This window comes from candidate division WOR-3 bacterium, assembly GCA_016926475.1.
Taxonomy (GTDB): Bacteria; SDB-A; SDB-A; order SDB-A; family SDB-A; genus JAFGIG01.
The window spans coordinates 1-57,671 of sequence record JAFGON010000022.1 but is presented as its reverse complement, the minus strand read 5'-3'; the positions used below and the strand labels follow the sequence as shown (position 1 = coordinate 57,671).

Below are 57,671 nucleotides of genomic sequence, written 5' to 3'. Positions count from 1 at the left end.
GTGCGAGAAGATGGGCTTTTGAAATTTCATTAGGGTAAAGTTTTTTTAGGTAGTTGAAAATTTCTCTGTGAAGCATGATCTTTTCTTCGTTCGAGAGATTTGAATAAACCGAATCCCTTATCAGAATGTGGGTAAAAGAGTATTCTCCTGGTTTTGTTTTTGTGACAAAATTCCTTTCCAAAGCTTCTTCGAAAGCTTTGAATTCGTTTAAAAAGCTGATTTTGAAGACCATATCCTTTGAAAAACAACATCCTGCCGCTGAAGCCAATTCGAGGAGTCTTTTTGTTTTTTCTTCCAAAAGGTCAAAACGACTTAAAATAATTTCTCCAATGGATTGTGGAATTTCGAAGTTTTTTGGAACTTTTCCTCTCCAGGAGTTTTTTTCTCTCCAGACGACACCTTTTTCTACCAGCATTTTTGAGATCTCTTCCAGGAAAAAAGGATTTCCCTGGCTGTAGTCAATTATTTTTGTTTTCAACACATCTGGTATGTTTGCGATTTTAAGGATAAACGAAATCATCTTGTCGGATTGTTCTTTTTCAAGAGGCATGAGTTCTATTTGTCTGACTATGGAAATTTTTTTGAATTTTTCCAAAAATTCATTTAATAGATTTAGATGTTTTGAATATCTGGCTATCATCAGAAAGGATACTCTTTGATACGGCAACTCCGATAAAAGAGCAAATATCATTTCAAAAAGAGGTTTACTGGCCCAGTGCAGGTCTTCAAAGACCAAAAACAACCCTTCCGCTGATGACGAATTAATCTTGTATTGAGTTAAATCTGTGATTATCTTCAAAAGAAACCTTGTCTTCTGGGTCTCATTACTTTTTTTGTGAGTTTCAAAGAGGAATTCAGATAATACTTGAGCCGCCAATTTAAAGTAAAAAACGCCTCTTGTCTTTAAATAATTCTCAAGGTCGGAAATTTTTTCTTTTTGCAGAATTTCTGGGAACAAGTTTTGAATGAATTGTCTGACACTGTAAAAACTGTCGGATCCGTATGAAAGGGTTTTGGTCTTTATTTGTAACGATTCTGAAAAATTATTTTTTAAAAATTCGTCGACAAACCTCGTCTTTCCCACCCCCGGCTCTCCGGAGATGAATAACACGGAAGGCAGTATTTTTCTTTCTTTGAAGAAATTCAAAGCTTCTTTCATTTCCCTATTTCTGCCGACAAGAGGGATCTCCGCCCATCGAATCCCCCTTCTGCTCAGGCGTCTTTTCTTTGCGGAAACAAACCTGTAAACGGCGACACTTTTTTTCTTGCCTTTGAAATTCACTTCTGCTTTGAATCTGAAGTTGAACTGGTGAGAAGTGTTTTTCACCACAACGTCGCTCACATAAATTTGATTTTTAGGACATATCTGCTGAAGCCTGCTCGCGACGTTGACAGGGTCTCCAACGATGGAAAGAAAACTTGTCCCTTCGATTTCTATAGCGCCGGTGAGCACAAGTCCGGAATGCAGCCCGATGTGAAATTCTATCGTGACGCCTGTTTGGGAGGAAATTTCCTTTGACAGTTTTGAAATTTCGATTGCCCCGAGAAGCGCTCTTTCGTCTTGGTTTTCTATAGAAGAGGGAAAGCCAAAAGAAAATATTATTGCGTCGCCTGCCAGCTGGTATAAATGACCTCCGTAGCTTTTGATAATGCTGTTTGATTTAAGAAAAACTTTTTGAAGGATTTTTTTGACGTTTTCTGGGTCGGAATTTTCAGCTATTGATGAGAAACCTGCTATGTCGACAAAAAGAAGAGAGCAATATCTGCGCGATGTTTTCATCCTGGGTCAGAATCTAAATTCAGCCCAAACATTCAAACCTACGTTCCGAATCTTTCTGCCGGTTTGTCTGTCCTCGTTGATAGAATAGGTGCCATTTAGACCACCTGTCGCGTTTTGTGAAAAATTGTAAGAAGCGGTCGGTGAAATCGTGTAGTTGGACCTATAGGATATTATTTCTCCTGAAGTCCTGTAGGATTCTTTCGCTGTGTTGAAAGTGTAGTTGATAGAGAATGTCATCAGAGAGTTGAACCTGAGGGTTCTGCCGAAAAGAGGCAGGCCCCCCGGAGCTGAAAAGGTATAACCTAAGGTGGCTGAAATAGCGTTGTTTTCCTGTCTCGTTAGAGTTCTTATGACGCCGAGGTTGTCTATGTCGTTCTGGGTTCTGGAAGTAGAAAAAACTGTCGAGAGTCCATTTCTCCACCGAAGTTGAACAGATACAAGAGGGGAAAAGTCTATCCCTTTCGTCTTTCTCGTCGGATCTTGATCTTCTGGTCCTGATCTGGTTCTCGTAGAGGTGAAGCCCGTAGAAACCGTTGAATTCTCAAGAGCTCTGATTTGCAGAAGTTTCTGAAAGTTTAAAAAATTCAGTACGAATCTCGGCCATGTCACCGATTCTGTGTATGTCATGTTGCCGATGTTGCCGCCTGTGTTTTTAGACCAGGCAAAATTAACAGATGATGTTATGTACGTGAAATTGAATCCCGAACTTCCCGTGAAGCTGTAAGTCCAGCCGAAATAGTCGTTTGGAGAGACGTATTTGCCTGTTGATACTGGATCTATGTTCTCGACCAAACCGAGCTGGTATTTCCAGTCGGGCGTCATCGTGAGCCTGTAAAGACGCGTCGTCCTCGTTCTCGATGCAGTCAAACTCACAGGAGTTATGCTCCTGCCGAGTTTTCCGAGGTTGAGAAGCATCCACTGGGGAGACCCGACTGACGCCGCGGAATCCTTGCTCTCGTCTCTTATTCTTCCTGCGAATTCGAGGGGTTGAACGAAACTTATCGTAGTGTTGAAAGAAAGCGTGTTGGTGTTTGAGACGTTGAAAATATCCGTCGTGTCGTAGGTCATGCGAAGCTCTGGGCGGGAGTCTTCAGAATAGTTTGTCTCCCAAGAAATTGTCGGTCTTATAAAGGGAAGGGGCAATGAGCTGTACCTCGCTGAAACCCTCTGTGTTTTTATAGTCTGCCTTCCGAATATGTAATCATCTAATTCAAGGTCCCTGCTCTGGGAAACCGAATAAGTAATGTTCATGGGTTTTAAAAGGTTGTAACTAAGGCTCATCGTAGAGTTGAGATTTCTCTGAAGCAGGCTTTGAAGGAGTTGACCGGAGGTGTCTGGAATAAGATGCGAAGAGACTTTTGTATAGGAATAAGTCGAGGTGAAACTTATGTTGTTGAAAAATGTCCCTATTTCCTGGCCGGCGATGTTCAGCGGTTTGATATGCGGGCTGATTGTCCATGAATAGACGGCTGTTTTGACCCAAGATGAATCGGCTCTGTTGTAGGAGAGGTTGTTGACGTTTGTCCATGAGTAGCTGAACCTCGAATGGTCAATTATAAGCGAAGCTAAAGCGTTCAATGTTTTTCCGGACTTTGAAAAAGCGAAAGAAAAATGCCTGGTCTGGGAATTGGAAGACTTGTCCCTCGACTCCTGACCGTCGAGCCTTATGTCCGAACCCGGGTAGAATTTTGGTAGGTTTTCTGACATGGTCAGAGAAGCAGTGAACGGGAAAGATATAAGCCATTTTGAAGGGAATATTTTGCCCCCTTGAAAAATCGCTGTTCCGGAATAATTTGTCGTCGTGGAGCCGCTTCCGGTTTGATCTGTTATCTTTTGGTAATCCGCTTCGTACTGTGAACCTGTCAGGTTAACTGACAAGACATCGCCGAAAGACATTCCTACGCTGAGGTTCGCGGCTCTGCCGGTCTCACGGTAAGGGGAGACGAGCCTGATATCGTCTATCCACAACTCACCCTCTATCCCTGTGATCTGTTCTTCGCTGACAACGCTCATTGTCGTCCTGTTGATTTTCGTCAGCGAGGGTTTGTTCGCTCCGTAAGTCGTTACGTAATAGTTTTCAGAGTTCCATGTTCCGGTGGTGTCGCCCTCTATGGATTTTTTGAGGTCTATGAATTTTTCAAAATCTACAGTAAGTTCCTGCCAGCCAGTCGGTATGGGTGCTCTGTATTCGTAGAAAGAGAGGGTGTCTCCGCCGAATTTTATCGAAAAATAACCGTCCTGTCCTTCTCCGTGAATGTATAGGAGCATCCTTCTGTAGTTATTGTAGTTGTCTTCAACGACGGTCGCGTAGTAGCAGCCTCCGACTCTGTTGTAGCCCAAGTTTCTGAAGACGAAAGCCATGGATTGTTCTTTTTTGGTGTTGCCGTAGTTGTCTTTGCCCGGGTCAAAGGGTGGAACGTAAGAGGGGTCGTCGTAGTTGTTGCGGGTTGTCACCTCAAAAAACTCCTGGGGGATCTCTATTGCTGTCGAATCCAAGGAATAGACATCGTTTCTTTTCCACCTGTTTCCGGATACAGAGATTCCTCCGAAGAGAATCGAATCGGTCTGGGAAGAGAAGCTGTCAACCCATATTCTCGCGTATCGGATTCTCTCCCAGTCCGGAGATCCGACGTATGTTCCGACGCCGCTGTCGTGGAGTGGAATTTTGTAAAGCCTCCAGCCATTTCCTCTGTCTATGTCGAGAAAAGTCGTGTCCCCTGGGACGAAAGTGTATTCTACGTAATCCCTTGAAAGGTTTAAAATTCCGTCGCCGTTCAAGTCTTCGGTGTCGAGAATTGTGTTTTCCTCTGTGCCTTTGAGCTGGCGATACGTGGAATTGTTTACCTGATCCGGGTAGTCGTCGTTCCATTCGTCTCCCGGGACGTGATCAGAGTCCCTGCCTTCGACTTCGTCAAGTCCCACGTCTTCACCGATGTCGAGGACGCCGTTTCTGTTTCTGTCTTCTGTGTTTAGGACGCCGTTCCAACCGCCTATCGAGTCTGAAACCCCTGTTCTTCTCGCTACGTCTTCTGTTATGTTGTAGCCCAGATCTATGTTGACTCTTCCCCTGTCTCCGTAGACCCAGACCTCCAGATACCTGAATTGGGAAAGGTCCGAGCCGGTCTTGGAGATGCACTGCTGAAGAGAGGCATAAGAAGAAGTTGATCCGTTTCTCGGCTGAATTACGAGGCTCAAAACCTGTATTTCATCGTCCCTTTCCGTCTCGGGCAGATTTGGGAAAAGGTCTCCTTTGGAAAACCAGTCGTTGGGGCTGTACCAGTAAACCATTCCGAGATCGGATGTGTCTTTGTAGGTTGGAGCGTTGTTGAATATATCGTCTGGTATACTGCCGAAATGCCAGTTAGCCCTGCTGACGCCGAGGTTCAGGGACATTTTGTTTCCGTCCATGTCGTCTAAATACACGAATCCTTTCGTGTTCGGGTTCGGCATGGAAAAGGCGACAGCTCCTCTTATCGTCAGGTTTGAAGGGGAGGAAGAGCTTATCAAAGGCAGGATGTCGACGGCTTTTGTCATGAACGACGGAGAGAAGACCATGCTCGCGTCTACCGTTGCCATGGTGATGTTTCTCGGTTCGTTGCCGAGCTGTGGGTGTTCTTCTTTTGTGCTGACGCTTCTGTAGAGAGTTGTCACTCCTATGTTTACAGCAGGGGAAACCCTGTAGTCAAACCTGACTCCGAGAAGAGATTTGTCGGCGAGGCTGATGAAAGGAGCGTATTGAAAATCGACGTTGACCACCGCGTTCACGTCGTTGACTTTGTCTGTGAGGAAGGTGATTATCCCTATGTCGTAATCTATTGTGTAATCGACATTTTTGACCAACCTCTCGCCGTTGACCGTGACGACCTCCGACCCTTCGAGAATGTTCATGGCGCCTAAAGAGAAGACGTTTCTGATGCCTTTGTATGAGACGACAAGTTTATATTTTCTGCCGACGTTGGTCGAAGTAGTGTCGTAGATTATAGAATCCGGCTCAAGGAGTGCAGAGCTGGCGAATGGGAAGGGAAGTGTGTCTGGAAAAGCGACGAATCCCCTGTCGTAATCGACGTTGCCGTCGTCTATGTATCCGTCGTCATCGTCGTCCAATCCGAGAAGCTTGAGGTAAGTTGTAGAACCCTGAGTCTCTTCGTCTATCCCGGACCCTGTGTTGTGTTTGTATATCTTCAGTTCGAAGCTTCCTGGGACTATCGCCGTCGAGCTCAGAGAATACCTGTTTCTGATCTGAAGGTCCCAAGTCGGAAAATAAGTCCTTTCGACAGGCGGTTTTATTACTTTGATATCGATTGTCTGGGAAGTGTCGTATTGGTCGCGGACTGTCCCGACTGTGTCCGTTCGGTAAAACTGCCCGCCTGGCGTATTTCTCCTGTTTATGACGTAGCAGACTCCGAGGGCGTAGTTCTCGTCGAGAGGCACCCTCAACTCGATTGTTTTAGTCTGGTAGTTGAAAATGTAAAAATTGTCGGATCCCGCCTCTTGAGGGTCGAAATACCCGGGAGGAAGCAAAGTATCGGAGTACTGGGTCTGGGTGTAAAAATGAAAATCGCCCCTTATTGCTCCGGTCAGAGCGTTATTGGTTCCGTTGTTGTCGTCAACCCATACTATTAGTTTGGCTATGGAGTCATACGGGTTGACGTCTCCTATGGAATCTCCGGGCAGACCCAGCCAGAAATACTGCCTTCTTATGTAATCGGTGTCCCAGAGGATTATCGTGTCGACAGATGCCCTGCCGACAAAAGTCCTGCTCTCTGCCTTTCCTTCTTCTTTTGTCGCTATGGCTGTGATGTTGACTCCGGCTATCTGCATTTCTGATTTAATGCCGAAAAGACCCATCTGGATCGGGGGCATCCCGATAAGCTCTGTTCCCGGCAGGGACAATTGGGTGTGCCCCATTTCAATCAGGTGTATCAATTCGTCCTGATCGCCTCTGTATTGAAGCCTGATTTTGTTTTTTAAATCCGCCTGTGCCTCGCTGTTGTGATCGACAAAGACGTTTATCTTCTGACCGATGGTGCCCTGCAGATTGACGTTCAACTGCTGTTTCATTTCGAGTTCCGGCAGAAAATCGTTCTGGGTGTATTCTGTCTGAACGGCGTTTAGGTCTGTGGATTGGCTTCCGCCGAACTGAATTCTCTGGGAGCCGTTAATCCTTAAATTGCCGCCTTGACCTATGAATCCGGCTATGGCAGTCGGCATCCTTATCGGCAGTTCTATATCAGGTATCAGTCCTTGGTTGGAGAAGACCTGCTGCTGCTGAAGATATGCAACCGTGTAGTCGGCGAGTTTGTTTTTAAGCGAAAGTTTGTAGGCGTAATTTTTGAAGTCCTCGACGGCGACAATGTTCTCAGTCCAGAGAGCCATCGAGTCGTAAAATACCTCCTCGATCAGAAGGCCTCTTTCCGGAAGTATCGTCTGGCGGAATTTTAACCTTGTCAGATTTCTGAAAACATAGTCATGAAGCATTTCTCCTATTGGAGAGATAAAGGGGCTTTCTTGAGCCAAACTTTCTTGCGCCGAGAGTGAATGCAAAAGGAGAAAATCTGTAAAGGGCAATAATATTGCCAGCAAAAGGAGTTTTTTCAGGATTTTATTCAATACTTTTGGAGAGAAAAAGTTTGGAAAATTTATCCTTCAAAATTTTCACGTCATCGTTTAAACCGTAATACAGGGCGTTTTTGTGGCAAGACCGGAGGCATTCTCCGCACAGAAAGCAGTTTCCAGATTTTACAGCCCTGTCAATCGGAAGTTCGATCGGGCACACTTTTTCGCAAAGTCCGCATGAAATGCAGGCGTCCGTGTCGAGTTTAACCCTTATCAGGCTGAAACGACCGAAAAAGGAATAAAGAGCTCCTATGGGGCAAAATAGCCTGCAAAAAGGCCTTTGGGTGTGGACTGACATAAAAAGGAAAACCAGCAAAATTGACAATTTAAGGGAAAATAGGGCCTGAGCGATTTCTCTCAAAGCCAAGCTCGCTGCTCCGAAAGATACAAGAGGAACACCGGCTTCTAAAGAGCCGACAGGGCATAATTTACAAAACCATGGTTCGCCGGTATAGAGGGGTAGGAAAATTATAAAAAAAGCGAAAACGGCATATTTCATGTGGGTTAAAGGGTGGGGAATGCGAATTTTGAAGCTTTTGATTTTGTATAAAAGAGTCTGTATGAGCCCAAAAGGACACAGCCATCCGCAGAAAATCTTGCCCATTACGAGCGATATTAAAATCAGAAAACCCAGAGACAACTTGGGTATGACCATCTGACCGGTAAGGTGTCTGTATGTGAAAAAATGCTGAGTGAGTCCTACAGGACAGGCGAATGTAGCGGATGGACAGCTGTGGCAATTTATGAAAGGAGCGCAAAAGCGTTTAGATTGACCCGTGAATATTCCCGTGCCGAAACCTTTTAGATAGCTGTTGAACGCGAAAAAGGAGGACAATCCGATAAATGTCCTTATTTTGATCAGAAAAGAGGCTATTCTATTCCTATGCATGAAAGACAAATCCTCGATGCGTATGATCTGCATTCGGAAAACTCTGAAGTGATAAAGGAGTTTTGGCTGTCGCAGGGAGGGGACACGAAGAGTTTAATTGCGACCGCCAAGAAGTAGGCCAGCATTATAATTCTCAGCCAACACAGCTTTTTTGTTTTCAAAAACGATATCGCCAGGGCGACGGCCACGGGGATGAAAAGTATGTAGGTGAGAGCGGAGTTTTCAAAAAAAGGGACCGAAATTTTTGCAAGAGAAATGAAAATCAAGGTGAAAAACTCAAGGATTACCATTTTGTCACTACAGTTTCCCAAAAATGGCGTTTATTTTTTTTTACGTAAAAATGGGTAAAGAGCAAATATTATCGTTCCAATCGCTAAAAGTATCCAAAAAGCCTCGAAGTTTGTGCCTCTGATGACGAATTTGGATTTGGTGAAAAAACTTATCGCTTTTAGAGCGATTCCGGCGACAAAAATTATCACCCCTGTTATAAGATCGCCTTTTCTCATAAAATAGTTATAAAAGTCTTTAGAACAATACACTCATGACTCTTTCAAGTCAACCTAAAATTATAATTAGAAAATAGGTTTATCCTTGACAGCTTGATGGCTTGTGGTAAAATCATAAACTTCAAAATTGTTTTTCAGACCCAAATAAATCTTTGAGGAGGGAGGACCCCTTACTATGAAAAAGAGTCAGTTATGGAAATTGGTTTTAATTGTGGCCGCGATAGGCATCTCTCTTTTTCAACTTTCGTTCTCTTACAAATATTACAGATTGCCAAGAGAAGAGAGATACCTGCCTGAAAACGCTTCACTTAGGATGAGATCTATTAGACTCGGGCTCGACCTCGAAGGCGGATCTCACTTTCTTCTCGCCGTTGACACTTCCGGCGAGGGCGGCGCAGATATGGTAAACCAAGTTGTGGAAATTTTATCGAGCCGTGTCGACAAATACGGAGTAAGCGAACCGATAATCGAGGTTCAGGGAGAAAACAGCATTGTAATTGAGCTCCCGGGTGAAATGGATCCGATGATTGCGAAAAAACTCATAGGGACCACCGCCACTCTCGATTTCAGAGTCGTAAGAAGACCTGAAGAACTCAGGAACATAATAGATAAAATTGACAGAGAAAACGAAGGAAGGTTTTCTGCCCTTCTCAAGACATTTCCGGGAGGGCAGAGCGTGATTTGCAGCGCTGAGGATTGGGTTTACCTTGACTCTATGGTTCAGGAAGCGAGACAGCAGGGCATAGCCGATTCAGTTTCTGGTAAAATTTTACTGTGGAGCGTCGTCGAAGAAGGTGAAGATTTCGGAATTCCCGACTACAGAGAAATCCTTCTGGTGAGTTCTATTCCGGAGATATACGGCGCGTCGATCGTGTCCTCTAGGGCTGCTCTCGGCACTTCTGAAAGCCAGACAGAACCGAGGGTGGATCTTGAAATTGGAGGCATGGCGAGAGCAGACTGGGCGAGAGTGACTTCCGAAAACATAGGAAACAGGATAGCCATAGTTCTCGACAACGAGGTTTTTTCCGCGCCTGTTGTCAGCAGCGCTTCCACAACCGGAAAATCGACGATTACCCTCGGAAGGGGAACTCTCGACGACGCCAAAGCCCTTGCGTCTGTTCTTCAAGCCGGAAGAATGCCAGCCAGAGCGGATATTGAGGAGAGTTTCGTGATAGGACCGAGTCTCGGCGAAGACTCAATAAGGACAGGAATAAAAAGCTTTTTAATAGCTGCAGCTTTGATAATGTTGATAATGCTCGTATATTACAGGTTCAGCGGCTTGGTAGCAGACTTCGCCCTCGTTTTGAATCTGGTGTTTCTATTGGCCATTCTCTCCGCTTTCAATTTAACCCTGACTCTCCCGGGAATAGCCGGTCTCGTGCTTGTCATAGGAACAGCGGTGGACGCTAACGTGCTGATTTTTGAGAGAATAAGAGAAGAGCTTAAAATGAATAAATCTGTCAAAAAAGCCGTTGAAACAGGCTTTTCCAAGGCATTTGTGACTATTCTCGACGCCAACGTCACGACGCTTTTGTCCGCTTTGATTCTCTGGTGGTTCGGCAAAGGACCAATAAGAGGTTTTGCCGTCACCCTCAGCGTCGGATTGGTGGCGAACGTTTTCACAGCCGTTTTTGTCAGCCGGTTTATTTTCGACACTCTTTTGGTCAGATCTAACACTCAGAAGTTGAGCATATAGGAGGAACCGGCAATGTTGCAGATTTTTAAAAACACACATTTCGATTTTATAAAAGTAAGAAAATTTTCATACATAGTGTCCGCGGTTGTATTTGTCCTTTCGGCTGTCAGTCTTGTGTTTTTGTGGAATACAAGGCAGGGTATCGATTTCACCGGCGGAACGATTATCAGAATGACCGTAGACGAGGGAAGTTTGACGACCTCTCAGATAAGAAGCGTAATCCAAAGCATGGGTATCGGCAGGAGTATAATACAGGAAACTTCGAACGAGAGGTTGAATGGATACATAATAAGATTGCCGATAATACCACAGGATACTGCCGGCAGGGCATCTTCTTCGGTTGCGAGCGTAGACAGCGCCCTTATTAAATTTGTCGAAGAATACGGGCGGCCGGAAGTCGAACTCGGTGTTTTCGCAAAAGCGGATTCATCTCAAGACATCAGAGCTATAGCCGATTCGAACCTTCTTGAGATCAAAGGATATTCCATTTTCGGTGAAGACACGGCTTTTCTCATGGCAGGAGATTTTTCCGGGACCATAACTGGAATAAAGAAACTGACCTATTTTGACAGCTTGGTTCAGTTGACCACCCCTCTGGATCCTGCGGAAAAAACTCTGGACAAAATGAGAGGCAGAGGAATAGACAGCGCGGTAGTTTTTTTGGACGCCGAAAACACAGCCCTTTCTGTAAGAGTCTTCGTCGATCCCGTAAAATGGGATTCCCTTGAAAAATCAGCGTACCCTGAAACTCAGGGCGAAGGTGAAATTTCGAATTCGATCGACATTATGCTGAAGGAAGAACTCGAAAACAGGGATCCAAACCTCAAACTGTCAATCGAAGGCACCGAGCACGTCGGAGCAAGAATGAGCAGCAGTTTGAGAATGAGAACTCTGTGGGTGGTTCTTCTCGGAATCGCCGTAATACTCGGATACATAAGCATAAGATTCACGTATAGATTCGGAATAGCTTCTGTTGTCGCTCTTTTGCACGACGTCGTCATTACAGCCGGTGTATACGCTGTGTCGGGTTTTGAATTCAATATGTCGACAATCGCGGCGTTGCTGACGCTCATAGGGTATTCCATCAACGACTCCATCATTGTTTCCGACAGAATAAGGGAAGTAAACAGGATGAACAAAGGTAAAGATTTTAAAGAAGTCGTCAACGCCAGTATTAACGCGACACTGAGCAGGACAATCATGACTGCTTTTACCACATTTTTGGTCCTGCTCGTCCTGTTTATTTTCGGAGCGGCGACAATTAAAGATTTCGCCTTTGTCCTTTTAATGGGCGTGATCATAGGCACATACTCTTCGATATTCATAGTGGCCACTGTTGTATACGACTGGGAAAAAAGATTTCCCACGCCTATAGGAAAATCCAGAGCCTAAAAACTGGATTGTAAAGATTGAAAGAGCCCTGGTGTCTCTTGGTTTCAGAATAATAATAGAGAGCCAGGACTCTTTCGCCAGAACAGGGGTGTTCACTACGACAAACGGTTCGGTGGACACTCCTAATTTCATGCCTGTTGCCACGTATGCCAACGTTCGAGCTTTAAATTCCCTGCAACTTTCCGAAACAGGCGTTCAGGCGATTATTTCAAACACTTACCATCTTATGCAAAGACCGGGAAGGGAAGTTCTCGAGAAAAGCGGAAAAATTCACGATTTCATGAATTTCAGGGGTGTGGTGTTCACAGATTCCGGTGGTTTTCAGGTCATGAGCCTGTCTTCTCTGAGGAAAGTAACTGAAGAAGGGGTTCTTTTCAAAAGTCATATAGACGGGTCTTCGTTTTTCCTTACACCCCAAAGCGCGATTGAGTATCAGAGGATAATAGGTTCTGACGTGGCGATGATTCTCGATATATGCCCTCAATACCCGGCTGATTATTCTGTTTTGAAGGAGAAAATGCGAAGATCCAACAAATGGGCTAAGCAGGCCAAGGTATTTATAGACAAAAATCCTTACCAAAATCAAAAAGTGTTCGGAATAATACAGGGTGGTGCTCATTCGGATTTAAGGCAGGAATCTATAGATTTGATGACGGATCTTTGTTTTGACGGATATGGCATAGGAGGGGTCGCCGTGGGGGAACCCAAGGAAGAAGTTCAAAAAGTGGTGGATTACACTGCGAAAAAACTTCCAAAGGAGAAAATCCGTTATCTGATGGGAGTGGGCTTTCCGGAAGACATCCTTTACGCTGTTTCTCGAGGAGTGGATATCTTCGACTGCGTAGCCCCCACAAGGCATGCGAGAACGGGAACTTTTTATAGCCTTGAAGAAGGCAGAATAAACATAAGAAACGCCAGGTTCAAAGACGATTTCACTCCTGTTGAAGAGGGTTGCGACTGTTTCACTTGCCGAAATCACTCAAGGGCATATTTAAGACATCTTTTCAAGACAGGCGATTCTCTGGCGGGTCAATTGGGCACGATTCACAACATAAGGTTTTACATGAGATTTATGAAAGAGATAAGAATGAAAATAGCAGAAGGAAAATTTTCTTCTTGGGCACAGGGTAAATCTGAACTTTTCAGAAGATGAGTTTCGAAAACGTATTCATAGAAAAAAACATCAGTTCCGGAGAAGGAATGGGAAGGATAGGCGGAAAAGTTGTCTTCGTTCCCTACGCCATAGAAGGTGAAACCGTCGAAGTAAAAATAACCGAAAGCTTCAGTGACTACGACAGGGCTCAAATCGTTTCGTATAAGAAAAAAATTTCAGATTCACAAAAAGTTAAATGCCCGTATTTTTTCACCTGCGGAGGATGTTCTTTCCAGCACGTTGAAAGGGATCTCGAGATTTCAATAAAGGAAAAGACAGCTCATGAAATAATGAAAAAAATGAAATTGAACTTTCCCATAGAAAACAAACTCTCTTTTTCGCATAGAAGGTATCAATACAGATGCAGACTCAGCTTATCTGTTCCGAAGAAAGACGTTAAACTTGGATTTTATCGAAGAAAAACCGAAGATTTTTTGCCTGTGGATAAATGCCTTTTGGCTGAAGACCGCATAAACGGCAAATTCAATGACGCTTTGAGTTTATCCCTGTGCGCAAAAAATCTAGGGTACTATCCGAGTTCTGTTTCGATAAACAGCTACGATGACGGAATCGCGGCGGTTTTGAGAATTACTGAACAGAGAGGGGCAAACAACTTAAATCAATGCGACGACGCTGGATTCTCGTCCGTTTACCTGACAGGTGAAAAAAGCGATAGAACAGAACATGCACTTGGCAAAAAGAGGATGAAGATATCATTTGACCAAGACCAGTATGTCTCCTGTTCGAGTTTTGTACAGGTCAACAGGGAGACTACAGGTTTGATTCTCGAATACATCAAAGAAAACATAAGAGAAAGCGAATGGCTCGTTGACCTTTACTGCGGTTCGGGTTTTTTTTCGTTTCAGCTTGAAAATTACGCGAAAAAAATAATCGGTGTGGATTCAAACGAAACGGCGATAATGGACGCTGTCTACAACGCTTACGAAAAAGGTTTGGAAAAAGCCAGGTTTTTCAACATACAGGACAGGGAAGTCGGACGCGACCTGCTCAGAAAAGACGCTACCCTTGTGGTTGATCCGCCAAGAACAGGGATAAACCAAAAGCTCCTTAAAACAATAATTGAGAAAAACATTCGGGATATTTTCTACTTGAGCTGCAATCTTCCTTCTATGGCGAGGGATTTGCAGGTGTTTTCCCAAAATGGATACAAAGTCGAGAAACTGGCGCTTTTTGACATGTTCCCTTTAACCCCTCACGTCGAAGCGATCGCGTTGATTAAGACGGATTGAAAATTTTGTTTGATTTGACGGGACAATAAATTAAAATATAAACTCGATGTTGTTTCTTTTATTTAATAATACGGAGGAAAAATGAAAGTCCTTGTGGTAAACAGCGGCAGTTCTTCGATAAAATACCAGTTGATCCAAACAGAAGATGAAAAGTGCCTTGCGTCCGGTCTGATTGAAAGAGTTTCTCTGCCTGTAGGAATCGTCACCCATAAAAAAAACGGCGTTCTTTCGCACAAGGAGGAAACCCCCGTTAAAGATCATCAAACGGGTTTAGACATAATGCTGAAACTGCTTCTTCACGAAGAACATGGCGTGATAAGCGATTACAAGGAAATTGATGCAATTGGACACAGGGTGGTTCACGGGGGAGAAAAATTCACACATTCGGTTATGATAGACGATGCTGTGATGGAAGCCCTTGAAAACTCCACTTACTTAGCCCCTCTTCACAACCCGGCGAACATCCTCGGTATAAAAGCCGCGAGAAAATTGCTTCCCGATATTCCTAACGTCGCGGTTTTCGACACCGCTTTTCACCAGACGATGCCCAAAGAAGCCTACATATACGCTTTGCCCTACGAGTTCTACGAAAAAAGAGGAATAAGGAAATACGGTTTTCACGGGACGAGCCACCAATACGTAGCGCAAAAGGCAGCGGAGATAATGAGAAAACCAGAAGAAGAGACAAACGTGGTTACATGTCACCTCGGGAACGGGTGCAGCATAACGGCTGTAAAACAAGGCAGGAGCATAGACACAAGTCTTGGGTACGGCACGATGTGCGGGGTTGTAATGGGTACCAGGGCTGGCGATATAGATCCTGCCGTGGTGGTTTCAATGGTAGAAGAATTGAAGATGACCACTCCTGAGATAAAAGATCTGCTATATAAAAAAAGCGGTCTTCTCGGACTCTCGGGAATTTCAAGCGACATGAGGGATATTGAGAGAGAAGAAGAAAAAGGGGATCAAAGAGCTAAGCTGGCGCTGGATATTTTCGCCGACAGAGTGAGGAAATACATTGGTTCTTACGCTGTAACTCTCGGAAGAGTTGACGCGATTGTTTTTACTGCGGGGATAGGCGAAAACGGATGGGAAATAAGAGAGAGGATCTGTGCGGGGTTGGAGAGCATGGGAGCTCATCTCGATAATGAGAAAAACAAAGTCAGGGGAAAAATAGCCGAGATTTCCAAAGAAGGAAGCCCGGTGAAAATATTTTCTATTCCGACCAATGAAGAGCTGATGATAGCCAAAGAGACATTGAAAATTGTCTCATGAGGAATTCGGCTTATCCGATTTTTTTTGAGATGTCTTTTTTCTTCTTCTGAATTGTATCCAGAAACCGCAAAGAGCTGTCAAAAAGGCGGATACAGCGTAGATCCTGGGATCGATTGATCCTTTTATCATGATCAGCAAACCGAAAAATACCATGACCGCACCGAACACGGAAAACCATGCGGAGAGAAGATATCTCCTTAAAAACACGGTCAATAATCCGGTAGCGAAGGATACTATGACGGCAGATAAAACATTCGTCTTTAAAAGAAGCAAAAGAGCGAAAAAAGGCAAAATACCTCCGATGAAAAATATCGAAACTGTCCTGTATAAAAAGAAAGCAGCTGAAAATGCTATTGCGCCGAGAAGCGAGACGGAAAATATCAAGACATAACTCTCGGAAAAATAAACTCCTGCAAGGGCTCCGACTAAAAGACCTATGATTATTCCCATCGCCAAAACGAAATATTTGAAGAGGATGTTGCCGTAAAAAGCCGATAAAATTCCGGATGTGACAAGAGCGAGCCCTAAGTGAATGGAATAAGATGTTATAAATTCTCTGACAAGATCAGCCATTTAAAACAATATCCACGGCTTCGTAGAGGTTTTGTGCGGTTGTGAATTTATTTTCCATTTCTGAGAGATGAGACCTGACGTTTTTACCGTATCCTGTCAATACGAGAATAAAAGGGATACCGGTTTTAAAAGAAAGCATTAGGTCGGAATAATCGTCTCCGATTATCCAGGATTTTGCAGGATCGATGCCGTAAAAGGCGCAAGCGGAATCTATCATTCCCTTTTCCGGTTTTCTGAAACCTGAATGATGATCGGGGGATGAAGGGTCGTAATAAATACCGTCAATTTTCGCCGGGTGAAGGAGTTCTTCCATTTTTTGAGAGACGAGAAACAATTCCTTGAAAGAATAATAACCTCTTCCTATGCCGGATTGATTGCTAACTACAATCGTCAAAATCCCTTTCTGGTTGAGCTTGATTATGCCCTCTTTCGCTCCCTCCACGAGTTCAGTCTGAGAGGGATCCTTCAGGTAAGGGATCAATTCAAGTATCGTTCCGTCCCTGTCCAAAAACACTGCCGGTTTACCACGGGAGTTTTCCATGCCTGATTTTAAACCCTTACCGGCAATACATCAACTTTTAGTGTTTTCAATATGGAATCCAAAACTTCATCGACTTCGATTGCCTTCATGCATATTGGTTCTCCTCTGGGGCATTTTTTTTTAAAGCAGGGACTGCACGATAAATGCTTGTAAATAACCATGGCTTGACCTTTTCCCCAGGGTGAAGTCCAGACAGGTGAGCTGGAGCCGAAAAGAGAAACCGTGTCCACGCCCAGCGCGGCTGCTAAATGCATGCTTCCAGTATCGCAGGAGACGTGAAGAGAGGATTTTGACAATATATAGGGCAGGTCTTTTATTTCTGTTTTCGAAGAAAGATTCAGGGTGTTTTTAAAACAACCCTTCCACGCCGACAAGTCTCTTGTCCCCAAGATTAGAACCTTGACGAAGTTTTCGATTTGTTTTATAAGTTCTATCCATTTTACGTCTTCCCACATTTTTGCTTCACCATAGACAGCGCCAGTGTCAACAGTTATGAATTTATTCTGCTTTTCCAGAACATTTTTTGTTTTTTCGTTCGGAATCGGTGTAAAAAATGAAATGTTTTCAGGAGGAGGAGTTAGGAGGTGTTTATGGAAAAGTTTGAAATAATAAAATCTAAGATGACGTTTTTTGGGGTCTACGGGGAGATGCTTTTCGGTCAGTAGAAAACCTCTGCTGTCGGTGCAATATCCTATCCTGGCTTTGACTTGAGCTAAAGCGGCTATCAGGGCCGAGGAAAATGATTTTGGTAAAATAAAACATCTGTCGACGTTTTCTCTTTTCAGGGTGTGTACTGCCTTGAAAAATCCTCTTCGGTTCTTTTCAACCGGTATAAAAGTTTCCGTCCCAGGGAAGTCTCTGAAAATACCTTCCAAGTATTTATTTCCAATTAAAATTATCTGTTCAGAACCCCTCTCGCTTTTTATCCAGGGGATTATCGATGAAGCTATGACAGAATCTCCAAGGTGGTTAGGCAGATACAAAGCGGTTTTCAAAGATAGAGCTCACTTTTTCGGCGATTGATTTTGGCGTGAAATACTTTGTGCAGAAAAAATCCCCTCTCCGGCAAAAATCGGTTCCGTGAAGAGTGCAGGGATGGCAATTGATTTCTGGAGCAGTATAAAAAGATTCTTTTTTCCAAGGCATGAAACCGAAAGCGGGAGAAGTAGAACAGAAAATAGCCGCGACTGGAGTGCCGACGGCTTCAGCCAGATGAAGAGGTCCCGAATCGTTTGTCACTAAAACCGAAGAAGTTTTCAACAGGGCTGCAAGAAAAGAAAGATCACCTGTCTTGCCGAGCAGATTAATGTCTGCCGGTATTTGCATTGAATCTTCAGGTCCTAAGAGGATTCTTTTATAACCCATGAGAGCCAACTCTTCTGACAGCTCAGACATCTTTTCCACGTCGGGTATTTTGGATTTGTATGAAGAATTCAGATGAATGGCAACTGTTTTCCCTTTACCAATAATTTCACGCGCTTTTTTTAGAGACTTTTCACCCACTATGATTTTTGGAGGCGAAAGGATGCCATTTTCGAAACCGAGCTTTAAAAGAGTCTCAGTGTAAGCTCTGTAGACAAAAAAAGGGGCGCAGGTCAACTTCTTGGTTTTGACGATTCGCCTTCTCGCTTTCTTTCTCGAGTCATACCGAACTGTTTTAGCGCCGATCAAAAGTGAAAGAAGAAGAGTTCTTGTCTTCAGGTGGGCGTCTATGGTCACGTCGGGCTTGGCCATTTTGATTTCATGGGCGTGTTTCAGTATAGAACGGGGAGAATCGTCTTTTAAAAAAAACATCCCTTTGACCCTTGGATCGTCTCTGAACAGGTTCGAATAAATTTCTCTTGTCCCGAGAAAAAATTCGGAGTTTTCAATTTTGGATATTGACTCTATAAGAGACGACAACAGAACTACGTCGCCGAGTTGTCCATACCTGAGCGCGACAAACCTCATTAAAACTGCCAGAAATTATGCATGTCAGAAGTATATGCGTAAGAAGCGCCGGAAAACGCGCCGGCCATGGCGCTGAAAAACATTATTAGAAGAGAAACCACGCCGATGAAAAAAAGCAATATCAACGAATAAACGACAGTTTTGTATTTATAGTATTTTTGCGTTTCTCCAACCATTGAAATTTCGTTTTCAGAACGGGAAAAAGAATTGGAAATCGAGTAAAGGTGAGACCCTGAGATTATCAAAAAAATCCCGAGAATCACAGACAAAGGAAAAAAGCACAGCAAAGCCCCTATGATTATCTCTAAAGTAGCAGCTGTCTTCGACCAAAAAAAACTTCTGAAGGTAGGTTTAACCGCCTGTGAATTTTCTTCCAAACAAACTCCTTAAATTAGCTGAAGTGTCGATTTAGATTATACTTAAGTTAAAGGTGTGAGTAAAGTTTTTTTTGTTGAGTTTTCCGGGTAATCTGGTAAAATTCATTTATGAGAGATTATTCGGATTTTTTCAACGACGAGTTCGGAGATTACCTAGATTCCGAGGACTTCATTAAAGCGAGAAGTTCAATGGGCAAGAAACTTCAGTCTCTTTGCGACGCGAGTTTAAAAAACATTGAGCTTTTAACCGAGACCAAGATAAGAATTTACGAAGATTTTCACGCTCAATCTTATTCTTTAGCCGAGGCGATTTGTCAAATGCCGGAGAACCTTTTCAAAAAAGGAGTTGATCTCGTCACAAAAATAGTTTTTTGCGGAATCTTGTCCCGTGTCATGGGCGCGCAAGACTATTTTGACGAAAATATATCGGACTTTTTTGAATGCGTTATTTTTCACATAGCCGTGATAGGAAAAAAACAAAAAGAGCTTAAAAAAAAGAACCTCGACCAAAACTAAAAGAGCCGTCCCAATCCTGATTCTAAAAATTTCCTTAATAATCTTGCCTTTAATCAACAGTAGAGGATAATATAAAGTTTTAACCGAACGACAGGACTGTAAAAGGAGGTTCTATGCATCTTCTGTTGAGTTCTCTTCTGTCTCAGTATTCCTCGACAAGCTCTCAGAACTACGAGGCGGAAGGCATCGCTGGGACATTCATGGCTCTCGGCATCATATGGATAATAGTATTAGGCCTTGTATTCATCGGCGTTTTTGTATTCCAGATAATTGTGCTCTGGAGAATTTTCGACAAGACAGGATACTCCGGCGCTTTCAGCTTGTTCATCTTGCTGCCGGGGATTGGTCATTTGGTGCTTATGATTTTTGCGCTCGTTCTCGCTTTTTCTAAATGGCCTATAGAAAGGGAACTTGAAGAGATGAAAATGAGGCTTTATGGAAGGGTGCAAAACAGCCAAACCGGACAGGGGACAAACATCTATCTGCAGCAGCAGCCAACTCAAACACCGCCGCCTCCTCCTCCAGTCAACCAATAAAAAAAGGCATAAAAATGAAAATCTTTGTTTTCTCAATTACATTTATGGCGGTTTTTTCTTCACTCGGCGCTTCCCCTCTTTTAAGATTCGGGACTACCGTGTCTCTTTGGGATCCGCCGGGAGACGCCAATTACGCTCCGCTTGTAGAGACTTGGGCGGAATACTACGTTTCATCAATCTTTTCGCTGAGGGGGACAGGAGCTTATTCAACCTGGTCGGAGGACACCGTCGACTATAATCACAGAAGAGGAACACTGGACGCGGTTTTTCATCCCGATTTAAAAACGGGTTTTCAAATTGGAGTAGGAGGAGGTCTCGGTTATTATCAGACTCAAACTTCTTTGGAAAACGACGAAGACGAGGGAACCCTCGGTTTGCAAGCTCTTGGGGATTTGAACTACGCGGTGTCCCAGAATTTTGGAGTGAACTTCACAGCCAGAGCTGTAGTTCCGGATGTGAACGAATCATCGGAAATTTTATGGCAGTTTGGCGGAGGGATAACCGGAGAAATGGAGATAGGTTTTTGACATGAATCTGAATCCTGTCAGAGGGATGAGAGATTTCTATCCCGAAGAGATGAAAAAAAGGGAATGGCTTTTTTCTGTATGGAGAGAGGTCTCTCAACTCTGGGGATTTGATCCTTATGACGCTCCTGTCGTCGAAAACTTAGAACTTCTCACGAGAAAAGCCGGAGAGGAGATATCGGAACAGCTGTATTCTTTCAAAGACAAATCGGGCAGGGATCTGGCTCTTAGAGCGGAGATGACCCCTTCGCTTGCGAGAATGATTGCCGCGAAGCAGAACGCGCTGCAGATACCTATAAAATGGTTCACGATAGCCCAATGCTTCAGGTACGAGAGAATGACCAAAGGGAGGAAAAGAGAGCATTACCAGTGGAACGCCGACATCTTGGGCGTTCATGATATAACGGCGGAAGCTGAAATCATTTCTATGCTCGTTGCGGCGGTTTTAAAACTCGGCTTGGACAAAGATGAGTTTGTTGTAAAGTTGAACAGCAGAAAAGTTGTCGAAGACATTCTTAAAAAAGCCGGGCTTGACGATGGACTTTTGCCTCCAGCGATGATTGTAATAGATAAAAAAGACAAGGTTTCAGAACCGGAACTTTTAGAAATGCTGGGAAAAGCTACGGCCAAAAAGGCCGTGCCGGAAAAAATCCTGGAGCTTTATAGAGCTTGCGAGACAGAAGGGTTGAAAAGCGTTTTGGGAGAAAATGAAAATACCGCTGAAGTCGAGTCACTAATCGAAAACCTCGGTGACTACAAGGATTATGTGGTTTTGGATCCATCGGTTGTAAGAGGGCTTTCTTACTACACTGGAATCGTTTTTGAGATGTACTCACGAGCCGGCCATTCCAGAGCTATAGCCGGAGGTGGCAGATACGACGGGCTTCTCGAGAAAATAGGAGGAAAGCCTTTGTCGGGAGTCGGTTTTGGATTTGGAGACGTGGTTATCATGGACATTCTCGAAGAAATGGGAAAGCTTATACAAAATGGATCTGAACTGGATTTTTATATCATCCCTCTTGAGAAAAACCGCCTTAGGTCTGGTTTTGAATTGGCTCTCGCGGCCAGGCGCGAAAACATGTCCGCCGATTTGGATTTTAAATGCAGAAAAATAAAATCCGCTCTCTCTGAAGGGGCCAAAAAAGGAGCCCGTTTTTGCGCGGTTTTGTTTCCTGATGAATTTCAAAATGGAATGATAAAGGTCAAAAACATGAAAACCCAGGAAGAAAGAACTGTCTCCGTTGGAGAATTTCCGGCAGTTTTTTAATTTTCTCAAGCATGTTGGAAACTCAAGTTGTAGTCATAGGAGGAGGGCACGCCGGATGCGAAGCGGCTTACGCGGCTTCGAAAATTGCCGATGATGTAATGCTCATCACTGCAAAGGTGGAAAGCATCGGTCACATGTCCTGCAATCCCGCCGTCGGAGGGCAGGCAAAAAGCCACCTTGTCCACGAAATAGACGCTCTCGGGGGGGTAATAGGTTTTATAGCCGACCGAGCGGGGATACAATTCAGAACACTGAGGCCGGGGAGAGGACCAGCCCTTAAAGCGCTGAGAATCCAGGTGGATAGAGCAACCTACATAAAAGAAATGCATAAAGCGCTTTTCTCCGTGAAGAACCTTAAGATACACGAGGCTGAAGCGGTGGCTTTTGACGCTCAGAATGGAGAAATCAGGGCGGTCGAGACAACTGAAGGTACCGTCAAATGCAAAGCGGCTGTTTTGGCTCCGGGAACTTTTCTAAACGGAATTATGTACACCGGCTTTGAAAAGTCCAGGGGAGGAAGAAGAGGAGACCACACCTCTGAATTTCTGAGCGAGGACATGAAAAAAAAAGGGTTTACTCTTGAAAGGCTCAAAACTGGAACATGCCCGCGAATAGACGGCAAAACCATCAACTACTCAGAGATGACGGAGCAGAAGGGAGACGAGTTTCCATATTCATTTTCCATGGGTACGGACAGGAAAAGTTTAAAAAATCGCGTCTCTTGCTGGGCGACCAAAACATCTATGGGTTCTCACGAAGTCATAAGAAAAAACATAAACAGAAGCCCAATTTTCACTGGTGTAATAACCGGTATGGGTCCGCCCTACTGTCCTTCCATAGAGGACAAAGTCATGCGGTTTGGAGACAGGGGAGGGCATCCGATATACGTGGAGCCCGAAGGTCTCGACGATGATTTGAAATACCTCTCCGGATTCGCCACCTCGCTGCCTATGGACGTTCAACAGGATGTACTCAAGACAATTTCGGGGCTTAAAGACGCCACAATAGTCGTCCCCGGTTACGCTGTTGAATACGATTACCTTCAACCGACGAATCTTCACCCGACGCTGGAGACTAAAATCATCTCGGGTCTTTTCGCGGCCGGACAGTTGAACGGGACTTCAGGATATGAAGAGGCGGCAGGACAGGGGATAGTGGCTGGTATAAACGCCGCTTGCCACGCGACAGGACGGGAGAAACTCGTTTTGGGCAGGGAAGAGGCCTACATCGGAGTTATGATAGACGATCTGGTCAGCAGAGGCGTCAATGAGCCTTACAGGCTCTTCACTTCGCGGTCTGAATTCAGACTTCTTTTGAGAAGGGACAATGCATGGCAGCGACTTTCAAGCGTCTCAAAAAAATACCGTCTTGTCGAAAAGCCGATAATTGAGAATTTCGAAAAACTCGAGATTATTTTAAACGGAATTATGACGCGGCTGAGGGAGGAAAGGCTTCTAAACGCGGTAAAAGCGGGTACAAAAAAAACATCTGAAATCAGTTTTGTCGCCGATGTGAAAAAGAACCTTTCCGAGAAGGAATGGGATTATATTGTCGAGAGGTTGGAGTCGGAAATCATCTACGATGGTTATTTGCAACGTCAAGCAGAAGAAGCTACCAAGATGAAGCAATACGAAAATATATCTATTCCGAGTGAAATTGAATTCTCCAAGGTCAAAAATGTGTCGAACTCCGCCAAAGAGATGCTGTCCAAGGTAAAACCCATCAATTTAGGCCAAGCCCAAAGACTGCCGGACGTTTCTCCATCGGATATTTTTTCTCTTATGGTGGAGATCAAGAAGTTGAAAACCTGCCAACATAGCGAATGAGCTCCAGGCTAAAAACTCTTACAAGGTCGATTTTTCGATAAAATTATTGACAAAACATATCTCTACAGATAAAATACTCGTCCTTGAATTTTATCAATGAAAAGCTTTTTTACAGAGCTTTTTTATCTGAATATTCATCATAAAGGAGTCATAGAGTGAAAACATTCATACCGAAAGAAGATGAAAGAGAAAAAAAGTGGGTGTTGATCGACGCCAAAGACAAGCCTCTTGGTCGCCTCGCTTCTGAAATTGCTAAAATTCTCAGGGGCAAAAACAAACCTTACTTCACTCCTTTTCTCGACTGCGGCGACAACGTGGTATGTCTCAACGCCGAGAAAGTTGTTCTGACAGGTAAAAAAATGGACAAAAAAGTTTATTGGAGACATTCCGGCTACATGAGCGGAATAACTTTGAGAACAGCAAGGCAAGTTCTCCAGAGGAACCCGGAAAGGCTTATAGAAAAAGCTGTTAAAGGTATGCTCCCCAAGGGTCCTCTTGGAAGAAAAATTCTCAGAAACCTCAAGGTATACAAGGGCAACGAGCACAGGCAACAGGCTCAAAAACCTGAAGAGATAAGAATTTAGGAGGAAAAGTGACCGAAGAATTCGAAAAGAAGAAAAATATCAGCACAGGTAGAAGAAAGACTGCTGTGGCCAGGGTAAGGCTTATCCCCGGCAACGGCAAGAGGATGATAAACGGAAGAACATTCAGCGATTATTTTAAACGAGGGAGCGTTCTCACTCTTGTCGAATTTCCTCTCAGAACTCTTGAAGTCAGCTCCAAATTCGATGTCCTCGCCAAAGTCGACGGAGGAGGAGTGACCGGACAAGCCGGAGCTCTCCAGCTCGGAATATCCAGGTCTCTGGCGGCATTGTTTCCCGAAAAAAAAGCCGAACTCAGAAAGCACGGTTTCTTGACGAGAAACGCGAAAGTTGTAGAAAGAAAAAAATACGGTAGACCCAAAGCCAGAAAAAGATTCCAGTTTTCTAAACGTTAATATTGAAAAAATCACATGGTCTGAGTTTGCCTGGGTCCTGATATTCAGGTTGGCAAACGCCGACGATCATGGAAGACAAACCCAAAAGGAGGAATGATGCTCAATATCGAAATCACCGAGCTTCTCAGAGCCGGTGCCCATTTCGGACACAAAACCGACAGATGGAACCCGAAAATGAAACCCTACATCTTCGACGTCAGGCAGGGAACTCACATAATTAACATAAGAAAAACGGTTTCCGGACTTGAATACGCTTCGAATTTCATGGCAAAGATTTCTTCGGAAAAAAAATCTATTCTTTTCGTGGGGACTAAAAGGCAAGCCAGGCCCATAATAGTTTCTGAGGCTGAAAGAGCCGGAGTATTCAGCGTCACGGAAAGGTGGCTCGGCGGAACTCTCACTAATTTCAAGACAATTCGAAACAGCATATCCAAACTGAAAGAACTTGAAAAAAAGCTGCACGAGAAAAGTTCTGAAAGACTGACGAAAAAAGAAATTTTGAACATGGAAAAAAAGAAAGAAAAACTGGAAAGATACCTAAGCGGTATAAAAGAAATGGATATGCTTCCTTCCGCGATATTCGTAGTCGACGTCAAACACGAAAACATAGCCGTTCACGAAGCAAAAATTCTCGGGATTCCCGTTGTGGGTATAGTAGACACGAACTCAGACCCTGACCCAATAGACTATGTAATCCCGGCAAACGACGACGCCATGAGATCAATAGCTCTGATAACGCAATATCTTGCCGACTCAGTTTTACTCGGAAAATCCCAGCACAAGGAAGAACAGCCCATCGAGGAAAAAGGGGAAGAATCGGAAATAGAGGAAGAGATATTGGAAAAGATTGAACTCAACGAGTTATGATCTAAATACCGTTTTAGACCATTGGAGGAAAAGTGCCAGATAAAGATATAAATATGGAAAAGGTTAAGGAACTGAGAAAGATAACCGACGCAGGAATCAAAGAATGCAAAGCCACTTTAGAAGAGACTGGTTGGGACGTAGGTAAAGCAGTTAAGGTCCTCAGGGAAAAGGGCATAGCTAAAGCCGACTCCAAGAGCAGCAGGGCGACCAAAGAAGGTATGATAGCCTGTTATTTGCACCAGAATAAAATCGCGGGGCTTGTAGAACTCGCCTGTGAAACCGATTTTGTCGCGAGGACAGAGATATTCAAAGAACTCGCAAAAGATTTGGCGGTTCAGGTTGTGACTTCTTCACCAAAAGCCCTGAGAGCAGAAGATCTTTCCACAGAGTTGGTCGAAACCGAAAGAGAAATCTACACAAATCAGGAAAAGCTGTCCGGAAAACCAGACAAGATGATTGAAAAAATAGTCGAAGGCAGAATGAAAAAGTTTTTCAAAGAAGCATGCCTTTACGACCAGCCTTTCTTCAAAGAAGAATCGAAAACTGTGGAAGATGTGGTCAAAGAAGCTATAGCCAAGACAGGAGAGAACATACAGATAAAAAGATTCTACAGGATGCAGCTGGGAGAAGAATGAAACCCTCTTTCGGGAGAGTGATGATAAAACTCAGCGGAGAAGCCATAGGCGAGCAGGGCAAAGTTGTTTCTCCCGAGCTTCTTCAGCATATTTCCAGCGAAATGGCGGATGTTGCCAGCAAAGGCGTCTCGATAGGACTTGTTATAGGGGCTGGCAATATTTTCAGAGGGCAGGAAATTATTGAAAGCCTCGGAGTAGAAAGAGTTGTCGCGGATCAAGTGGGAATGCTCGCGACGATGATCAACGCTCTTCTGTTTAAAGAAGTTCTATCTTTAAAAAACGTAAAAACTTCCATACTTTCAGCTCTCGATGTTCCCCAATTAGCCGAAGTTTACACACCGCAAAAAGCATGGGAATACATGGTCAGCGGAACATGCGTCATCTTTGCAGGCGGAACAGGGAATCCGTTTTTTACCACGGACACAGCAGCGGCGTTGAGAGCCGCAGAAGTCAAAGCTGAAATTCTCATAAAGGCCACGAAAGTTGACGGTGTTTACGACAAAGACCCTAATATGAATCCCGACGCCAAGAAATTCGACAAACTTACGTACCTCGACGTAATAAACAGAGGCTTGAAAGTGATGGATGCGACGGCTATTTCTCTTTGCAGAGAAAACAACATACCAATAATGGTGTACAACATGTATAAAAAGGGAAATCTGGCGGCTGCTGTTTTCAGCAAAAATGTCGGCACACTAATCCAGTGAGGAGGGGTTATGCCTGATCTCAAAAAACTCATAAGCGTTGAAAAAGATAAGATGGAAAAATGTGTAGAGCATTTCAAGGGGATGCTGTCGAAAATTCAAACTGGAAGAGCAGTTCCCGCTTTGCTGGAAGGAATCACGGTAAAATATTACGGCAACGACACCCCGGTCAAGCAAGTTTGCAACGTCACAATACCTGAGCCGAGAATGATTGTCCTTCAACCCTACGACAAATCTTTGATAGGAGAAATCGAAAAATCCATCGCGGCTTCCAACATAGGTGTAAACCCGCAGAGCGACGGTAAAGTGATAAGGCTCATCTTTCCAATGCTGTCGGAAGACCGCAGAGAAGAAGGGGTGAAGCATATAAAAAAATTGGGTGAAGAGGTAAAAACCACAGTCAGAAACACAAGGCATCAATTTATCAATCAGGCGAAAAAAATGCTGAAAAGCAATGAAATATCCGACGATGAACACGAAGTGTACGAAGAGGAGATACAGCAACTCACAAACGAATATATTTCGTTAATTGAAAAGATTGTAGAAAGCAAAGAAAAAGAAATCAAGACAATTTGAGGATGACCTCCCAAAAAGAAAACTTGAAGATACCTGTTCATATCGGCATTATAATGGACGGCAACGGCAGGTGGGCAAAAGAGAGGAAACTGCCGAGGATTTCAGGACACGTCGAAGGCGTCAACGCTGTTCGCAGGATTGTCAAACACGCCGGTGAAATCGGCGTAAAATACCTTACGCTTTACGCCTTTTCAACAGAAAACTGGAAAAGACCCAAAGAAGAAGTGGGATTTCTAATGAAAATGTTCAAAAGGCTTATTAAATCTGAAATTGACGAGCTGATGCGAAACGATGTCAAGCTTTCATTCATCGGGGACAAAGACTCTTTAAGTAAAACCATTTTGGGAGAAATGGAAAAATCGTCAGATAGAACCAAAGACAACAAAGGGCTGAACCTGCTGATAGCGATTTCATACGGCGGGAAAAACGAAATCGTCAACGCTGTAAACAAAGTGTTGGACGACTTCGCAGATGGCAAAGTCACGAAAATAGACGAAAATAATTTTAAAAAATACCTTTATACGAATGATATTCCCGATCCTGATCTCATAATAAGGACAAGCGGAGAACAGCGGTTGTCAAATTTTTTGATATACCAGGCCGCGTATGCCGAATTGTTCTTTTCTGACAAGTTATGGCCGGATTTTTCCGCCGCGGATTTAGACGAAGCCCTGGAGGAATATTCTAAAAGACAGCGAAGGTACGGAAGAGTTTGAGCCGTAATTTTACCACCAGAAAAAACGTCATTGCCAGAATAGCTGTAGCTGTATTTTTTATTCCTTTGATAATTTTTTTTATTATTAAAGGGGGGCTGTTCTTTTTCATCCCTCTGTTGATAACCGCTGTAGTATCTTCGACGGAAGCTTATAATATATCTCAGAAAGCTTTGGGGATTGAGAAAGGGGCGGAAAGCAAAATGAGGTATGTTTTTGTAATCTCCGGGATATGCTTCCTTCTTTCCAACACTTATTTTTCCGGAATACACCCGCTTCTGATTTCCGCTTTCGTATTTTTCCTTTTTTTCGTAGAAATTGTCACGGAAAAGCCGGAGAATTTCGCCAAAAGGATATCTTCTGTTGTTTATGCGACCGTTTACGTTTCATGGGGTTTTTCAAGCCTTTCGCTTCTCAGAAGAGCTGGTGAGGGCATGTATTTAGGTGACCAACTGGGGATCTATCTGGTCTGCCTTGCTTTCACTGTCGCTTGGCTTTCTGACACCTTCGGCTTCACTTTCGGATATCTCTTGGGGAAGAGACCTCTGATTCCATCTATAAGCCCCAAAAAAACTATTGAGGGCAGCATCGGCGGAATAGCGGGCGCTATTTCAGGAGCCGTTCTTATTAAGGCAATTCAGATCTATCTATGCCCTGCTCTTCATCTGCCGTGGATTTTCATCCTATTTTCCGGATTACTCGGCGGCATAGCTTCCCAGCTCGGTGATCTGGTAGAATCAATGATGAAAAGAGACGCCAAAATCGAACAGTCTTCAGGGATTCTCCCCGGCCACGGAGGAATTCTCGACAGATTTGACAGCGTGTTTTTTTCTTCTTTTGTGATTTTGCTTCTCAACAATTTTCTGATGAGCTGAAAATGGATTTAATTGTCCTCGGCGCGACCGGGTCCATTGGAAGACAGACTCTTGAAATCGTGGAAAAGTATCCTGAAAAGTACCGACTGGCGGCTATATCAGCGAACAGAAACATCAAAGCATTGGCCTTTATAGCCCGAAAATTTAAAGTTCCAAAAATCATTATCACTGACGATACATCACCGGGAGTGGAAATCCTTCGTGAATTGAAAGGAGTGAAGATTTTCATGGGACCAGATGCCGCCTCTGAAGTCTGTAAACAAGATGACGCGGAAATGGTTTTAAACGCGATCGTAGGGAGCGCTGGATTTCTGCCGACAAAAAACGCCCTGTTATCCGGTAAGACGGTCGCTCTTGCAAACAAGGAAACTCTTGTAGCTTTCGGCGAGGTGATAAATGAAATCCTCTCCAAGGGCAAAGGAAGAATAATACCAGTCGACAGCGAACACAGCGCGGTTTTTCAGCTCCTGGAGGGAAGAGAAAAGAGTGAAATCGAGAGCGTGATCCTCACAGCTTCGGGAGGCTCTTTGAGAGACAAATCGGATCCGTCAAATGCTTCGATCGAAGAAGTGCTTAGGCATCCAACGTGGAATATGGGAGCCAAAATCACGGTAGACTCCGCATCTTTGGTCAACAAGGGTCTCGAAGTCATAGAAGCGTCGCGTTTATTCGGACTAGAACCGGATAGAATTAAAGTTGTCATCCATCCTTCCTCTGTCGTCCACTCACTCGTCGAATTGAAAGACGGTTCTTTGCTGGCGCAAATAGCGACGCCCGACATGAAGCTGCCCATACAGTACGCTCTCAACCTCCTAAAAAGGGAAGATAGAATAATAAGAAAAATTAAACTGCACGAAGTCTCGCCTCTGGAATTTTACGAGCCTGACTATAAAAGATTTCCTGCTCTTTCTTACGCATACGAAGCGCTGAAGCAAGGAGGCACCATGCCTGCCGTTTTCAACGCGAGCAATGAAGAAGCGGTAAACCTCTTCCTCAAAGGAAAAATCAACTTCGGAAGAATAACGGAAATTATCAGAGAGGCGATGAATTCTCACGAGACCCAGGAACCATGCGAAGAACTTATTTTTCAAGCCGAAAAATGGGCAAGATCTAAAGTGCATGAATTGACGGGTGAGATTTGAATTTTCTTTCAACCATAGTCTTGCTTGGAATTTTGATATCTTTCCACGAATTCGGCCACTTTATTTTTGCAAGAGCTTTCGGCGTTTCGGTCCCGAAATTCTCTGTGGGATTCGGGCCTAAAATTTTCGGGTTCAGTGCTAAAGGAACGTATTTCCAATTGTCCGCAATACCTCTGGGAGGATTTGTCAAAATGAAGGGCGAAGCTGACGCGGACGATGGAAAACGCGAATTTGAAAAAGACGATTTCAGATCGAAGAATTTTTTCCAAAAGACAGCTATTGTTACAGCTGGACCTCTTTTCAACGTTATCCTGGCTTGGTCTTTCATGTTTCTCGCGGATCTTCTGATGAGCGGTTATTATATACCGGTGACTTCTGCGGGAAGAATAGACAGAAATTCCTCTTCGTGGGAAGCGGGTTTGAGATCAGGAGATTCAGTTCTTTTTGTGGGTGAACAAAAAGTATCTGAATGGGGGGATATTGAGATTGCCCTGAATGAAGTTTCAGGAGAAGAGGTCGAAATTGTCGTTTCGAGGTCTATATCAGGTGTGAAGGAGACTAAAACTTACAGGGTTGCACCTGATTCGTCAGATCCTTTTTTGAGAGGCTTGACCCCAATGATAAAACCGGTGGTTGGAGAGGTGTCATCGGGACCTGCTGAAAGTGCAGGCATGGCAGCAGGAGACACGATTTTGTTTATTGCCCCTTCGGGTGTTTTGCAGGAAGAAGAGCTTGTTGTTCTCGAAGAAAAAGGATTTCCCAAAGCTCTTTTGGACACTGTGTCAATAGTGTTCACGGCCACCGAGTCGGAGAGGTCTGTTTCCGGATATGAGGTCGAATTCTGGCAGGATGTTTCGGTTCTAATCAATTCGGTTAAAAGCGATGAATTCGTTTTTGCCGCGTCAAGATCAGGAGAAATTTTGATTTTTAATATAAAACCGATTGAAATAGACGGCAGGAAACTGATCGGTATCAGCATAAATCTTCCATCGAGAAGAACAGGTGTTTTTCAAGCGGCTAAAATGTCTCTGGATCAGATAAGAATGACTTTTGTCATTTTAGCGAAGATACCAGAAATGATAGCTTCAAAAAAAATAACTCTGAGGGAGACTTTCGGAGGACCTGTGAGGGTTTTTCATGAGACATCCAAGGCTGCAAAGATGGGTTTTGACACGTTCCTGTTTTTGGCGGGTTTTATTTCCCTCAACCTCGCAATATTCAATTTGCTGCCGTTTTTGCCTCTTGACGGAGGACATGTCATGATACACCTGGTCGAATCCTTGACGAGAAAAAAGATTCCAGCCAAGACGATAAAGATAATGCAAGCAGCTGGATTCTCTTTGCTGTTGTTTTTTGCCATATTGGTAACCGCAAATGATATTTTGAACCTTTTCGCATGAAAAAAGCTGAGATTATTCTCGTCGGAGATGAACTTGTTGACGGCAGAAAAGCCGATGTCAACGGAGTTTTTATAGCGTCTGAATTGACGAGTTGCGGATATTCGGTGGGGAAAATTACTTTCTGCCCAGACGAAAAAAACTCTATAATCGCCGCTCTTGAAAAATGCGGCAAAGACACGGACGTTATTTTTATCGCCGGAGGGTTGGGACCAACGAATGACGACCTGACTAGGTTTGCGGCTTCAGATTTTTTTGCGAGAAAACTTGCCCTCGACGGAAAAGCGCTTGACCATATTAAAGGTATCTTTGAATCAAAAGGCAGGCAAATGAATCCTGCCAACGAGATACAGGCTGAAATACCCGAAGGGTCTGAAATCTGGATAAACCCAGAGGGAACTGCATGCTCTTTTTCGGTAGAAGAAAACATGAAGATTTATGTTTTTTTGCCCGGTGTCCCCCATGAGGTTCAAGCTCTATTCAGAGAGCACTTTAAGCGCTATTTGGAACGAAGATCCGGAGAGAAACCGAAGAAAAGTATTGTTTTCAGAACTTTCGGCATTCCTGAGTCTGACCTGTTCGGGGTTCTATCGAAAAAAACCCGAATTTTTGAATTTTCTAAAGTTTCTTTTTTACCTCAAGAAAGCGGAATTGACTTAAGAATAGAAGAAAAGAACGGCGAAGATAACCTGATCTCGGCGCGAGATGAAATCGTCAAAACCGCTGGTGAATGGATTTGGAGCGAAGACGGAAATAATATTGAGGAAATTGTCGCCTGCTTGCTCAGAAAATTTTCTTTGACGATTTCTGTGGCAGAGAGCTGCACTGGAGGTTATATTTCAAATATGCTCACCGATGTTCCAGGTTCTTCAGAATACTTCAAGATGTCGATCGTGTCATACAGTGACAGATCCAAAAACGAAATTTTAGGTGTAGATCCGCTGATAATACAAAAGCATGGATCGGTGAGTCCTGTAACGGCGGAGAAAATGGCGCAGAATATAAGAAAAATTTCTGGTTCCGACATAGGTATGTCTTCAACAGGAATAGCAGGACCCACGGGTGCGACAGCAGAGAAACCCGTCGGTCTTCTGTACGTGTCAATAAGTTCAGAAAAATATAAACAAACAGAAAGATACATTGGTTTTGGCGGCCGAAAGAAAAACAAAATTTCATTTTCATTTTTTGCCCTTAACCTTTTGAGAAGATTTTTACAGAATAACTATGATGAAAAAAAAGCCTAAAAAGAATCTTGTCCTGCTCTACGGAGGACAATCGACAGAACGCGAAATATCTCTTGTCTCGGCGGAATTTGTTTTTAATTCAGCGGACAGGAACCTTTTCAATGTCCTGCCTGTGAGGATTGAAAGAGATGGTACATGGAAGCTGATGAAAATAAATCCTTTCTGCGAAAGACAAAAAGGAGTTGAAGTATTTCCCGTGCCTCGGAAGGGAGGCTCCTGTCTTTTTTTCACGGGGTCAAGAAAAAAAAATATCAGCGTGGACGCGGTTTTTCCGGTTCTACACGGCGCTTTGGGCGAAGACGGGACTGTTCAGGGTTTTTTCAGAATTTTGAATCTTCCCTTCGTAGGCGCTGATGTACTCGGTTCGGCAATCTCAATGGACAAGGAGGTTTCAAAAAAACTTCTTGAGCACGGAAAATTGCCGATTTGCAAATACATCTGCCACAGAAAAAATTCTGACTTGAAACCGTCCTTTGAAAGCGTGAAAAAAAAACTAGGATCGCCTTTTTTCGTAAAACCTTCAAATTCGGGATCTTCGGTAGGTGTAGGAAAAATTAGAAGCAAAGAGCAGTTCACGGAAATGGTCGAAAACGCATTTAAGTTTTCGGAAAAGATAATTTTTGAAGAATTTATAGAAGGAAGAGAAATTGAATGCGCTGTTCTCGGAAACGAAGAACCCAAAGCTTCGATAGCGGGAGAAATTTTAGTGAAATCCGAATTTTATTCATACAGGGCTAAATACATAGACAAGGATTCCGCCCGGATAATATATCCGGCTGACCTTCCTGGTAAAATTTCGCGCGAGGTGAGGAGATTGGCTGTTGAAGCTTTCAAATGCCTTTACTGCGAAGGAATGGCTCGTGTCGATTTTTTTATAAGAGGAGACGAAATCTTTATAAACGAAATAAACACAATTCCGGGTTTCACATCGATAAGCATGTACCCTAAATTGTGGGAAGTAACAGGAGTAGACTCTCGGGGACTGATAACCAGACTTGTGGAACTCGCTTTACAAAGGCATGAAAGAGAGAGAGTCCTATCCTGTGACTTCAAAGAGACATTATGAAGGGTAAAAAGATTATACTGACGGGAGGAGCTGGTTTTATAGGGAGTTGCATTTTATCCCTATTCAATTCCATTGGCTTAGAAAATATAGTCGTCGTCGACGATTTAGGGAAAAGCGACAAATGGAGAAATCTGACCGGTAAATATTTTCAGGATTACATCCAAAAAGAAGATTTTTTGAAAATGCTGCATGAAAGGAAATTTGACGGGTCTGTGGAATGTGTCGTCCACATGGGGGCTTGCTCTTCAACAACTGAAAAAGATGCCGATTACCTGATGAAGAATAATTACAGCTATACCAAGGATCTTTCCCTTTGGTGCGCCGGAAGAGGAATACGTTTCATATACGCGAGCAGCGGAGCTACATACGGAGACGGTTCAAGCGGTTTTGGGGACGACGACGAGAACACTTTGAAATTGAAACCCTCCAACGCCTACGGTTTTTCAAAAGCGGCCTTCGACAGTTTTGCTCTCAGAACAGGGTTGGTTTCCAAAATAGCCGGTTTGAAGTTCTTCAACGTATTCGGACCGAATGAATACCATAAAGGCGAAATGGCAAGCGTCGTCTATAAATCTTACATCAGCATAATGGAAAAGGGATACGTCGAGTTGTTCAAGTCGAATTGTCCGGAATACCGGGACGGAGAACAGGTCAGAGATTTTGTATATGTGAAAAGCTGTCAAAAAGCAATATTCTGGCTTTTTGAGAGAAAAGATGTCTGCGGTATTTTCAACCTCGGAACCGGCAAACCGAGAACATGGAACGATTTAGCCAGGGCTGTTTTTTCCGCTATGGGGTTGAAACAGGACATAAGATACGTGGAAATGCCCGAAAACCTAAGAGACCGTTACCAGAATTACACCCAGGCCGACAACAGAAAACTTGTTAATGCCGGGTTCTCCCAAAATTTCCCGGATCTGGAAGACAGCGTAGATGACTACGTAAAAAATTACCTTTCTAAAGGGTTTGCAATTCTCTGAAAAGAGGTAAAATGGACGTTTTTTTCACAAACACACTCAGCCATGCCAAGGAAAAGTTTATACCGATAAAAAAAGGAAACGCGGGTATTTACACATGCGGTCTTACCGTTTACAACTACGCGCATATAGGAAACCTTCGGGCTTATGTCTTTTCCGACATACTGAGAAGAACACTCGAATTCGCCGGTTTTTCCGTCAAACACGTCATGAATATAACAGATGTCGGGCACCTGACCGATGACGCCGACGAAGGAGAGGACAAACTCGAAAAAGGCGCGGTGAGGGAAAGAAAAACACCGCTTGAAATAGCGAGATTCTATGAATCTGCATTTATCAAAGACCTGAAAAAAATGAATATCCTCATGCCGCAGATCATGCCGAGAGCTACGGAACATGTAGAGGATATGATTGAACTGATCCGAAGACTCGAAAATAATGGGTTTACTTACATCGCCGGAGGAAACGTATATTTCGACACGTCAAAATTCGAGAAATACAATGATTTCGCCAGACTCGAAAGGGATCCAGAAAAACAGATGTCAAGGGTAGAAAAGGATTCGAATAAAAAAAATCCTTTCGACTTTGTCCTGTGGTTTACTAGATACAAATACGAAAGTCATTCCATGCAGTGGGAATCCCCCTGGGGAAGAGGCTTTCCAGGTTGGCATATTGAGTGTTCCGCCATGGCTTCCAGATATTTGGGAGAGCGTGTAGACATCCACACGGGAGGCATTGACCATATACCAGTTCACCACACGAACGAAATCGCTCAAAGTGAATGCGCTTTCGGGCACAAATGGGTGAATTACTGGCTTCACTCCGATTGGCTCGTAATCGGAGGAGGGGAAAAGATGGCTAAATCAAAGGAAAATTTTCTGACTTTGGATGCTTTGACCGCAGACGGATACGACCCTCTCGACTACAGGTATTTTCTGCTGAGCGCACACTACAGAAAAAAACTCGATTTCACCTTTGAAGCGCTCGATGGAGCGAAAAACGCCATGCGAAAACTGAAAAACAGGGCGCGGGATTTACTCCATTCAAAAGTCCAAGAGAAAGCAACACCCGATGAAAAGTACGCCGCTTGTTTCGCAAGGGAAATATGCGACGATTTGAATACACCAAGAGCTCTCGCTGTCCTCTGGGATTCGCTTTCAGACGCAAAAATTTCAGATTGGACGAAACTTTCACTTTTGAAAATATACGACAATGTCCTGGGGTTGGACATTTTGTCGGTCAAGGATGAGGAGATTCCATTAGAAGTTTTAGATGTTTTAAAAGAGAGAGACGAAGCCCGGAAGAAAAGGGATTTCGAAAGAGCCGACCAATTGAGGTTGAAAATTGATGAGCTGGGTTACGAGGTGCTCGATTCAAAGGAAGGTTCAAAACTCAAAAAAAAGTGACCGCATGGAATAAAAGCTTTTCCTTTAGAGTAAAATTTTCAAAAGGAGGCGGATATGAAAATGAACGCATTTTTTTACGCGGCTGTAGTTTTTCTGTTGGCTTTGTTTTCCTGCACACCAAAGGAAATCATCAAGGAAAAGGTAGACGACTGGCAGTATAGATCCGGCGAATATGATGAAGACGGTTTTATTTTTAAGACCTACAACTCATACAGCAACGGGGGAGCTCAGAGATCTCCCATGGTTTACGAGTCAATGGCTGAAGAAGACGCACTGGGTTTCTCTGTCGGCGGGGCGAAAGACATAAACAATTTCAGGGAAAATATTGAAAATGGATACCTCCCTCTGCCTACGGACATCACGGTAGAAGGCATTTACTATGATTATTTCTTTGAGACCGGGCAGACTGAACCCTGCGAAAAGCTTTTCTGTCCGTCATACAGCAGAGCAGTTTCGTTTGACCCTTTTACTTCTGAACCGATTTATTATTTGTCAGTAGGTTTGAATTCAGGCCTGAAAGAAAGCGATTTTTCGAGAAAAAAACTCAACCTCGTGGTCGTCCTCGATATTTCGGGCTCTATGGGCAGTCCTTTCGACATGTACTACTACGACAGGTTCGGAAACGAACAGGAAGTAGATGAAGAGGATGATTTCAGCAAGTCGAAAATGGAAATCGCCAACGAAGCTGTTGTAGCCCTCATGGGACATCTTGGACAGGAAGACAGGTTTGGTATAGTGCTTTTTGACGACAACGGGTACCTTGCGAAGCCTCTGAGAAGAGTCGACGAGACGGACATGGAGAGCATAAGGGGACATGTTCTCGAAATCACACCTCAGGGCGGGACGAACATGGAAGCCGGTATGGTAATAGCTTCACAGCTTTTCGACAGCCTTGAGAGCCTCGACATGTCCGAATACGAAAACAGGGTTATATTTTTGACAGACGCAATGCCCAACACCGGTTCTACCGACGAACACAGCCTTTTCGGAATGTTCGAAAAGAATTCCGAAAGAGGTGTTTTCACGACTTTTATAGGAATAGGCGTGGATCTGAACACAGAACTCGTCGAAATCCTGACCAAGATCAAAGGTGCCAATTATTTCAGCGTGCATTCCTCTTCTCAGTTCAAAGAGCAAATGGACGAGAATTTTGATTATATGGTCACCCCTCTCGTCTTCGACCTAGAGCTGGTACTCGAATCGGAAGGGTACGAAATAGAAAAGGTCTACGGTTCACCTGAAGCCGACCTTTCGACCGGGCAGATAATGAAGGTCAATACTTTGTTTCCTTCAAAAAGTGAAGGAGGAGAAACCAGGGGAGGACTCGTCCTTTTGAGATTAAAGAAGATTTCTTCCGACGGTGAAATTTCCTTGAGAGTTTCCTACCAAGACAGAAACGGCGACAGAGACGAAAGTTCCGAAGAAATTGATTTCGAAGCGTCCGGAGAAGAATTTTACGACAACAACGGAATAAGGAAGGGCATACTGCTCGCCAGGTATGTCGAACTCGTCAAGAGCTGGCTCGTAGACCAAAGATCCGGCGGAGAATTGGTTTCTTCTTCGCCGCTTGTCAGCATGAACACCGGCATAGTGGTCTTCGACGAAGAAATCGTAGAGCTTGGAAGGTGGGAAAGACAATCCATGGAATTAGAAGTCTCTTCTCATTATTCGGAGCTGTTCCAGGATTTCAATGATTATTTCCAAAGTGAAGCCGATGTCCTGGGAGACACGACTCTTTCCAAAGAACTCGAGATCCTCGGTAAACTTTCCCACATGTAAAAAATAAGCGCGTATATAACGTTCCAATGAGTTTTATATACGCGCCCACTAATATTGGTTTTTCCCTTTTAAAACATCCCCCGCATTAAGCGCTGGTCCGGTCTAAATAATTTTTAGCTTTATGTTGGTAAAAACAGAATGGTTCAATACCTTTTCTGAACAGGAAATTTTAAGGATAAAAAAAGGGCGGGAGTTACCCGCCCTTGGAAGTTTTAGAAAACTCTCGTGAACTTTCCGGTGTAAGTACTGCCGTTAGCGGTGACTTTGTAGAAAAAGACGCCGTTTGAGACATTGTCGGATTTCCACGAAAGAACACTTGACTGGTTGACGGTTCCCGAGAAAGGAACTGCAACAAGCCTTCCCGTCGCGTCGAATACCTCGAATCTGACCTGGGTTGAAGAAGGAACTGATAGTGCCAAACTCAGGGTGTTTCCGACCTGTGCCATTGGCCTGACGGAGAATACATCCGGGTTGACTATCGGATTTTCTTCGACGGCGTTGGGTATTCTGATTGTGACATCGTCGATGTAGAATCCCGGGTATGCAACAGAACCGTCAGAACCGAAGTCCCACTGAAGCAGTATCGTCTGTCCGCCGTATGAGGAGAGGTCCATCACATACTGCTGCCAAGAAGCGCCGGTCGTGTGGCCAGTCCAGCAGGGAACCTGTCCGAGAGGATTCGAAGAATTGCCTGTCCCGTTGTACGCGGGTGTTACTGCTGAAAACGCGACAAATGAAGTCCCGCCGTCTGTTGAGATGTTCATGTTTTCGCCGTCGTAGTTCGCTTCTGTGTCCCACCACATCCAGAAGTAGCATTCGGCTGTGGACATGTCAGCGGGAAGTGCTATTGCGGGAGTCGTCAGCTGAGCATGCGCGCTGTTCGGGTAGTTGCCCGCGAGGACTGTCGCCCAGACGTTGCTTCCGCTGTGCGCCGCTCCGGGACCTGTTGTGGGTGCTCCCCACTGCCAGACGCTTGCTGTCCCCGTGACAGTCATGTCTCCACTGTCGGCTTCAAAGTCCTCTACGTAGAGGTCCTGGAAGAGGAAAGTGTGGAATTCGACAGATACCGTGTCGTTTGTCGGGATGGTTCCGCCCGGGTTGGTGATGAATGTAGCCGTGAAGTTGTGCCTGTACCACCATGTCGTGAAGTTCGGGAAAGTGACGAGCTGTGAGTCTCCGGGGGCGAGGTTGGTGACACCGACGGTCTCGTCGTATATGACGCCAGAAACCGATTCTTCAATGGTCAAATCTACATCGAATGTCTGGGGTCCGGAGCAGTAAGGATCTGCATAAACCCAGCATTGCGGAGTTATAGCCGTCGCTGGAGGATACTGTCCTGGATGAGGCTCGACGACACTCCTGATTCCCACGTCGTTTATGGTCGGGTTGAGGGATAAAGCGTAGACAAAGTCGTTGTCTCCCTGAGTGAATCCGACGAGGCAGGGACCAAATCCCATAAAATCATCAACGAAGTCGCCGCCGCCGGCCATAGCATCGGCATATCCTGCGGCGAAAGCGGGGATCTGACAATAAAGGGTTTCACCTGTCCATGTGCCTGTGTGGGGGTTCAAACCGAACCAGGTGCATTCCCATCCGGCGGGGTTTGTCACCTGTCCGTGGTACCATACTTTGTCGCCGTTTGGAACCGAAGAGGGCACATAAGCGGAACCGTATACAGAATAGTTGCCTGTGCCGCTCCAGACAGCTCCGGTTTTTGTGAAATAACCCATGGATGTGCTGAAGTTTCCTGTCCAGAAAGTGTCTCCCTGAAGCCATGCAATAGCTCTATTAGGGTTTGACTGTCCGGTGTAGGAGTTAGCTGAAGTCATTGCGAAAGGGTTGACAGTGCAGGTGTATCCGTACACTGTCGTGCCTGTGGCTCCGCCTGCGTATATTGTGTCTCCGGCGTCTCTGTCCATGTCTCTGTGTCCCCAACCGGTTTGACCGGGCTGGGGGACGGTTCCGAGGATGGTTCCTGAGACATAATTTATCAGCTGGAATACGCAGCCAGTAGTGTTCGCGTCGGTGACAATCATAAGAGAATCGTCTATTACTTCAACGCCGAGACACCTGTTGCTTGCTCCTAATGCCTGGACATTCAGAGACCAGACCAAAGGCATTTCAATTGCTTCTGTGTTTGAAGGGAGAGACTGAACGTAGGGTGCAGCATCATTGTTAGGATTGGCTGCGAAAACAGCCGCGGCGAAAGACAGAATCACCGCGAAAACCGTAAGGTTTCTCATAGATCCTCCTTGTGAAATTTTTACTCTTCCGGCATGTTTATATGCCGACTTTTATATTTTACATCAATGCATAAAAAGGTCAACAATAAAATTTTCTAAAACCAAGTATGAGATTGTCATGAAGCTTTCACCGCTGTTATACTTCGACTGTCATGTTTTTGGATATAGTTGTCATAGTTTTTTATTCCGCGGCCGTCATAGCTCTTGGTATTTGGTCCGGAAAAAAGGAAAAGTCGGCGGAGGACTTCTTTTTGGCAGGAAGGGCTATGAAGTGGTGGGCGGTTACAATTTCCATATACGCGACCGCGCTTTCAGCGATGACTTTCATTGGAGTTCCAGGCTCTGTAGTCGCCCAGGGAGGGGATTTCAACTACCTTCAACTCGCTTTCGGAGACCTTTTTGCTAGAATTTTGGTTTCGTTTGTATTTCTGAAAGCTTTTTACGGCAGAAAGGTGATGACTCCCTACGAATTTTTAGGCAACAGATTCGGAAAGGCGACCTGGTTGTCCTCATCCGCAATTTACATCGTCAGCAGAATACTTGCCAGTTCGGTCAGGTTGGCGGCTTGCGCTGTTGGTCTTTCCGTGATTTTCGGCATCTCTTTTTTCTCTTCGGTGTTTTACGTCTGCGCTATTGCGCTTCTTTACACTTCTTTCGGAGGTATAAAAGCGGTTATTTGGACGGATTTTTTTCAGTTCTGCCTTTTCATCGCCGCGGCTGTTTTCACGGTCGGTTTCGTGTTGAAATCCCTGCCCGACGGTTTTTCGCAGTTCATCTCTGTCGGAGTTCAAGAGGGTAAATTCACGATATTTCATCTGTCTTTCGACAGCTCTTCACCGGATTTTATATTCAATTTTTCGGGCTCCAAATCTTTTCTCGCCGGGTCTCTTTTCGGTTTTTTTACAACCCTCGCCGTCATGGGGACAGACCAGGATTTCGTACAGAGGACGCTGACCTGCAGAGACCTTCGGGACAGCAGAAAGGCATTGATCTACTCAGCTGTTTTGAATTTTCCCGTGACTCTGGTGTTTTTAGCTGTCGGAGCCGCTTTGTTTGTCTATTACAAGACTATGCCTCATGACTCGGTCGCAGCGTCATACCTTGCGGGAAACCCTGATTATCTCTTCCCTTATTTCATTAAGACAGTTTTACCTTCGGGGGCGAGGGGGCTTTTGATTGCCGGTCTTCTCGCGGCGGCTATGTCTTCCATAGACTCTTCTTCGAACTCTCTGGCTTCCTCTTTCTACAGGGATATCCTGAAAAACTTTTTTTCTTTCAACGGAAAAAAAGAGGTGATCCTTTCAAGGGTTCTCGTCGCGGTATTTGTGGCCATTCTCGGCGCCGTCGCCGTTTTCTTCGGCAGAACTCAGTCCGTACTCTGGCTCGGATTCAAAGTTTTCGGATACTCTTACGGAGCCCTTCTCGGGGTTATGCTCGCGGCGATTGCGACAAAGAAAAGGGGAAAAGACCTCTTAAACGTATTTTCTATGGTTTCAAGTATTTTACTTGTGGTTTTTTTGACTTCCCAAAACATTGGGTTTTTAACTCCTGTCAGGACGTTTTTACTCAGACCCCTCGGGGTGGAGATCATAGCCTGGCCATGGTCAATAATCCTCGGCACTTTTTGGACTTTTTTCACAGTGGTTCTTTTCAGAGAAAAACCCTGAAATATCGGGGGCGATGATGAAAAAAGTCAACCTTCTCGTAGACTACGAAAAACAGCTCAACCCCGAACAGTTGAGAGCGGTCACGCACAGAGAAGGTCCTCTGCTCGTCATAGCCGGAGCCGGGAGCGGCAAGACCAGGACACTTGTCTATAGAGTGGCGTACCTCGTAGAAAAAGGCGTGGACGCGAGAAATATCCTGCTTTTGACTTTCACGAGAAAAGCGGCTCAGGAGATGCTGAGAAGAGCCTCTTCTGTTCTCGACGACAGGTGCTCTCACGTTGCCGGAGGCACGTATCATTCTTTCGCGAACAACATTCTCAGGAAAAACGCTAAAAAAGTGGGGTATGAACCGGGTTTCACGATTCTCGACAGGTCTGATTCGGAAGACCTGATAAACCTTCTGAGATCAGAAATGGGTCTTTCAGGAAAAGAGGCGAGATTCCCGAAAAAAGAGACTCTCGGTGACATATTCAGCAAATCCTCGAATTGCCTTTCGGAAATCCCTCAAATTGTAGAAAAGCAGTATCCGCAGTTTTACCACCTCTGCCAGGACATTGAACTTCTCAGGGATAGATACGAGGAGAACAAAAAAACCGGCGGGTTGATGGATTACGACGATCTTCTTGTGAAACTTAAAATGCTGCTGGAGGAAAATCCTTCGACAAGAAAAAAGCTGGGAGAGTTTTACAAATACATAATGGTGGATGAGTACCAGGATACGAACAAAATTCAATCCCAGATAACCGCCCTTCTGGCGTCCGAGCATCAAAACGTCATGGCTGTCGGAGACGATTCCCAGAGCATTTATTCCTTCAGGGGGGCAAATTTCAAAAACATAATGGATTTTCCGCGGATTTTTCCCGGCACTGAAGTGGTCACCATTGAAGAAAATTACAGAAGCACGCAGAATATTCTCAACTTGACAAACGAAGTAATTAAATTCGCGTCCGAGAAATACTCAAAAAACCTCAGGACGAATATCAGGGGAGGCAGAAAACCTCTTTACGTTGAAGCGAGAGACGAAAACGAACAATCGAGGTATGTCTGCAAAAAACTGCTTGAGCTGAGAGAAGAAGGCGTGAAGTTGAACGATATGGCGGTTCTTTTCAGAGCAGGATGGCACTCCAACGATCTTGAACTTGAACTGAGAAAGTTCGGCATTCCTTTCAAAAAATACGGAGGTGTGAAATTCACAGAAGCTTCCCACATAAAAGACGTCCTTTCAATACTCAAATCTCTCGTCAATCCGCGCGATTCTGTGAGTTGGTTCAGGTCCCTTAAATTGATAGAAGGAGTGGGCAGCAAGACGGCAAAACTCTTTTTTGAAAGAATATCGCAAAAAGGTGGAATAGAGAACCTCCAAGAATCTTTGTACGCTTCAAAAATCTACAAAGATGACATCAACCAACTAAAAAAACTTTCAAAACTGCTAAACGAAAACTCCGTCTCTGCTGAAGAAATCGTCTCCGAGGTGCTCGAATACTACAGGGACAAATTTCTGAGAATTTACCTCGAGGATTATTCAAGGAGGGCAAACGACCTCGACTCTTTGGTGTTTGTCGCAAGGAGGTATTCTACCGTAGCGGAATTTTTGACCGACATGACTCTCGAACCTCTTGAAAAAAGCCAAATCGACACAATAGCAGGAAAAGACGACGATGAAATTCTGACCTTATCGACGGTGCATTCGGCAAAAGGCCTCGAGTGGCATTCGGTTTTCATAATACACCTCACCGACGGTTATTTTCCCTCGTACCGATGCCTTGAAGACCCTGATGATCTTGAAGAGGAGAGGAGACTGTTATACGTGGCGACGACCAGAGCGAAAAGGGACCTGTTTCTTTTAAAACCGGGATACATCAACCCAGCAAGAAACTATTGGAATTTCAGCCTTTTCAGCACATCTCAGGTCTCGAGATTTTTAGCTGAAGGCAGGATACTCACAGATTTTGTTGAAAGGGAATACACGGATGAATAAGTTTTCCCGCAGAGAACTTGTCCAAAAAATAAAGGAAAATTTAAAAAAAACCGGAGCCGAATTGTCTGGAGAAAAGGAAATATTGAGAGGAACACAATTTTTTGTAAAAAGCCGTTTAGGTTCGGGACATGTCAGGGTTTATGACAACAAAAAAAAAGGTGTCCGACTCGACCTTTCACAGATAGACAGCGAAGACCTTGTTCAATTCATTGAAAATTTTGAAGGCAATCCCGAAATACAACCAGAGAACCTCGATCTTCAGCACCCCTTTGTCGGGTGCGACGAATCAGGAAAAGGTGACCTCTTCGGTCCTCTCGTCTCTGCGGCTTTTTTTGCCGATGAAGAGGATTCATGCGAACTTGAACGTATGGGCGTGAGAGATTCAAAAATGAACACTGATGAAAAAAACATTGCGCTGGCCCAAAATATTGGGGAAGCGTTCAAGTCCAAGTTCGAGATCACCGTTTTATCTCCGATGGATTACAACGAAAAGTATGAACAAGTGAAAAGAAAGGGATATTCGCTGAACGAACTTCTCTGCGATCTTCATAAAGAGACGGTTCGAAACCTTGCGAAAAGGCACCTTCCCAGGACATTAATAGTGGATAAATTTTCACGAAACTGTGACTTTTCAAATGTCTTCCATGGGAAGACCTCCTTTTTTTACAGAGCCGAAAGCATCCGGGCAGTTGCCGCGGCTTCAGTTTTGGCCAGAAGCGCTTTTTTAGGCGGGGTCAAAATTATTTCCGAAAAATACGGAATGAAGATACCCCTGGGCTGTTCCGCAGGAACGCATAAAACAGCGTTGAAATTTGCCGAGAATTTTGGGGAGAAAGAATTGCGAATGTCTGTTAAAATGAATTTCAAAACCGCTCAGCAAGTTTTGAGAAGCATTCGACCCGGGACTATTTTTGACTCTCGTTTCACAAAGGAGAATTGATGCCAGCAACTGCAGTTGTCGGAGCCAACTGGGGAGACGAAGGGAAAGGGAAGATGACCGACTATTTCGCGAAAAATTCCGACATAGTGGTCAGGTTTCAGGGCGGGAACAACGCCGGTCACACTATCATAAACGAATACGGCAAATTCGCCCTGCATCTTTTGCCCTCGGGAGTTTTTTATCCGCACGTCAAAAATGTCCTTGGGCCTGGCGTCGCTCTTAATATAAAGAGTTTTTTGGATGAAATCGAATCTCTCAGGAAAAGAGGTGTTCCCAAACCTTCTATAATGGTCTCCGACAGGGCTAAGATCGTCATGCCTTACCACGTTCTTTTCGACGGGTTTGAAGAAGCGCGTTTAAAAGGTGAAAAATTCGGTTCTACAGGTTCAGGAATAGCTCCGTTTTATTCCGATAAAAGCGCAAAAATCGCCGTTGAGGCTTCGATGTTTTACGACAGAAAAATGTTTTTTTCGACGGTGAAGAAAGCCCTGGATCGGAAGAATATTCTTTTGGAACACCTGTACAAAGAGGAAAAACTTGACCTTGAAAAACTGGCGGAAGAGATGCTTTCGCAGGGTGAAATGATAAAACCGTATTTAACCGACACGACATCGTTTTTAAAAGAAGCTTTGAAGGAAAAGAAAAAAATTCTTCTCGAAGGTCAGCTCGGTTCTCTCAGAGATCCTGACCATGGCATATACCCTTTTTCAACCTCATCATCCCCTCTTGCCGGTTTCGCGTCAGTAGGCGCTGGAATACCACCCTACGAGATAAAGGAGGTAATCGCAGTCGTCAAAGCCTATTCTACTTGCGTCGGCAGAGGACCTTTTGTCGCGGAGATTTTCGGCGCTGAAGCGGACGAGCTGAGAAATAGAGGAGGGGACGCCGGAGAATTCGGCGCGACGACAGGCAGGCCGAGAAGAATGGGTTGGTTCGACTGCGTCGCGACGAGATACGGTTGCGCGGTTCAGGGGGCTACCCAGGTGGTATTGACGAATTTGGACGTTCTCGGATACCTAGAAACCATACCTGTCTGCGTAAAGTACAAGACAGGAAAAGAGGAGACGGATAATTTTCTGACAACGCCTTTTTTGGAAAGCGCAAGGCCTGTCCTTGCAAGTTACAAGGGATGGAAAACTGATATTTCGTCTGTCCGAAGATTTGACGACTTGCCCCGTGAGGCCAAAGAATACGTGAACATGATTGAAGAGCAACTCGAAGTAAGAATTTCATGGGTATCGGTGGGTCCAAAACGCGCCGACCTCATAGAGAGAGACGGCGCGCGTATATTCAGTTGGTAGTTTCAGAAAAGAGAGAGGTAAATTTTAGCCCTTTCCTCAGCCGGTCCTTTCATCCCTGTGTAGAGGTTTGTGAAAGTTATTGTTCCGCCGTTGGATCCGCCTTCTCTCCACCTGAAAGCTACAGGGGAGTCTGAAAGCCATTGCCCCCCCTCGACTGGCACAGTGGCTCTTATCAGGGCTGTAACTCCTGTCTGAATCATGCTTATCGGGACATACGGCAACGTAAAGACAACAGAAAGAGTTCCCCCGACGTAGGAAGAAAGTGAAGACTCGATGACAATGTTTGTGGCGGTGCCTGCCATGCCGTCCGTGTTGTACCTTTCGAATTGTCCGGGGAACATGCCCAAAAGCCAAATGTAAGCGCTGCTCGAAGCGTAGAGGTGGTTGCCCTGCTGTTCAGCCCAGTTTTTGAGTTCTGCGGGGTAAGTGTTGGATACATAACCGCTGTCTGAGACCAAGAAAATGTATTTTCTCCCGTTTATGTCGTTGGAGGTCAAATTGTGAAGGTTGACTGAATCGTATGAGATGCCGGCGGTCTTTAGAACCGTTGTCAGTTCGTCCCAGAAATCCCCTCCGTAGACTACGAGGAAATAGCTTCTCACGGGAACAGAAGAATAAAGCGTTCTCGAAGCAGTGTCGTTTTTGACTACCGTGACAGTTGCAGAAGCTGTGAAGACTTCCTTTGTCGCAGTCAGGACCTGATCGCCTTCAGGCACGTTTTGCAGCATAAAATAACCGTCTGAAGCTGTCGTAGTGGTGATGTTGCCGACTGAAACGGTGGCTCCCGGCACGGGAAAGTCTCCCGAAGGCAGCCTGAAATATCCGTCCACGCAACCTGTGTTTGTTGGCTGTGTGGGCGAGGAATCTTTTGTGCAGGAGACAAACAATGTCAGCGGCAGAAAAATTAGTATCAGAGCGGCGTACTTTTTCATCTTTCCTCCTTATTTAGCTTGATCAATACATTCTAACACGTTTACCGAAGGGACTGAAGTTTGAAAATTTTCATTTAATTGAAGAGAAGAGCTCGCTTACAGAGACATCGTTGTGAAGCCTGTTGATAGTTGAAGCAAAGCGCCTCGCAAGGCTGTGTACTTCGACAAAATCAAGGTTCAATATTTCAGGGATTTGCGGGATAGAATCGGTGACATGCATTTTCGAAAGCCCGTATTTCTCGTGCGCCTCGACGAGTTTGGGGATGTTGTTCTCCTTCATCTTCAAATGTGATATTCCGACGTGTATATTTTGTATTCCGTGGTTCAGGTTGAGATTTTTTACAACGTTCAGGAAAGAGCTTCCCGTCACCGTCTCGTCGTCAGTTATCAGGGCCGTTTTTTTGTTTTCGAGATCGCCTATGACTCCTAACATATCCGATGAATCTTTTCCATGCCTGAATTTGTTTACTATCGCGTGTGAAACCCCCATATTCTCTGCAAAATGAACGGTGAACTTCGCGCCGCCGGAATCGGTTGAGACCGCTACAACTTCTTTGCTGTTTTTGAATTCACAGAATATTTCCAGGAACAGGTCGAGTCCGCTCAGAGCGACAAGAGTCATGTCAGGCTCGTATAAACCGAAAAGAGACAATGCATGGGGATGGTAGGTCAGGTGTATGTTTGCTCCGGCGACTTTTAGCTGGTCGGCGAAAAGTTTGGCGAGTGTCGCTTCCCTCTGCATGAAAGTGGGCTTGTCCTGACGTGAATAAGGCGAATAGGGAGTTACAACAGTTACGGTCTGAGCCCTGTGAGCTTTTAAAGTCCTCACCGACTGAAGAAGCTGTTGGAGGTTTTCGTTGACGGAGTTGCTGGATTTGTTTTCATGTATGCACTGAAAGACAAAAGCGTTTGATCCCGCTACGTGCCTTGTCAGGCGAGGGCATGTCTCGGTGTCCTGAAAAATCATCGTCAGGGGGTTGTTGTCTGTTCCAATGAGAGGAATCTCTTTCAAGTAGCTTCCGTTTACTTTCAGCATTTCTTCGTAGTGGCGTTTGATGTCCTGCACGAGAGATATTCCGGAATTACAAGCTACGAAAAGAAGCCAGCCGTTGGGTCCGTGAAGAAGCCGGCTCTTCGTTTTGTCGAACCTCTCGGGCGTGATGAAATTTTGGCTGAACTTGTCCATGTTTATCATGTTTTTACCTCCGAATTGACCTTGTCAAAAAGCCTTATATACGATCTGTAGAAACTTGGTTTATAACCGTGGGAAAAGACGATTTTTCTGTATGGAAAATACAGGTATAAATTTGCGAGAGCTCTTCCGAGTACTACGGAAACCGCAGCTGAATAGATGGCGACCGGGTTTAAAATTTTCGCCGAGAAAGTCATCAAAATACCTATAGCGATTACTTCGAGTGCGGTCGCTATTGTTATTGGATAAGTCAGCCTCGAGTTGACGAGAACGGATCTCTGCCACGCCAAAAGAGTCGTCAAAGACGGCATAATTGAAAGGACCACGGTCGGGAAAAGAGTGAGGGCTAAAAGTTCTTCGGACAAAAAAGAAACATGCTTGAACCACAGGAGAGACAGGGTAGTCACGGAGACCAAAGCGGCAAGGGAACTTGTGAGTATACCGAGGACCAAGGCGAAATTCCTGAGAGGTATGAAGTTGTCGTAATTTTTACCAAGAAGAGCGAGGGCAGCTTCCTGAAAAGAAAGACCGAAACTCCTGAATATGAAAATAAAAGCGTTTATAACGGGTAAGACGGCGAGGGATTCTACCGGCATTTTTCCTTTTGCCATAAAAAAAGTCAGTATCGGGTTGATTCCCAGGATCAAATAAGATGTCAAAGCGAGAGGGTAATAAAACTTTACGATATCGGATAGCGACAAAAGCTTTTGGTCTTCACCGCCTGAGGTCACCTTTTTGACTGCCTTGATTGCCATAATACGAGTGGCAGCGGATTCGAGGATCACTCCGACGGATAGAGAAGCCGCTCCTACGCAGGCTCCCGGGATATCCGTAAATAAAAACAAAAAAAGACCGGTCGCCGTCATGAAAAATAGCCTTACGAATGTTCCGGCGGCGACTTTTTTTGTCTGCCCCATCCTTATAAGTATTCCCTGGTAGAACCTTCTGTAACCGATAGCGCCGGCCCAAGGGATCATTATTATGGAAGAGGAATGCGCGAGGGATGCGATTTTAGGGTCTAACTTCAGAACATCCCCAGAAATATAGCCGAATACAAAGGGCAAGTTGATAAATATATGGAGAAGTGTCACCGAAACGATTATGGTCAAAATAAAATTTCTGAGTTTGATGTAGTTTTTCTTTGAGTTGACCAGAGCGACGGAAGCTGAAAGAATCATGACTACCGGAGCTTCTATAAGCATAGCTATTGAAAACGCGACACCGTAAGAGGCGAGGTTGTACTTCGCTTCGACTATCCTGCCGATTATTGCCGTGATAAAAGGAGCCTCCATGGACATCATAAGCCATGTAAAGGAGAGGGGAGTCCAAAAAAGAATTATCTTTTTCCAGTTCAGGGAATTGTCGTTTTTGTCGAGGGGCATGTTTTAAATTAAAAAGGCATAGTCAACCATTGTCAATTTCATTTTTTCCGCTATATTTATCCCGAAAAGGAGGATTTATGAATATAAAAGTCTACACGACGCCGTCATGCACATATTGCGGTTCTGTAAAAACTTATCTCAGACAAAAAGGCGTTCCCTTCAGCGAAGTAGATGTTTCTAAGAATAAAGCTGCTGCGGAGGAAATGGTAAGAAAAAGCAGGCAAATGGGTGTTCCCGTTGTAGATATCGGCGGCAAAATAATTGTAGGCTTCAACAAACCTGCTATAGACAGAGCTCTGGGTTTACACCATTGAGTTTATATCTCTTGTTTTATAAAATTAAAAGAACCGTCGTTGGGACTTTTTTTTAAACCGTTTATTTCCTTGGATATAACATGATCTTTCTTCTGAAAAGGAATTATTTTTCTGATAAAATTATGAGCCAATTCAGTGCCGATGCCGAGTTTGTCTTTTTTCCGGAAAAGGTCAACTGCTCTTGAGGAGGTCAAGAATTCAATAGCGATGATTGTCGAGACGTGATCTGCAGCTTCCATGCAGGTGAGAGCTGAGTTTGACCCGAAGCTGACATGGTCCTCTCTTCCCGCGGATGTGGGCATCGAATCCGATGAACAGGGTTGGGCGGCTTTTTTTACGAGGTTTAACAATGAGGCGCTTGTAAGGTGAGCTATCATGTAACCGGATTCGACACCTGGTTCTGAAGCTAAAAATGGCGTGAGTCCGCTTCTTTTTTCGTCGAGAAGAAGGTCTGTTCTTCTCTCTGATATCGCACCGATATTTGTCAGGGCTAGGCTTAAAGAGTCCATGGTGTAGGCAATAGGTTGTCCGTGAAAATTCCCGCCTGAGAGAATTTCTCCCTGCTCCGGGAACACAATCGGGTTGTCGGTCACCGAATTTATCTCTGTTTCGAGGGTTTTTTTTGCCGCCGTCAGTGAACCCTTTAAAACACCGTGAACTTGCGGCATGCATCTAAGCGAATAGGGATCCTGAACCCTGGAATACTTGTCCCTGTATATGTTTTTGCTGTTTTTTATGAGTTTTCTTATGTTTTCAGCCGTTTTGATTTGACCGGGATAAGGCCTTAAAGCGTGAATTTTCTGATCGAAAGCTTCTGGTCTTCCGTCGAGAGCCTCGAGGGTCAAAGCTCCGGAGACGTCCGAAGAAAAAGACAGATTTTCCGCTTTCTGGTATGCGAGAATTCCAACTGCCGTCATGAACTGGGTTCCGTTTAACAGGGCAAGTCCTTCTTTTGCCTTCAACACAAGCGGTTTTAGGCCTGTTTTTTTGTAAAATTTATCGGCGGAGATTATTTTTCCTTCGAATATGAAATTTCCCCTGCCTATCAGTCCGAGAGTCAGATGTGCCAGTGGAGCTAAATCGCCTGAAGCTCCGACGGATCCGAGTGATGGCACCTGCGGATACGCCCTGTGGTTCAATATGTCCTTCAATAAGATGACAACTTCCGGTCGTACGCCCGAATGACCTTTCGCCATTACGCAGGCTCTTAGAAACATCATCGCCCTGACCGCGTCTTCATCCAACAAAGGTCCTGTTCCTGAGCTGTGCGAAAGGACGAGGTTGAGCTGTAGTTTTTCTACCTGTTCGGGGCTTATTTTCTTTTCGGCGAGTGAACCGAAGCCGGTGTTTATTCCATAGACGGAAACGTTCCCGAGAGAAGCCTTTTCAACGGTTTTTCTCGCTTTTTGAATCTTTTCTATGGCGCTGTTTGAAATTGATACCCTGGTTTTATCCACCGCGACGGACAAGACATCTTCGATTGATATGTTCTTTTCAGATATAATGACTCTTTTCACAGATTCCTCCGTTTAGATAAAAGTAATATTTTAGCAAATTATGGGATAGAAGGAATTAGTTAATTGGTTTTTTCGGATCTTTTAATTATTATTTCAGCAGGTCAGGTGGAAAGCCGCGGCGGCCTTAAAGAGTTCTTTCTCTTCGTTGAATTTGAGAACCGCATCCTTTGAATTCAGGACGTAAACTTTACAGCCCTTTTCTCTAAAAAGAATGATCAATTCATCGTCGACTTTCATCATGCCCCAAAAACCAGTTCCTATGATGAAAACCTGGGGTGCGAAAAGTATGACTTCTTCGACGTCAGTAATTGAAAGTCTGTGCCCTTCCTTTCTGATCCAGGGCGACAGAACTTTTTGCCCCAGTATGAGCAGGTCTTTTTGATAAACCTCGGAATTAATCATGATCTTTCCGAAGGAGTAACTCTGTATCAACTCCACCTCTTTAGAAAGTATGAGTATGTACCTTCGACGGCGACGAGAAAAAAAAGAAAATATGTCAAAAAAGGGCTTATGTCAAAAGAGGCGCTTTCCATGGCTTTTTCTGAGAGATTTTCGATTGAAACGGTCTGTATATGTAAACTCTCTTCGTCAAATAGGCCGGATGAACGCTCTTCAACAGGCACGTAGGGATTTTCGGAGAAACTCGATTTTCCTTCGAAAGCAAGGTTCAAAAGAGCCAGAGGAAATTGCTCGGTTTGAAAAATTGTTGAATTTGAGGGGTTGAAACTGAAAACGTAGGCATTGTCGTTCTTTATAAGAGCCGGATCCCCGTTTTCAAACCTCGAAAGAACAGAGGAGTTGTCATAATTTTCTATTGAGACGTGGGATGAGGCGATGACTCCCAAAAAGCTCAAAACTCCCTCTCTGATCACCGAATGCCCGGAAATCTCTGACACTGGGTTGACGCTAAAATTCGACCTGGCGTAATTTCCGAGTTTTGACCCGTCTTCCAAAAAAAGAATCATATTCCGGTCATTCGAAAAAGGGATATAAAAGTTCAAGGGCTCGCCTTCATCCAAAAGGATGAGATCCGCGCTTTCTGGGGATTGAGTTCTTTGAAAAATTGGACTCGGGAAAAGACAGGTCAATCTGTCGAGGATTTCTTCGCTGTTTGAAAAGACGGGGATTGTTCCCATTGAATTAACAGTAATTTCGAGGGTCTCCGCCGATGAGAAAACCGTTAATGTCTCCGATCTGTCTTCTAAAAAAACCGGTATGAAAACTTCGGCATCGCCAAGAAAATGTTCGGTTTTGTCGCCGGAAGAAATCCAGAGGTCAGATCCGGTTTCTTTAGAGATAAAAATAATCGCGGTGTCGCCGGCGACAGACCACGGCGGGAAGACGATTGATTTTATTGTGAAAAGATAGGAAGTTTTTGGAAAGCAGACGGCTTTGAATTTCATCAAAAGAAATTCCATGCCTTTCCATGATGCTTTCTGACTGTCTGATACTAAAAAAAACTCTTTCGCTCCTTTGTCCTTACAGAGGAGGTACGCCAGTGGAATATCCGCCGTCCGGCTTCCCATTCTTTCGGAGTTGAGTTCTTCTGAAAAGCTGTCGGGGTTCAATATTTTCGTTTCGCCTTTCCCCGTGACGCAGACAATCGACACATAATCAAAAATTTTCGATTCTTCGAAAGCATAAATCCCGCTTCTAGTGACGCTTTCGGAAACGTCGAGGACTACAGCCGAATTCGAAACCGTCCTGCTGAAAGGAAACCTCCAACCCAGAACAGGCATTGAAAATGCCGTTGCTGCAGAAAATATGATGAGAATCCTCAGCATGAGCTGAATTAGTCTTTTCAGTTTGAATTTTTTTCTCAGAGGCAAGGGGCAATCTTCAATGAGGCAGGAGGCGGGAAACACCATTTCTTTTTTGCCGTATTTTCTGGCGAGGTGAATTATGATTGGGAATACAGCCGCCGAGGACAGAAGCAACAGCACAGGGTTTAAGAACATTTTTTTGCCTTTAGAACAGAATAAAAACCGTTTTCTTCTATTTCGACGTTTTTAAAGACATGTTTAAGTCTTGAAGAGTATCCGCCCGTCCTGTGGACGACGAAAGCGGCGACCCCGTCTTTTGCAAGAGCTCTGTAAGCTTGATCTATTATGAAATCTGCCGTGTTTCCGCCGAAATGCGTCGGGGGGTTTGAGACAAAAAGATCAACCGTCCCGAAGAGGTTTTCGGGGACCCTTTCCTCGAAAATAAGTTGGCAATTCATGGCTTTGTTCAGACACAGGTTTTTGGCACAGCATTTTATGGCTATGAGGTTGTTCTCGATCAAATAGCATTTTTGGGCGAGCCCTGAAAGGCTTAAACCGATAGCGCCGTATCCTCCGCCGAAGTCTATTATCTTTTTATGTTTAGAGGTTTTGACGTTTTGTATGAGAAGTTTTGAACCTTCATCAATCTTTTTTCTCGAGAAAACCCCGGGCAGGGTCATAAATTTTTTTCCATTGTATACAAGTTCTCTCGCAAAATTTTGCGGTTCGGAATCTTTTTTCTGTACGCATTTAATCACCCTGTAACCGCCTGTTATGTCGAGAACTTCGACGTTTTCAAAGAGCGTCTTCAGGTATTTCTGGTACCATTTGGCACCGAAATCCCTTCTTCCGGCGAAAAGCAGACCTCCTCCTTCTTTCAGAGCTTTCAGGGATTTTTGAAACATTGATACCGTCAACTCCCTTCCGCCGTGAGGGTCTAAATTGACGACTATCAGATCTGACTTTTCTCTGAGGTCAAAGGACAAAACGGGAAAAACATTTTTCAGGGAATTTTTTCGAATGTTTTCTTTCAAAATTCTGTAAGGTGTCAGGTTCCACTCCACAGCTATGACCTTTTCGCAGAACTTCGATAGGGGCAGGGAGAGGAAACCGGGTCCGGCTCCGAAAACCGTAACTGTTCCCAGATTCTTTTCCTTCTCGATCTGAGCCATTATGTATTGAGCGGATTTTGGAATTTTGAGTCTGCCCGAATAACCCTGCGCGGGTTTTATTTGAACTCCGTATTTCTTGAGTTTTACCGGATGTATGTCCTTCATTTTTGGACAAGAGCTTTGTATAGTTGGAGGCACTCGGGGAAGAGTTTTTTTATCTCTTTTAAATGCCTGTCGATGATTTCTTGTGATTTTCTCGAAACTGGTCCTGTCTCGGACGCCTCTATTCCGTATTTTTGTATGTTTTTTTGCATTTTTAGGGCGAAGTCCGTGCAAATCTCCTTGGCTTGATTTTTTTCAAAACCTGTCATTTCAAGCATCATGGAGGCTTTTGCAACCGTTTTTACGGCGCCCTCGACGAGAATGACAGCCGAAGCGTGGTAAAGAGGGAGCATTTTTTCGGGGATTTCCGCCGGTTTTCCTCCGAGTTTTTTTGCAAGTTTAAAAAGAATTCTTAGGTCGCCCTTCCCTGAAATTCCGAAAAGGACTCCTTCTAATGCCTTAAAATCATTTTCTGCATCTGGAAAAGATCTGTATGGATGAAACACCGGCATACCTTTGAGGTTTCCCCGGGCGGCAAAAGAAGCGCTTGTATGAGCCAAGAAATGGTTTTTTGTCAAAAAACCTTCGATTTCTCCATAAGCTGGAAAAATATCTTTTTCCCGGGTGCAGATGAAGATTATATCGGAATTCGACATAAACCGCTGAGATTCGCTGAAAACTTTTATTCCAAGAAATCTCAAACTTCTGCGCGTGGATGGCTTCAAGTTTTTTTTAGCTTTTACAGAGACCGCAAAACCCCTTTGCCTGAAAGCGTAAGCGAGCGTGGCGCCCACTTTTCCGGGTCCAACTATTCCAATTCTCTTTTCAGAGATACTCGACACTGACACCTTCAAGCCTGACATTTTTGTCGTTTTCGACGTATTTTATCATTGTGTGTATCTGTGGTTCGACAGAACTTTTGTCGCTGCCGACGACAGCGGCAGAAAGCGTTGCCCGGTTGAACAAATCGTGGTCGCCTGTCTCGGCGACCGAGGCGTTGAATTTGTTTTTGAGCCTTTCTTTTACGCTCCTGACCGCCTGTCTTTTGTCCTTGAGCGAATACGCCCACTCGATTGAGAGGGTGAAGTTTACCAAACCTACGCACATATTTTTGAATCCTTTGTCTTATAGAAAGTATTATAAGAACTGGCGAGTATTTAGGGAAGAGGGTTTTATTGAATGATTTTATTCAGTCTTCAAGGCAATAAATCTTAAAAAGCCAATTGTCTATCAATCACTGCCAAAAGTTAAAGTACAATCGCTGAATAAACCAGAACAGCGACATATTGTTTGTAATTAAAATACTGTAAATTTTCCTTCGAAATTATCCAAAAGATTTTCAGTTCTGAAAAAATATACACCACTTATGGATTTTGTTATTAGACATTCCACTTTTCCATCTTTGTATGAATATGTCCCGTTGAGTAAAACCTCTCTTCCGGATGTATCGAAAAATTTCAGTCGCAGGCCTTGAAGATTTTCTCCGAAAAAGCAAATTCTCGCAGAGTTTTTGGAATAGTCAATTGAATAATTATGAAAATCAACCCAAGGAACAATATTTTCTTCTACGCCGACTGCGTGTCCAGCTGAATCGGTTTTTATCATATAGAAATCACGGTTACCGGAACCGTAGGAATCCGTCCAGCCGCATAAAACATACCCTCCGTCTTGGGTCTGTCTGACAGTATGGGCTGATTCGGTATATGTATTTGTTCCGAAAGCTTTAGCCCATGTAATGGTTTGACAAAAGAGCAGAATTGGAAGAAAAATGAAAGATATAGCAGATAATAATATTTTCATAACCTCCCCTTTTATATTACTTATACTGATTATTATAAAAAAAAAGCCGGCTCAGATGAACCGGCTCTTAATAACCAAAAGTGATTACTTGAGATACTCGACTTTTTGGTTTGATTCGCCCTCAGGGGTTGTCACTGTTATGAAATAGACTCCGCTCAGGCATTCAGCGCCGCTGTCGTCTTTTCCGTTCCATACAAAGCAATGGTCCCCCCGTTCAAGGACTCCTTCACTGAGAGTTCTCACTTTTGAACCGAGGACTGAATAGACGCTGACAAAGACGCGTTGAGGGCTGGTAAGGCTGAAGGATACATTTAGGTCTCCGTCAAAAGGATTTGGAGAAACCCTCAAAGCCTTTATTCCGACGGGTTGTTCTACCGGTTCTTCAACTCCGAGAGACGCATCGTAGAGTTCTATGAACCTGCATTGACCAGCATACTCAACAGCGACCTGAGAGCCTGTCGCAGAATCGAGTTCGACCACGCCGGTAGAACTCGTCGCGAGAATGTTTCCGTTTCCGAGCCTGTAAACGCCTCTTGCGCCGCTGAAAGGCAGTGTTCTGAAAACGGCTCCGCTAGTGTCGAAGTCAGTTATGTTGTCGGCGGAAAAACCCGCGACTAAGAAAGCGCCGGGAAGGACCGGGTCGGTGTTTATCTGCTCGGGAAAATTTATGGAAATTATCTGTTTTACGAAACTACCCGAAGGGTCGTAGAGCCTTACGTTGTCGGAAGAACCCTCGATGTCTGCGACCAAAGCGCTTCCGTCTGAAAGGAATAGGATATCGAAAGGATCTATAGTTCCCGACGGGACGAAAAAGCCCGCAAATAAGTGAGGCCCGCTGAACATGTATATGGCTTTGTTTCCTGTTCCATTCGTGACAAAAAGGGTGTCGTTTCTGAAAGCGATGCCCCTTACATTGTTCAAGCCGTCTGAAGTGTCCGCTGCGATGTAGAGAAAGTTGCCCAAAGAGTCAAAAGCGTAGACTGCGTCTGATACCTGGTCAGAAAGAAATATTATTTTTGCAGGTCCATGTATGGCGTTTATCGGTGTTGAAAGGTCATAGTTTATTCCGGTAGGGTCGTCGACAATAATATTCCCAAGATAAGAACCATCGTTTGGAGAGAACATACCCACTACATCCGCGTTTGAATCGGGGATCAAAAGAACCGGAGACCTCGGAACGGACGACTTCTGATAGACAGGCGTTTCTTGCCCTGTCCATGGGTTTATGCCGCAAATTTCAGCTCTTTCGGCGTTCGAAAAGGCTATAGCCGGGAGAGCAAATGTAATGAAAACCGTCAGAATAAATTTCATGAAACCTCCTTTTTGTATGATTATATCTCTTTGGTGCATATAAATCAAAAAAACGTGCTAACCGAAAATCGT

Annotated in this window: 52 protein-coding genes (1 of these 52 running past the window's edge); 30 read left to right on the top strand and 22 right to left on the bottom strand. The window is 44.4% G+C overall.

The annotated features are described in order from the left end of the window. From JXA84_02120 to JXA84_02100, 5 genes are all read right to left on the bottom strand, one after another. Positions 1–1,780 carry the 5' portion of a tetratricopeptide repeat protein gene (locus JXA84_02120; protein ID MBN1149997.1) on the bottom strand. 1,424 nt of this gene lie to the left of the window's left edge, so the window shows 1,780 of its 3,204 coding nt (coding positions 1–1,780); the start codon lies at positions 1,778–1,780; the stop codon falls past the left edge of the window. Between the two features lie 6 nt (positions 1,781–1,786). Further along, complete coding sequence (sprA, locus tag JXA84_02115) at positions 1,787–7,258, bottom strand: cell surface protein SprA (GenBank protein ID MBN1149996.1); 5,472 nt, start codon at positions 7,256–7,258, stop codon at positions 1,787–1,789. A 124-nt stretch (positions 7,259–7,382) separates the two neighbouring features. Continuing rightward, positions 7,383–8,318 carry a 4Fe-4S binding protein gene (locus JXA84_02110; protein ID MBN1149995.1) on the bottom strand — a complete coding sequence of 312 codons (936 nt, stop codon included), beginning with the start codon at positions 8,316–8,318 and terminating at the stop codon, positions 7,383–7,385. Continuing rightward, complete coding sequence (locus JXA84_02105; GenBank protein MBN1149994.1) at positions 8,267–8,575, bottom strand: hypothetical protein; 309 nt, start codon at positions 8,573–8,575, stop codon at positions 8,267–8,269. The genes JXA84_02110 and JXA84_02105 overlap by 52 nt, the downstream gene beginning before the upstream one ends. 30 nt (positions 8,576–8,605) lie before the next feature. Continuing rightward, positions 8,606–8,791 carry a hypothetical protein gene (locus tag JXA84_02100; protein MBN1149993.1) on the bottom strand — a complete coding sequence of 62 codons (186 nt, stop codon included), beginning with the start codon at positions 8,789–8,791 and terminating at the stop codon, positions 8,606–8,608. A gap of 175 nt (positions 8,792–8,966) precedes the next feature. On the opposite strand from JXA84_02100, the gene secD reads away from it, so the two are divergent. From secD to JXA84_02075, 5 genes are all read left to right on the top strand, one after another. Further along, a complete protein-coding gene (gene secD, locus JXA84_02095) occupies positions 8,967–10,487 on the top strand; it encodes a protein translocase subunit SecD (protein MBN1149992.1) in 1,521 nt (506 codons plus the stop codon). A 12-nt stretch (positions 10,488–10,499) separates the two neighbouring features. Then, on the top strand, positions 10,500–11,879 hold the full coding sequence (gene secF / locus JXA84_02090) for a protein translocase subunit SecF (protein ID MBN1149991.1): 1,380 nt from the start codon (positions 10,500–10,502) through the stop codon (positions 11,877–11,879). A 31-nt stretch (positions 11,880–11,910) separates the two neighbouring features. Then, entirely contained in the window at positions 11,911–13,032 is a 1,122-nt protein-coding gene (gene tgt, locus JXA84_02085) for a tRNA guanosine(34) transglycosylase Tgt (GenBank protein MBN1149990.1), read from the top strand. After that, positions 13,029–14,282 carry a class I SAM-dependent RNA methyltransferase gene (locus JXA84_02080; GenBank protein MBN1149989.1) on the top strand — a complete coding sequence of 418 codons (1,254 nt, stop codon included), beginning with the start codon at positions 13,029–13,031 and terminating at the stop codon, positions 14,280–14,282. The genes tgt and JXA84_02080 overlap by 4 nt, the downstream gene beginning before the upstream one ends. Before the next feature lie 81 nt (positions 14,283–14,363). After that, complete coding sequence (locus tag JXA84_02075) at positions 14,364–15,557, top strand: acetate kinase (protein MBN1149988.1); 1,194 nt, start codon at positions 14,364–14,366, stop codon at positions 15,555–15,557. Here JXA84_02075 and JXA84_02070 read toward each other — a convergent pair. Genes JXA84_02070 through JXA84_02050 form a run of 5 tightly spaced genes read right to left on the bottom strand, consistent with a single transcriptional unit; the run spans position 15,552 to position 18,998 of the window. Next, on the bottom strand, positions 15,552–16,130 hold the full coding sequence (locus JXA84_02070; GenBank protein MBN1149987.1) for a hypothetical protein: 579 nt from the start codon (positions 16,128–16,130) through the stop codon (positions 15,552–15,554). The genes JXA84_02075 and JXA84_02070 overlap by 6 nt on opposite strands. Then, complete coding sequence (locus JXA84_02065; GenBank protein MBN1149986.1) at positions 16,123–16,671, bottom strand: HAD-IIIA family hydrolase; 549 nt, start codon at positions 16,669–16,671, stop codon at positions 16,123–16,125. Before JXA84_02065 ends, JXA84_02070 begins: the two co-directional genes overlap by 8 nt. 8 nt (positions 16,672–16,679) lie before the next feature. Then, positions 16,680–17,666 carry a glycosyltransferase family 9 protein gene (locus tag JXA84_02060; GenBank protein MBN1149985.1) on the bottom strand — a complete coding sequence of 329 codons (987 nt, stop codon included), beginning with the start codon at positions 17,664–17,666 and terminating at the stop codon, positions 16,680–16,682. Further along, complete coding sequence (locus tag JXA84_02055) at positions 17,641–18,621, bottom strand: glycosyltransferase family 9 protein (protein MBN1149984.1); 981 nt, start codon at positions 18,619–18,621, stop codon at positions 17,641–17,643. Before JXA84_02055 ends, JXA84_02060 begins: the two co-directional genes overlap by 26 nt. Beyond that, positions 18,621–18,998: a hypothetical protein gene (locus JXA84_02050; protein ID MBN1149983.1), complete on the bottom strand. Its 378-nt coding sequence runs from the start codon at positions 18,996–18,998 to the stop codon at positions 18,621–18,623. The genes JXA84_02055 and JXA84_02050 overlap by 1 nt, the downstream gene beginning before the upstream one ends. A gap of 108 nt (positions 18,999–19,106) precedes the next feature. Between JXA84_02050 and JXA84_02045 the strand changes: the two genes are divergently transcribed. From JXA84_02045 to JXA84_01950, 20 genes are all read left to right on the top strand, one after another. Further along, entirely contained in the window at positions 19,107–19,514 is a 408-nt protein-coding gene (locus tag JXA84_02045; protein ID MBN1149982.1) for a hypothetical protein, read from the top strand. 113 nt (positions 19,515–19,627) lie between these two features. After that, the gene (locus JXA84_02040; protein ID MBN1149981.1) at positions 19,628–20,050 is read left to right on the top strand and encodes a hypothetical protein; all 423 of its coding nucleotides are present in this window, start codon (positions 19,628–19,630) and stop codon (positions 20,048–20,050) included. Positions 20,051–20,064: 14 nt separating this feature from the next. After that, positions 20,065–20,577: a hypothetical protein gene (locus JXA84_02035; GenBank protein MBN1149980.1), complete on the top strand. Its 513-nt coding sequence runs from the start codon at positions 20,065–20,067 to the stop codon at positions 20,575–20,577. Position 20,578: 1 nt separating this feature from the next. Next, on the top strand, positions 20,579–21,841 hold the full coding sequence (locus JXA84_02030) for a histidine--tRNA ligase (GenBank protein ID MBN1149979.1): 1,263 nt from the start codon (positions 20,579–20,581) through the stop codon (positions 21,839–21,841). 11 nt (positions 21,842–21,852) lie between these two features. Then, positions 21,853–23,667, top strand: coding sequence for a tRNA uridine-5-carboxymethylaminomethyl(34) synthesis enzyme MnmG (gene mnmG / locus JXA84_02025; GenBank protein ID MBN1149978.1), 1,815 nt, complete (start codon positions 21,853–21,855; stop codon positions 23,665–23,667). 155 nt (positions 23,668–23,822) lie between these two features. After that, entirely contained in the window at positions 23,823–24,251 is a 429-nt protein-coding gene (rplM, locus tag JXA84_02020) for a 50S ribosomal protein L13 (GenBank protein ID MBN1149977.1), read from the top strand. A gap of 8 nt (positions 24,252–24,259) precedes the next feature. Further along, complete coding sequence (rpsI, locus tag JXA84_02015) at positions 24,260–24,664, top strand: 30S ribosomal protein S9 (protein ID MBN1149976.1); 405 nt, start codon at positions 24,260–24,262, stop codon at positions 24,662–24,664. A gap of 96 nt (positions 24,665–24,760) precedes the next feature. After that, entirely contained in the window at positions 24,761–25,531 is a 771-nt protein-coding gene (gene rpsB, locus JXA84_02010; GenBank protein MBN1149975.1) for a 30S ribosomal protein S2, read from the top strand. Positions 25,532–25,584: 53 nt separating this feature from the next. Beyond that, positions 25,585–26,166 (top strand): elongation factor Ts, encoded by a 582-nt coding sequence (locus tag JXA84_02005; GenBank protein MBN1149974.1) that lies wholly within the window; start codon positions 25,585–25,587, stop codon positions 26,164–26,166. Continuing rightward, complete coding sequence (locus JXA84_02000; GenBank protein ID MBN1149973.1) at positions 26,163–26,873, top strand: UMP kinase; 711 nt, start codon at positions 26,163–26,165, stop codon at positions 26,871–26,873. Before JXA84_02005 ends, JXA84_02000 begins: the two co-directional genes overlap by 4 nt. Positions 26,874–26,882: 9 nt before the next feature. After that, on the top strand, positions 26,883–27,446 hold the full coding sequence (gene frr, locus JXA84_01995) for a ribosome recycling factor (protein MBN1149972.1): 564 nt from the start codon (positions 26,883–26,885) through the stop codon (positions 27,444–27,446). Positions 27,447–27,448: 2 nt separating this feature from the next. Continuing rightward, a complete protein-coding gene (locus JXA84_01990) occupies positions 27,449–28,162 on the top strand; it encodes an isoprenyl transferase (GenBank protein ID MBN1149971.1) in 714 nt (237 codons plus the stop codon). After that, positions 28,159–29,034, top strand: coding sequence for a phosphatidate cytidylyltransferase (locus JXA84_01985; GenBank protein ID MBN1149970.1), 876 nt, complete (start codon positions 28,159–28,161; stop codon positions 29,032–29,034). The genes JXA84_01990 and JXA84_01985 overlap by 4 nt, the downstream gene beginning before the upstream one ends. A gap of 2 nt (positions 29,035–29,036) precedes the next feature. Next, positions 29,037–30,176, top strand: a complete 1,140-nt coding sequence (locus tag JXA84_01980; protein ID MBN1149969.1) for a 1-deoxy-D-xylulose-5-phosphate reductoisomerase — start codon at positions 29,037–29,039, stop codon at positions 30,174–30,176. Further along, positions 30,173–31,576: an RIP metalloprotease RseP gene (gene rseP / locus JXA84_01975; protein MBN1149968.1), complete on the top strand. Its 1,404-nt coding sequence runs from the start codon at positions 30,173–30,175 to the stop codon at positions 31,574–31,576. The genes JXA84_01980 and rseP overlap by 4 nt, the downstream gene beginning before the upstream one ends. Next, positions 31,573–32,817 (top strand): CinA family nicotinamide mononucleotide deamidase-related protein, encoded by a 1,245-nt coding sequence (locus tag JXA84_01970; GenBank protein MBN1149967.1) that lies wholly within the window; start codon positions 31,573–31,575, stop codon positions 32,815–32,817. Before rseP ends, JXA84_01970 begins: the two co-directional genes overlap by 4 nt. Next, positions 32,801–33,883, top strand: a complete 1,083-nt coding sequence (locus JXA84_01965) for a D-alanine--D-alanine ligase (protein MBN1149966.1) — start codon at positions 32,801–32,803, stop codon at positions 33,881–33,883. Before JXA84_01970 ends, JXA84_01965 begins: the two co-directional genes overlap by 17 nt. Beyond that, positions 33,880–34,863, top strand: coding sequence for an ADP-glyceromanno-heptose 6-epimerase (gene rfaD / locus JXA84_01960; GenBank protein ID MBN1149965.1), 984 nt, complete (start codon positions 33,880–33,882; stop codon positions 34,861–34,863). The genes JXA84_01965 and rfaD overlap by 4 nt, the downstream gene beginning before the upstream one ends. A gap of 11 nt (positions 34,864–34,874) precedes the next feature. Next, on the top strand, positions 34,875–36,266 hold the full coding sequence (locus JXA84_01955) for a cysteine--tRNA ligase (GenBank protein MBN1149964.1): 1,392 nt from the start codon (positions 34,875–34,877) through the stop codon (positions 36,264–36,266). Positions 36,267–36,320: 54 nt separating this feature from the next. Continuing rightward, positions 36,321–38,045, top strand: coding sequence for a VWA domain-containing protein (locus JXA84_01950; GenBank protein ID MBN1149963.1), 1,725 nt, complete (start codon positions 36,321–36,323; stop codon positions 38,043–38,045). A gap of 212 nt (positions 38,046–38,257) precedes the next feature. On the opposite strand, the gene JXA84_01945 is transcribed toward JXA84_01950, so the two are convergent. Next, positions 38,258–40,288 (bottom strand): immune inhibitor A, encoded by a 2,031-nt coding sequence (locus JXA84_01945; protein ID MBN1149962.1) that lies wholly within the window; start codon positions 40,286–40,288, stop codon positions 38,258–38,260. 158 nt (positions 40,289–40,446) lie between these two features. Here JXA84_01945 and JXA84_01940 point away from each other — a divergent pair, with 158 nt between their 5' ends. The 4 genes from JXA84_01940 to JXA84_01925 are packed head-to-tail and all read left to right on the top strand — an operon-like array spanning position 40,447 to position 46,174. Continuing rightward, entirely contained in the window at positions 40,447–41,955 is a 1,509-nt protein-coding gene (locus JXA84_01940) for a sodium/solute symporter (protein MBN1149961.1), read from the top strand. A 16-nt stretch (positions 41,956–41,971) separates the two neighbouring features. Next, positions 41,972–43,933: an ATP-dependent helicase gene (locus tag JXA84_01935; GenBank protein MBN1149960.1), complete on the top strand. Its 1,962-nt coding sequence runs from the start codon at positions 41,972–41,974 to the stop codon at positions 43,931–43,933. After that, complete coding sequence (locus JXA84_01930; protein ID MBN1149959.1) at positions 43,926–44,873, top strand: ribonuclease HIII; 948 nt, start codon at positions 43,926–43,928, stop codon at positions 44,871–44,873. Before JXA84_01935 ends, JXA84_01930 begins: the two co-directional genes overlap by 8 nt. Beyond that, entirely contained in the window at positions 44,873–46,174 is a 1,302-nt protein-coding gene (locus tag JXA84_01925) for an adenylosuccinate synthase (protein MBN1149958.1), read from the top strand. Before JXA84_01930 ends, JXA84_01925 begins: the two co-directional genes overlap by 1 nt. Positions 46,175–46,176: 2 nt before the next feature. On the opposite strand, the gene JXA84_01920 is transcribed toward JXA84_01925, so the two are convergent. The 3 genes from JXA84_01920 to JXA84_01910 form a co-directional block, all read right to left on the bottom strand. Continuing rightward, positions 46,177–47,106 carry a carboxypeptidase regulatory-like domain-containing protein gene (locus JXA84_01920; GenBank protein ID MBN1149957.1) on the bottom strand — a complete coding sequence of 310 codons (930 nt, stop codon included), beginning with the start codon at positions 47,104–47,106 and terminating at the stop codon, positions 46,177–46,179. Between the two features lie 70 nt (positions 47,107–47,176). Continuing rightward, complete coding sequence (locus JXA84_01915; protein ID MBN1149956.1) at positions 47,177–48,301, bottom strand: ribose-phosphate pyrophosphokinase; 1,125 nt, start codon at positions 48,299–48,301, stop codon at positions 47,177–47,179. Continuing rightward, entirely contained in the window at positions 48,298–49,680 is a 1,383-nt protein-coding gene (locus JXA84_01910) for a hypothetical protein (GenBank protein MBN1149955.1), read from the bottom strand. The genes JXA84_01915 and JXA84_01910 overlap by 4 nt, the downstream gene beginning before the upstream one ends. Positions 49,681–49,757: 77 nt before the next feature. Between JXA84_01910 and JXA84_01905 the strand changes: the two genes are divergently transcribed. After that, a complete protein-coding gene (locus JXA84_01905) occupies positions 49,758–49,994 on the top strand; it encodes a glutaredoxin family protein (protein ID MBN1149954.1) in 237 nt (78 codons plus the stop codon). 2 nt (positions 49,995–49,996) lie between these two features. On the opposite strand, the gene hutH is transcribed toward JXA84_01905, so the two are convergent. The 8 genes from hutH to JXA84_01865 form a co-directional block, all read right to left on the bottom strand. Next, positions 49,997–51,511, bottom strand: coding sequence for a histidine ammonia-lyase (gene hutH / locus JXA84_01900; GenBank protein ID MBN1149953.1), 1,515 nt, complete (start codon positions 51,509–51,511; stop codon positions 49,997–49,999). A gap of 93 nt (positions 51,512–51,604) precedes the next feature. Beyond that, the gene (locus JXA84_01895; protein ID MBN1149952.1) at positions 51,605–51,943 is read right to left on the bottom strand and encodes a hypothetical protein; all 339 of its coding nucleotides are present in this window, start codon (positions 51,941–51,943) and stop codon (positions 51,605–51,607) included. Then, the gene (locus JXA84_01890) at positions 51,940–53,469 is read right to left on the bottom strand and encodes a BatA domain-containing protein (protein ID MBN1149951.1); all 1,530 of its coding nucleotides are present in this window, start codon (positions 53,467–53,469) and stop codon (positions 51,940–51,942) included. Before JXA84_01890 ends, JXA84_01895 begins: the two co-directional genes overlap by 4 nt. Next, positions 53,460–54,551 (bottom strand): methyltransferase, encoded by a 1,092-nt coding sequence (locus JXA84_01885; protein MBN1149950.1) that lies wholly within the window; start codon positions 54,549–54,551, stop codon positions 53,460–53,462. The genes JXA84_01890 and JXA84_01885 overlap by 10 nt, the downstream gene beginning before the upstream one ends. Continuing rightward, positions 54,548–55,330, bottom strand: a complete 783-nt coding sequence (locus JXA84_01880; GenBank protein MBN1149949.1) for a DUF2520 domain-containing protein — start codon at positions 55,328–55,330, stop codon at positions 54,548–54,550. The genes JXA84_01885 and JXA84_01880 overlap by 4 nt, the downstream gene beginning before the upstream one ends. Beyond that, a complete protein-coding gene (locus JXA84_01875) occupies positions 55,314–55,595 on the bottom strand; it encodes a DUF503 domain-containing protein (GenBank protein ID MBN1149948.1) in 282 nt (93 codons plus the stop codon). Before JXA84_01875 ends, JXA84_01880 begins: the two co-directional genes overlap by 17 nt. Before the next feature lie 189 nt (positions 55,596–55,784). Next, positions 55,785–56,288: a hypothetical protein gene (locus JXA84_01870; GenBank protein ID MBN1149947.1), complete on the bottom strand. Its 504-nt coding sequence runs from the start codon at positions 56,286–56,288 to the stop codon at positions 55,785–55,787. 84 nt (positions 56,289–56,372) lie between these two features. Continuing rightward, entirely contained in the window at positions 56,373–57,599 is a 1,227-nt protein-coding gene (locus JXA84_01865) for a T9SS type A sorting domain-containing protein (GenBank protein ID MBN1149946.1), read from the bottom strand. Between the last annotated feature and the right edge of the window lie 72 nt (positions 57,600–57,671).

Excerpts from the sequence above, each read along its gene's own strand:
- sprA (MBN1149996.1), bottom strand. The coding sequence starts at position 7,258 with ATGCTTCATGACTATGTTTTCAGAAATCTGACAAGGTTAAAATTCCGC.
- JXA84_02110 (MBN1149995.1), bottom strand. The coding sequence starts at position 8,318 with ATGCAGATCATACGCATCGAGGATTTGTCTTTCATGCATAGGAATAGA.
- JXA84_02105 (MBN1149994.1), bottom strand. The coding sequence starts at position 8,575 with ATGGTAATCCTTGAGTTTTTCACCTTGATTTTCATTTCTCTTGCAAAA.
- JXA84_02100 (MBN1149993.1), bottom strand. The coding sequence starts at position 8,791 with ATGAGAAAAGGCGATCTTATAACAGGGGTGATAATTTTTGTCGCCGGA.
- secD (MBN1149992.1), top strand. The coding sequence starts at position 8,967 with ATGAAAAAGAGTCAGTTATGGAAATTGGTTTTAATTGTGGCCGCGATA.
- secF (MBN1149991.1), top strand. The coding sequence starts at position 10,500 with ATGTTGCAGATTTTTAAAAACACACATTTCGATTTTATAAAAGTAAGA.
- JXA84_02080 (MBN1149989.1), top strand. The coding sequence starts at position 13,029 with ATGAGTTTCGAAAACGTATTCATAGAAAAAAACATCAGTTCCGGAGAA.
- JXA84_02075 (MBN1149988.1), top strand. The coding sequence starts at position 14,364 with ATGAAAGTCCTTGTGGTAAACAGCGGCAGTTCTTCGATAAAATACCAG.
- JXA84_02070 (MBN1149987.1), bottom strand. The coding sequence starts at position 16,130 with ATGGCTGATCTTGTCAGAGAATTTATAACATCTTATTCCATTCACTTA.
- JXA84_02065 (MBN1149986.1), bottom strand. The coding sequence starts at position 16,671 with ATGGAAAACTCCCGTGGTAAACCGGCAGTGTTTTTGGACAGGGACGGA.
- JXA84_02055 (MBN1149984.1), bottom strand. The coding sequence starts at position 18,621 with ATGAGGTTTGTCGCGCTCAGGTATGGACAACTCGGCGACGTAGTTCTG.
- JXA84_02045 (MBN1149982.1), top strand. The coding sequence starts at position 19,107 with ATGAGAGATTATTCGGATTTTTTCAACGACGAGTTCGGAGATTACCTA.
- JXA84_02040 (MBN1149981.1), top strand. The coding sequence starts at position 19,628 with ATGCATCTTCTGTTGAGTTCTCTTCTGTCTCAGTATTCCTCGACAAGC.
- JXA84_02035 (MBN1149980.1), top strand. The coding sequence starts at position 20,065 with ATGAAAATCTTTGTTTTCTCAATTACATTTATGGCGGTTTTTTCTTCA.
- JXA84_02030 (MBN1149979.1), top strand. The coding sequence starts at position 20,579 with ATGAATCTGAATCCTGTCAGAGGGATGAGAGATTTCTATCCCGAAGAG.
- mnmG (MBN1149978.1), top strand. The coding sequence starts at position 21,853 with ATGTTGGAAACTCAAGTTGTAGTCATAGGAGGAGGGCACGCCGGATGC.
- rpsB (MBN1149975.1), top strand. The coding sequence starts at position 24,761 with ATGCTCAATATCGAAATCACCGAGCTTCTCAGAGCCGGTGCCCATTTC.
- JXA84_02005 (MBN1149974.1), top strand. The coding sequence starts at position 25,585 with ATGGAAAAGGTTAAGGAACTGAGAAAGATAACCGACGCAGGAATCAAA.
- JXA84_02000 (MBN1149973.1), top strand. The coding sequence starts at position 26,163 with ATGAAACCCTCTTTCGGGAGAGTGATGATAAAACTCAGCGGAGAAGCC.
- frr (MBN1149972.1), top strand. The coding sequence starts at position 26,883 with ATGCCTGATCTCAAAAAACTCATAAGCGTTGAAAAAGATAAGATGGAA.
- JXA84_01990 (MBN1149971.1), top strand. The coding sequence starts at position 27,449 with ATGACCTCCCAAAAAGAAAACTTGAAGATACCTGTTCATATCGGCATT.
- JXA84_01980 (MBN1149969.1), top strand. The coding sequence starts at position 29,037 with ATGGATTTAATTGTCCTCGGCGCGACCGGGTCCATTGGAAGACAGACT.
- JXA84_01970 (MBN1149967.1), top strand. The coding sequence starts at position 31,573 with ATGAAAAAAGCTGAGATTATTCTCGTCGGAGATGAACTTGTTGACGGC.
- JXA84_01965 (MBN1149966.1), top strand. The coding sequence starts at position 32,801 with ATGAAAAAAAAGCCTAAAAAGAATCTTGTCCTGCTCTACGGAGGACAA.
- rfaD (MBN1149965.1), top strand. The coding sequence starts at position 33,880 with ATGAAGGGTAAAAAGATTATACTGACGGGAGGAGCTGGTTTTATAGGG.
- JXA84_01955 (MBN1149964.1), top strand. The coding sequence starts at position 34,875 with ATGGACGTTTTTTTCACAAACACACTCAGCCATGCCAAGGAAAAGTTT.
- JXA84_01950 (MBN1149963.1), top strand. The coding sequence starts at position 36,321 with ATGAAAATGAACGCATTTTTTTACGCGGCTGTAGTTTTTCTGTTGGCT.
- JXA84_01945 (MBN1149962.1), bottom strand. The coding sequence starts at position 40,288 with ATGAGAAACCTTACGGTTTTCGCGGTGATTCTGTCTTTCGCCGCGGCT.
- JXA84_01935 (MBN1149960.1), top strand. The coding sequence starts at position 41,972 with ATGAAAAAAGTCAACCTTCTCGTAGACTACGAAAAACAGCTCAACCCC.
- JXA84_01930 (MBN1149959.1), top strand. The coding sequence starts at position 43,926 with ATGAATAAGTTTTCCCGCAGAGAACTTGTCCAAAAAATAAAGGAAAAT.
- JXA84_01925 (MBN1149958.1), top strand. The coding sequence starts at position 44,873 with ATGCCAGCAACTGCAGTTGTCGGAGCCAACTGGGGAGACGAAGGGAAA.
- JXA84_01920 (MBN1149957.1), bottom strand. The coding sequence starts at position 47,106 with ATGAAAAAGTACGCCGCTCTGATACTAATTTTTCTGCCGCTGACATTG.
- JXA84_01915 (MBN1149956.1), bottom strand. The coding sequence starts at position 48,301 with ATGATAAACATGGACAAGTTCAGCCAAAATTTCATCACGCCCGAGAGG.
- JXA84_01910 (MBN1149955.1), bottom strand. The coding sequence starts at position 49,680 with ATGCCCCTCGACAAAAACGACAATTCCCTGAACTGGAAAAAGATAATT.
- JXA84_01905 (MBN1149954.1), top strand. The coding sequence starts at position 49,758 with ATGAATATAAAAGTCTACACGACGCCGTCATGCACATATTGCGGTTCT.
- JXA84_01890 (MBN1149951.1), bottom strand. The coding sequence starts at position 53,469 with ATGTTCTTAAACCCTGTGCTGTTGCTTCTGTCCTCGGCGGCTGTATTC.
- JXA84_01885 (MBN1149950.1), bottom strand. The coding sequence starts at position 54,551 with ATGAAGGACATACATCCGGTAAAACTCAAGAAATACGGAGTTCAAATA.
- JXA84_01875 (MBN1149948.1), bottom strand. The coding sequence starts at position 55,595 with ATGTGCGTAGGTTTGGTAAACTTCACCCTCTCAATCGAGTGGGCGTAT.
- JXA84_01870 (MBN1149947.1), bottom strand. The coding sequence starts at position 56,288 with ATGAAAATATTATTATCTGCTATATCTTTCATTTTTCTTCCAATTCTG.
- JXA84_01865 (MBN1149946.1), bottom strand. The coding sequence starts at position 57,599 with ATGAAATTTATTCTGACGGTTTTCATTACATTTGCTCTCCCGGCTATA.